The 46,711-nt window shown below is 69.4% G+C and carries 37 protein-coding genes; 15 read left to right on the forward strand and 22 right to left on the reverse strand.

Annotated elements, in window-relative coordinates; translation table 11 throughout:
* Positions 1–283 precede the first annotated feature (283 nt).
* Positions 284–1,342 carry a non-homologous end-joining DNA ligase gene (gene ligD, locus AB0F43_RS00005; protein ID WP_360468485.1) on the reverse strand — a complete coding sequence of 353 codons (1,059 nt, stop codon included), beginning with the start codon at positions 1,340–1,342 and terminating at the stop codon, positions 284–286.
* Positions 1,343–1,522: 180 nt separating this feature from the next.
* On the opposite strand from ligD, the gene AB0F43_RS00010 reads away from it, so the two are divergent.
* The 6 genes from AB0F43_RS00010 (at position 1,523) to AB0F43_RS00035 (ending at position 11,367) form a co-directional block, all read left to right on the forward strand.
* Positions 1,523–3,118 carry a M4 family metallopeptidase gene (locus tag AB0F43_RS00010; protein ID WP_360468487.1) on the forward strand — a complete coding sequence of 532 codons (1,596 nt, stop codon included), beginning with the start codon at positions 1,523–1,525 and terminating at the stop codon, positions 3,116–3,118.
* A 103-nt stretch (positions 3,119–3,221) separates the two neighbouring features.
* A complete protein-coding gene (locus AB0F43_RS00015; protein ID WP_360468489.1) occupies positions 3,222–4,946 on the forward strand; it encodes an FAD-dependent oxidoreductase in 1,725 nt (574 codons plus the stop codon).
* Positions 4,939–6,318 carry an adenylate/guanylate cyclase domain-containing protein gene (locus AB0F43_RS00020; RefSeq protein ID WP_360468491.1) on the forward strand — a complete coding sequence of 460 codons (1,380 nt, stop codon included), beginning with the start codon at positions 4,939–4,941 and terminating at the stop codon, positions 6,316–6,318. The genes AB0F43_RS00015 and AB0F43_RS00020 overlap by 8 nt, the downstream gene beginning before the upstream one ends.
* A gap of 81 nt (positions 6,319–6,399) precedes the next feature.
* Entirely contained in the window at positions 6,400–8,805 is a 2,406-nt protein-coding gene (locus AB0F43_RS00025) for a lamin tail domain-containing protein (protein ID WP_360468493.1), read from the forward strand.
* Between the two features lie 75 nt (positions 8,806–8,880).
* A complete protein-coding gene (gene msrB / locus AB0F43_RS00030; RefSeq protein ID WP_360468495.1) occupies positions 8,881–9,297 on the forward strand; it encodes a peptide-methionine (R)-S-oxide reductase MsrB in 417 nt (138 codons plus the stop codon).
* Between the two features lie 75 nt (positions 9,298–9,372).
* Complete coding sequence (locus AB0F43_RS00035; protein WP_360468497.1) at positions 9,373–11,367, forward strand: AAA family ATPase; 1,995 nt, start codon at positions 9,373–9,375, stop codon at positions 11,365–11,367.
* A 37-nt stretch (positions 11,368–11,404) separates the two neighbouring features.
* Here the strand turns inward: AB0F43_RS00035 and AB0F43_RS00040 are convergent, their stop codons facing one another.
* The 5 genes from AB0F43_RS00040 to hemE are packed head-to-tail and all read right to left on the reverse strand — an operon-like array spanning position 11,405 to position 15,448.
* Positions 11,405–11,782, reverse strand: a complete 378-nt coding sequence (locus AB0F43_RS00040) for a VOC family protein (RefSeq protein ID WP_360468499.1) — start codon at positions 11,780–11,782, stop codon at positions 11,405–11,407.
* A gap of 4 nt (positions 11,783–11,786) precedes the next feature.
* On the reverse strand, positions 11,787–12,482 hold the full coding sequence (gene hemQ / locus AB0F43_RS00045) for a hydrogen peroxide-dependent heme synthase (protein ID WP_360468501.1): 696 nt from the start codon (positions 12,480–12,482) through the stop codon (positions 11,787–11,789).
* Complete coding sequence (hemG, locus tag AB0F43_RS00050) at positions 12,479–13,888, reverse strand: protoporphyrinogen oxidase (protein WP_360468503.1); 1,410 nt, start codon at positions 13,886–13,888, stop codon at positions 12,479–12,481. The genes hemQ and hemG overlap by 4 nt, the downstream gene beginning before the upstream one ends.
* The gene (locus tag AB0F43_RS00055; protein ID WP_360468505.1) at positions 13,885–14,379 is read right to left on the reverse strand and encodes a GNAT family N-acetyltransferase; all 495 of its coding nucleotides are present in this window, start codon (positions 14,377–14,379) and stop codon (positions 13,885–13,887) included. Before AB0F43_RS00055 ends, hemG begins: the two co-directional genes overlap by 4 nt.
* Entirely contained in the window at positions 14,366–15,448 is a 1,083-nt protein-coding gene (gene hemE, locus AB0F43_RS00060) for a uroporphyrinogen decarboxylase (protein ID WP_360468507.1), read from the reverse strand. Before hemE ends, AB0F43_RS00055 begins: the two co-directional genes overlap by 14 nt.
* A gap of 328 nt (positions 15,449–15,776) precedes the next feature.
* Here hemE and AB0F43_RS00065 point away from each other — a divergent pair, with 328 nt between their 5' ends.
* Both AB0F43_RS00065 and AB0F43_RS00070 read left to right on the forward strand, forming a co-directional pair.
* Positions 15,777–16,379, forward strand: coding sequence for a DUF3000 domain-containing protein (locus AB0F43_RS00065; RefSeq protein ID WP_360468509.1), 603 nt, complete (start codon positions 15,777–15,779; stop codon positions 16,377–16,379).
* Positions 16,376–17,641, forward strand: coding sequence for a ribonuclease D (locus AB0F43_RS00070; protein ID WP_360468511.1), 1,266 nt, complete (start codon positions 16,376–16,378; stop codon positions 17,639–17,641). The genes AB0F43_RS00065 and AB0F43_RS00070 overlap by 4 nt, the downstream gene beginning before the upstream one ends.
* Before the next feature lie 772 nt (positions 17,642–18,413).
* On the opposite strand, the gene AB0F43_RS00075 is transcribed toward AB0F43_RS00070, so the two are convergent.
* From AB0F43_RS00075 to AB0F43_RS00085, 3 genes are read right to left on the reverse strand one after another with little or no spacing between them, the layout of a single operon-like run.
* Positions 18,414–18,902 (reverse strand): glutathione peroxidase, encoded by a 489-nt coding sequence (locus tag AB0F43_RS00075; RefSeq protein WP_360468513.1) that lies wholly within the window; start codon positions 18,900–18,902, stop codon positions 18,414–18,416.
* The gene (locus AB0F43_RS00080; RefSeq protein WP_360468515.1) at positions 18,899–19,576 is read right to left on the reverse strand and encodes a dienelactone hydrolase family protein; all 678 of its coding nucleotides are present in this window, start codon (positions 19,574–19,576) and stop codon (positions 18,899–18,901) included. The genes AB0F43_RS00075 and AB0F43_RS00080 overlap by 4 nt, the downstream gene beginning before the upstream one ends.
* Before the next feature lie 21 nt (positions 19,577–19,597).
* The gene (locus AB0F43_RS00085) at positions 19,598–20,275 is read right to left on the reverse strand and encodes a hypothetical protein (RefSeq protein ID WP_360468516.1); all 678 of its coding nucleotides are present in this window, start codon (positions 20,273–20,275) and stop codon (positions 19,598–19,600) included.
* Positions 20,276–20,462: 187 nt separating this feature from the next.
* On the opposite strand from AB0F43_RS00085, the gene AB0F43_RS00090 reads away from it, so the two are divergent.
* Together AB0F43_RS00090 and AB0F43_RS00095 are read left to right on the forward strand one after the other, a co-directional pair.
* A complete protein-coding gene (locus tag AB0F43_RS00090) occupies positions 20,463–21,659 on the forward strand; it encodes an acetyl-CoA C-acyltransferase (RefSeq protein ID WP_360468518.1) in 1,197 nt (398 codons plus the stop codon).
* On the forward strand, positions 21,656–23,788 hold the full coding sequence (locus AB0F43_RS00095) for a 3-hydroxyacyl-CoA dehydrogenase NAD-binding domain-containing protein (protein ID WP_360468520.1): 2,133 nt from the start codon (positions 21,656–21,658) through the stop codon (positions 23,786–23,788). The genes AB0F43_RS00090 and AB0F43_RS00095 overlap by 4 nt, the downstream gene beginning before the upstream one ends.
* A gap of 66 nt (positions 23,789–23,854) precedes the next feature.
* On the opposite strand, the gene AB0F43_RS00100 is transcribed toward AB0F43_RS00095, so the two are convergent.
* The 5 genes from AB0F43_RS00100 to dxs form a co-directional block, all read right to left on the reverse strand.
* Complete coding sequence (locus AB0F43_RS00100; RefSeq protein ID WP_360468522.1) at positions 23,855–25,165, reverse strand: hypothetical protein; 1,311 nt, start codon at positions 25,163–25,165, stop codon at positions 23,855–23,857.
* Positions 25,166–25,260: 95 nt separating this feature from the next.
* On the reverse strand, positions 25,261–26,742 hold the full coding sequence (locus tag AB0F43_RS00105; RefSeq protein WP_360468524.1) for an amino acid permease: 1,482 nt from the start codon (positions 26,740–26,742) through the stop codon (positions 25,261–25,263).
* 90 nt (positions 26,743–26,832) lie between these two features.
* The gene (locus tag AB0F43_RS00110) at positions 26,833–28,203 is read right to left on the reverse strand and encodes a hypothetical protein (RefSeq protein ID WP_360468525.1); all 1,371 of its coding nucleotides are present in this window, start codon (positions 28,201–28,203) and stop codon (positions 26,833–26,835) included.
* A gap of 81 nt (positions 28,204–28,284) precedes the next feature.
* Entirely contained in the window at positions 28,285–29,622 is a 1,338-nt protein-coding gene (locus tag AB0F43_RS00115) for a hypothetical protein (protein ID WP_360468527.1), read from the reverse strand.
* A gap of 10 nt (positions 29,623–29,632) precedes the next feature.
* Positions 29,633–31,525, reverse strand: coding sequence for a 1-deoxy-D-xylulose-5-phosphate synthase (dxs, locus tag AB0F43_RS00120; RefSeq protein ID WP_360468529.1), 1,893 nt, complete (start codon positions 31,523–31,525; stop codon positions 29,633–29,635).
* 146 nt (positions 31,526–31,671) lie between these two features.
* On the opposite strand from dxs, the gene AB0F43_RS00125 reads away from it, so the two are divergent.
* Positions 31,672–32,184: a DUF402 domain-containing protein gene (locus AB0F43_RS00125; RefSeq protein ID WP_360468531.1), complete on the forward strand. Its 513-nt coding sequence runs from the start codon at positions 31,672–31,674 to the stop codon at positions 32,182–32,184.
* Positions 32,185–32,205: 21 nt separating this feature from the next.
* On the opposite strand, the gene AB0F43_RS00130 is transcribed toward AB0F43_RS00125, so the two are convergent.
* The gene (locus AB0F43_RS00130) at positions 32,206–32,403 is read right to left on the reverse strand and encodes a hypothetical protein (protein WP_360468533.1); all 198 of its coding nucleotides are present in this window, start codon (positions 32,401–32,403) and stop codon (positions 32,206–32,208) included.
* Between the two features lie 46 nt (positions 32,404–32,449).
* Between AB0F43_RS00130 and AB0F43_RS00135 the strand changes: the two genes are divergently transcribed.
* Entirely contained in the window at positions 32,450–32,944 is a 495-nt protein-coding gene (locus AB0F43_RS00135; protein ID WP_360468535.1) for a DUF402 domain-containing protein, read from the forward strand.
* Here AB0F43_RS00135 and AB0F43_RS00140 read toward each other — a convergent pair.
* Complete coding sequence (locus AB0F43_RS00140) at positions 32,923–34,434, reverse strand: CocE/NonD family hydrolase (protein ID WP_360468537.1); 1,512 nt, start codon at positions 34,432–34,434, stop codon at positions 32,923–32,925. The genes AB0F43_RS00135 and AB0F43_RS00140 overlap by 22 nt on opposite strands.
* Before the next feature lie 121 nt (positions 34,435–34,555).
* Between AB0F43_RS00140 and AB0F43_RS00145 the strand changes: the two genes are divergently transcribed.
* Together AB0F43_RS00145 and AB0F43_RS00150 are read left to right on the forward strand one after the other, a co-directional pair.
* A complete protein-coding gene (locus tag AB0F43_RS00145) occupies positions 34,556–36,463 on the forward strand; it encodes a Na+/H+ antiporter (RefSeq protein WP_360468539.1) in 1,908 nt (635 codons plus the stop codon).
* Positions 36,463–36,879, forward strand: a complete 417-nt coding sequence (locus AB0F43_RS00150) for an HIT family protein (RefSeq protein WP_360468541.1) — start codon at positions 36,463–36,465, stop codon at positions 36,877–36,879. Before AB0F43_RS00145 ends, AB0F43_RS00150 begins: the two co-directional genes overlap by 1 nt.
* 162 nt (positions 36,880–37,041) lie before the next feature.
* Here AB0F43_RS00150 and AB0F43_RS00155 read toward each other — a convergent pair whose 3' ends face one another.
* The 6 genes from AB0F43_RS00155 to AB0F43_RS00180 all read right to left on the reverse strand — a co-directional run bounded on the left by AB0F43_RS00155 (position 37,042) and on the right by AB0F43_RS00180 (position 45,626).
* On the reverse strand, positions 37,042–38,688 hold the full coding sequence (locus AB0F43_RS00155) for an alkaline phosphatase D family protein (RefSeq protein ID WP_360468543.1): 1,647 nt from the start codon (positions 38,686–38,688) through the stop codon (positions 37,042–37,044).
* 60 nt (positions 38,689–38,748) lie between these two features.
* Positions 38,749–39,303, reverse strand: coding sequence for a HEAT repeat domain-containing protein (locus AB0F43_RS00160; protein WP_360468545.1), 555 nt, complete (start codon positions 39,301–39,303; stop codon positions 38,749–38,751).
* A gap of 76 nt (positions 39,304–39,379) precedes the next feature.
* Positions 39,380–42,154: an aconitate hydratase AcnA gene (acnA, locus tag AB0F43_RS00165; RefSeq protein ID WP_360468547.1), complete on the reverse strand. Its 2,775-nt coding sequence runs from the start codon at positions 42,152–42,154 to the stop codon at positions 39,380–39,382.
* Positions 42,155–42,335: 181 nt separating this feature from the next.
* The gene (locus tag AB0F43_RS00170; protein ID WP_360468549.1) at positions 42,336–43,571 is read right to left on the reverse strand and encodes a Fic family protein; all 1,236 of its coding nucleotides are present in this window, start codon (positions 43,569–43,571) and stop codon (positions 42,336–42,338) included.
* Positions 43,572–43,663: 92 nt separating this feature from the next.
* Positions 43,664–44,596, reverse strand: coding sequence for an LLM class F420-dependent oxidoreductase (locus AB0F43_RS00175; RefSeq protein WP_360468551.1), 933 nt, complete (start codon positions 44,594–44,596; stop codon positions 43,664–43,666).
* Positions 44,597–44,606: 10 nt separating this feature from the next.
* Positions 44,607–45,626: a hypothetical protein gene (locus AB0F43_RS00180; RefSeq protein WP_360468553.1), complete on the reverse strand. Its 1,020-nt coding sequence runs from the start codon at positions 45,624–45,626 to the stop codon at positions 44,607–44,609.
* A 531-nt stretch (positions 45,627–46,157) separates the two neighbouring features.
* Here AB0F43_RS00180 and AB0F43_RS00185 point away from each other — a divergent pair.
* Positions 46,158–46,711: hypothetical protein (locus AB0F43_RS00185; protein WP_360468555.1), on the forward strand; the 554-nt coding region annotated here is incomplete at its 3' end.

Below are 46,711 nucleotides of genomic sequence, written 5' to 3' on the forward strand. Positions count from 1 at the left end.
TCGATCCGCGCAGCGGACGCCGAAGGCGCCCTTGACCCACGCCACCACGACCAGCACCATCAAGCAGCCCGGAGCCGCGCCCCACAGCTGTCCCCTTACTGGAGTAGGCGACACCACAACCGCTCTACCCGGAGCACGCGTGACCCCAGTCGCCCTACCCGGGGCGCGCGCAACCCCGGCCACCCTACGCGAGCACGCGTCACCCCACAGTCGCCTACCCGGGACGCGTGACCCCAGTCGCGAGCACGCGTCATCCCACAGTCGGCCTACTCAAGCAGGGCAGCTAGTCCTTCGGGCGGTCGCGGTCCTTGGAGGGTTGGACGCGCTTCGGTTCGCCGGGCATCTTCGGGTATTCGGGCGGGTAGGGGAGGTCGGCTTCGCCGTGGTCGCGTTCGTGTTTGGCGGACAGGTCGAGGAGGGAGTCGAGGGAGAAGGCCTTTTCGCCGACGGCAGCGTGGAGGTCGCCGACTTCGGCGAAGCGGGCCGGCATGGTGAGGACGTCGAAGTCGTCGGGTACGACGTCTTCGAGCTCTTCCCAGCGCAGTGGCGCCGAGACGCGGGCTCGTGCGTTCGGGCGGACCGAGTAGGCCGAGGCGATGGTGCGGTCGCGGGCCATCTGGTTGTAGTCGATGAAGACGCGCTCGCCACGCTCCTCCTTCCACCAGTTCACCGTGACCTGCTCCGGCAGCCGGCGGGACAGCTCCCGGCCGACCGCGATCACCGCGCGGCGGGCCTGGATGAAGTCCCAGCGCGGCTCGATCGGGACGTACACGTGCAGGCCGCGGCCGCCTGAGGTCTTCGGGTACCCCTCCAGGCCGTGTTCGGCGAGCAGTTCGCGCAGCACCGGTGCGACCGCGACCGCGCTCTTGAAGTCCGTGCCCGGTTGCGGGTCGAGGTCGATCCGGAGCTGATCCGGGTTGTCGAGGTTCGGACGGCGTACCGGCCAGGGGTGGAAGGTCAGCGTGCCCAGGTTGACCGCCCACGCGACGACGGCCAGCTCGGTCGGGCACACCTCGTCGGCGGGCCGGCCGCTCGGGAACGTGATGGTCGCGGTCTCCACCCAGTCGGGCGCTCCCTTGGCGACGCGCTTCTGGTAGAACGCATCGCCGCGGTTGTCCATCCGGGTGGACAGCTTGGCGCCCTCGAACCAGCCGCCGGGCCACCGCTCGAGGGTGGTCGGCCGGTCCCGCAACGCGCCGAGGATGCCGTCCCCGACCGCGACGAAGTAGTTCACGATGTCCAGCTTGGTCAGCCCGCGGTCCGCGAAGTACGGCTTGTCCGGGTTGCTCACCCGTACCGTCCGCCCCGCGATCTCCAGCTCGATTGCCTTGGTCGCCGCCATGCCGCGACGCTACCGCCCGGCACGGACCAAAAGCCGACAGCGGCACCGGAAATGCCCGGCAGCCTGCGGGAAAGGCAAGTTTTCCCGACCTCTGGCCACGGTCGGTGACCGAGCGGTAACGTGCCTGCACCTCGTTCCTGGGGCGTGAGGCCTCCGGGACACCTCTGAAGGAGCGCGAGGATGAACAGATCCGCCCTGTTCGCCGCTGCCACCGCAGTGGCGACCACCACCGCCCTCGGTCTGACCAGCGCCACCACCGCCACCGGTGCGCCGACGGCAGACCCCGTCCCCAGTCCCAGTGCGGCCGTTGCCCGGGCCAAAGCCGCCGTCGGCGAGAATCTCGCCGCCCTCAAGGCCACCGGTGCCGACGCGTTCGTCGTACGGGACGTCATCGTCGACTCTGACGGCTCGAGCCACGTCCGGATGGACCGGACCATCGGCGGCCTCAAGGTGCTTGGCGGCGACGTTGTCGTCCACCAGGCCAAGGACGGCAACTGGAGGGGTGCCAGCCTGACACTGAGCCGCAGCGCGAACGTCGGCCGCACCCCGAAGGTCAGCGGCGCGACCGCCACCGCGAAGGCGCTGGCCCGCGGACAGAAGGCCGAGGGCAAGCCCACCCTGGTGATCGAGGCCCGCAAGGGCGCGCCGCGACTGGCCTACCTGGTCACCACAGCCGGGACCCAGGCTGACGGTACGCCGAGCCACGTCACCACGACGGTGGACGCCCTGACCGGGGCGAAGCTGGTCACCGAGCAGCACGTCCAGACGGCGACCGGCGACGGCCAGAGCCTCTACAGCGGGACCGTGCCGATCGACAGCACCCCGGCCACCGGCGGGTTCACGCTGACCGACCCGGTCCGCGGCAACGCCTACACCGCCGACGCGAACAACAAGACCGATTCGGTCTGGTGCCAGATCTTCGGCTTCGGCTGCCCGGTGCCGACCCGGTTCACCGACGCCGACAACCACTGGGGCAACGGGCTGAACACGAACCGGCAGACCGCCGCGGTCGACGCGCACTACGGCGCCGCGAGGACCTGGGACTACTTCAAGACCAACCACGGCCGGAACGGCATCTTCAACGACGGCAAGGGCGTCCCGAGCCGGGTGCACTACGGCACCAACTACGTGAACGCGTTCTGGGACGGCAAGCAGATGACGTACGGCGACGGTGACGGCGTGGTGGCCGGTCCGCTGGTGTCGATCGACGTGGCCGGCCACGAGATGTCCCACGGCGTCACCACCGCGACCGCGAACCTCACCTACTCCGGCGAGTCCGGTGGCCTGAACGAGGCGACCAGCGACATCTTCGGCACCCTGGTCGAGTTCTCCGCGAACAACGCCTCCGACCCCGGTGACTACTACATCGGCGAAAAGATCATGAAGGACCGCCCGGCGCTGCGGTACATGGACAAGCCGAGCAAGGACGGCAACTCGGTCGACTGCTACTACTCCGGCGTCGGCAACCTGGACGTGCACTACTCCTCCGGCGTGGCGAACCACTTCGCCTATCTCGCCTCCGAGGGCAGCGGCGCCAAGGAGTTCGGCGGGCTGCCGCACAACTCGCCGACCTGCAACGGCTCCACCGTCACCGGCATCGGCCGGGACAAGGTCGGCAAGATCTGGTACCGCGCACTGACCACGTACATGACGACGGGTACGACGTACGCCCAGGCCCGGACCGCGACGCTGAACGCGGCCACCGACCTGTACGGCGCGAGCAGCAACGAGCGCGCCGTGGTCGCCGCCGCGTGGTCCGCGGTGAGCGTGAACTGACCGTTTGAGTCTCGCCGGTCCTGTCCGACTGGGGCGGACAGGACCGGCGATTCAAGCGTTTTGTCCATTGCCCATCGTTTGCGCCGGACCTACCGTCACAAGCATGGGAGGGGAACCCGGGGGAAGGTCCAGCCTGCGGGGGGCACGGCCGCTGCTGCTGGTGGTCGATGCCGATCCGGTCCGGCTGGAGCGAAGTGAGACAGAGCTCGAGCGCGGCTTCGGAGTCGATTTCAGGGTCCGCGGCGAGCTGACCGTTGCCGCCGCCTCGGAGTGTCTGCGCCGCGCGCACGAGTGGGAGCAGCGGGTGGCCGTCGTCCTGGTCGATCACGCGCTCGCCGACGACGATCGGGCCGCGATCTTCGACCTGTCGCGGACATTGCATCCCGATGCGCGCCGGGCGTTGCTGATCGAATGGGGTTCGTGGGCGGACCGCTCGACCGCGTCGGCCATCCTGTCCGCGATGGCCGTCGGCGACATCAACTACTACGTGCTGAAGCCGTGGATCGAGCGCGACGAGTTGTTCCACCGGACAGTCGCGGAGTTCGTCCAGGAGTGGTCCCGGTACGAGGTCGCCAATCTCCGTGAGGTGGTGGTGATCGCCGCCGAGCATTCGGTCCGTGGCCAGGCGATCCGCAGTCTGCTGGCGCGCAACGGGATCCCGAGCGCGTTCCGGGCCAGCGGTTCGCGGCTGGCGGAGGCCGCGCTGAACTGGATCGGCGAGCCGGATCCGGGTGAGGGCGTGCTCGTGTGGATGCCGGCGATCGGAGGCACCTTGCTGCATGATCCGACCGATGCGGAGATCGCCGAGGCGTGGGGGGTGCCGACGACGCTGGCCGACGGCGAGGACTCGTTCGACGTCCTCGTGATCGGGGCAGGTCCGGGCGGTCTGGCGGCGGCTGTGTACGCGTCGTCGGAGGGGTTGCGCACGCTCGTGGTGGAGCGCGAGTCGATCGGCGGGCAGGCGGGCACGAGTTCGCTGATCCGGAACTATCTGGGGTTCTCGCGCGGGATTCGCGGCTCCGAGCTGGCCCAGCGCGGGTATCAGCAGGCATGGGTCTTCGGCGCGCACTTCGTGCTGATGCGGTCGATCGTCTCGCTGGACAAGCAGGACGGCCACTTCCGGGCTGTCATCGGTGACGTGGGTGAGGTGACGGCTCGGGCGGTCGTGCTGGCGACCGGCGTGTCGTATCGGCGTCTCGGCGTACCGTCGCTGGAGAAGCTGATGGGCACCGGGGTGTACTACGGCGCGAGCGTGTCGGAAGCCCACGGTTTGCAGGGACGTGACGCGTGTGTTGTCGGTGGTGGGAACTCGGCCGGGCAGGCGGTGCTGCATCTGGCCCGGTACTGCCGGCAGGTGACTTTGGTGATCCGGGGCAACGATCTGACCGCGAGCATGTCGCAGTACCTGATCGGTGAGATCGATGCCGCACCCAACGTGACCGTGCGGGCGAACAGCGAGGTCGTCGGTGGTGGCGGCGACGGGCGACTCGAGCAGGTGACGTTACTCGATCGGCTGACAGGTGCCGAGGAGTCGCTCGCCGTCGACGGGCTGTTCGTGATGATCGGTGCGGTGCCCGGCACCGACTGGCTGCCGGACAAGGTCGGCCGGGACGCGCGTGGTTTCGTGCTGACCGGGTCGGACGCCGCGGCTGATCCGCAGTGGAACGAGTCGCGGCCGCCACAGCCCTACGAGACGACGCTGCCTGGGCTCTTCGCCATCGGGGACGTCCGGTCCGGCTCGGTCAAGCGAGTCGCCTCCGCGGTCGGCGAGGGATCCGTGGTCGTGTCCCAGATCCATACGCATTTGAAGGTTTCGGCGGATGCCTGAACGGCGGTTCGTCTACACGCCGGCGATGGTCGGCTTGACCGCACTGGTCTTGCTCCTACCGCTGGTGGGGTTGCTGCTGGTGCTGCGGCAACCAGAGCTGGACGTGCATTGGGAACACCACCCGGCGCATTTCTGGCTGGTGCTGATGACGGCGGTGCTGAGCGCCGTACTGGCGTATCTGACAGGTGCGGCCGCGCTGCGGCGTGGGGATCCGCGGGTCTTGCTGGTGTCGCTGGCGTTTCTGTCGGCGGCCGGGTTTCTGGGGTTGCATGCGCTGGCGACGCCGCAGGTCCTGCTCGACACCCCGAATGCGGGCTTCACCCTCGCGACGCCGGTCGGGGTTGCACTGGGCTCGACGTTCGCGGTCCTGTCGAGCTTGAACTTCTCCGGTGGGCAGGTCGCCGCAGCGGTGCGGTGGGGGCGGTGGCTTCGAGCTGGGTTGCTCACGCTGATGGCGTTGTGGGCGCTGACCTCGGTCCTGCGCCTACCTCCGCTGCACGACACCGCCGTACCGGAAGTTGCCGGCGGCATCTTGCGTGCACTCGCCGTCCCGGCTGTTTTGCTCTACGCGACCGCGGCCGGGCGCTATCTCCGCAACTGGCTGGAACGCCCGTCGCTGATGCTGCTGTCGATGGTCGCCGCGTTCGTGCTGCTCGCCGAGGCGATGGTGGCGCTGGTGTTCGCGCGGAACTGGGCGCTGTCGTGGTGGGAGTGGCACGTGCTGATGCTCGCCGCGTTCGTCCTGGTCGTGGCCGGCGTACGGATCCAGTGGTACGAGGAGCGGTTCGCGGACCTCTACCTCGAGGACACGGTGTCCGGGCGGCGCGAGCTGAGCGTGCTGTTCGCCGACCTGCAGGGATTCACCACGTTCTCCGAGAACCACGATCCGGCTGAGGTCACCGTGATGCTCAACACGTACTTCCAGGTCGTCGTACCGCCGGTCGTACGACGTCACGGCGGTGACGTGGACCGGATCATCGGCGACGCGTTGATGGTTACCTTCAACAAGCGAGGCGACCAGCCGGACCACGCGCAGCGGGCGGCAGCGGCCGGCCTCGCGCTGCAGGAGGCGGCGACGGCCGTCCAGCTGGCGCACCCGGAGTGGCCCCCGTTCCGGGTCGGCATCAACAGCGGCCTCGCCTCGGTCAGCCTGCTCGGCACCGAGGGCGGCCGCACCCACACGGTCATCGGTGACACGGTCAACGTCGCCTCGCGGATCGAGGGCAAGGCGCCGAGCGGCGGCGTGGCGATCGGACCCGGCACCAAGGCCCTCCTCCCGGACGCTGTCACCGAGTCGCTGGGCCTGCTGGAGCTCAAGGGCAAGGCCGAACCACTCGAGGTCTACCGCCTGGTCAGGCTCGCCCGCGAATGATCACCCGTGCCTTTCGGGGCCGCACCTGGTGTTCACGTGTTGGACCTTGGCCGGGACCAGTCCGGGTGTGAGAATCCGGCCATGTCTGCCCAGTTCCGACCACGGCGCCGCCTGGGCGCCCTCGTGGTCACCTCAAGTCTCGTCTTCGCCGGTACGGCGGTCGCTCTGGTGGCCGCACCGGCGGACGCCGCCTCGTCCACCGTGGTCATCACCGAGGTGTACGGCGGCGGTGGTAACAGCGGAGCGCCGTACACGAACGACTTCATCGAGCTGACCAACAACAGCTCCGCGCCGGTCGACCTGACCGGCTGGTCGATCCAGTACGCCTCGTCGAGCGGCACCTCCTGGGCGAACAAGATCAACCTGACCGGCTCGATCGCGCCGGGCGGGGTCTACCTCGTGCAGGGCGCGTCCGGCGGCGCCAACGGCCAGCCACTGCCCACCCCCGACGCGACCGGCAGCGTGAACATGTCCGCGTCGTCCGGCAAGGTCGCCCTGGTCACCTCCACCACCAGCCTGACCTGTACGACGGGCTGCGCGACGGCGGCCGGTGTGGTCGACTTCGTGGGCTACGGCGCGGCCAACGACTTCGAGACCGCGGCGGCGCCGGGTACCTCGAACACCACCTCGGCCACCCGCAAGGACCCGACCAAGGACGCGGACAACAACAGCACCGAGTTCGCCGCGGTCAACCCGTCGCCGAAGACCCTGACGTCCACCCCGCCGGACCCGGACCCGATCGACGCGAAGATCCACGACATCCAGGGCGCGGCGCACCTGTCGCCGCTGGCCGGCAAGCTCGTCCGCAACGTCACCGGTGTGGTCACTGCCACGAGCCGCAACGGCTTCTGGTTCCAGGACCCGCAGCCCGACGCCGACCCGGCGACCAGCGAAGGCCTGTTGGTCTTCACCAGCTCGGCGCCGACCGTGAACGTCGGTGACGCCGTGACCGTCCAGGGCACCGTCGCCGAGTTCCGCCCCGGCGGCTCGGGCGGCACCGACAACCTGACCACCACGGAGATCACCAATCCGTCGGTCACAGTGACCGGCACCGCCGCGGTGCCTGCGCCGACGATCGTCGGCCCGGGCGGCCGGGTCCCGCCGTCGACCGTGATCGACGACGACTCCACCGGCGACGTCGAGACCACCGGCACCTTCCAGCCGGCCACCGACGGCATCGACTTCTGGGAGTCGCTGGAGGGCATGTGGCTGGGTATCGACCAGCCGCAGGTCACCGGCCCGACCAGCTCGTTCCGCGAGTTGTCCGTCGTACCCGCGGGCTCCAGTGTGCAGACGGTCCGCGGCGGCATCGTGCTGCAGAAGACCGACAGCAACCCGGAGCGGGTGCTGCTGGACGACGTACTGACACCGATCCCCGACGCCAAGACCGGGGACAAGCTCGCAGGTCCTGGAACCAGCACAGTGACCGGCGTCCTCGACTATTCGTTCGGCAACTTCAAGTTCCTGCCGACGCAGACCCCGACCGTGGTCGACGGCGGTGTCACGCGCGAGACGACCACGGCCTCCTCGCCCGTTCAGGTCTCGGTGGCGACGTTCAACGTGGAGAACCTGGACCCGTCCGACGGTGACGCCAAGTTCGATGGACTGGCCCAGGCGGTGGTGAAGAACCTCGCCTCGCCGGACATCATCGGGCTGGAGGAGGTTCAGGACAACGACGGCGCCACGAACTCGGGAACGACGGCCGCCGACGTCACGCTGAACATGCTCGCCGCGGCGATCCAGAAGGCGGGCGGGCCGAAGTACGCCTGGCGCCAGATCGACCCGGTGAACAACGCCGAGGGTGGCGAGCCGGGTGGCAACATCCGGGTCGCGTTCATGTACCGCACCGACAAGCCGGTGAAGTTCGTCGACCGCCCCGGCGGTGGCTCGACGGTCGCGACCACGATCGTCACCGACCGGTTCGGACGCCCGCACCTGAGCTCGTCTCCGGGCCGGGTCGACCCGGCCAACCCGGCCTGGGCCGCCGCTCGGGTGCCGCTGGCCGGCGAGTTCACCTGGCACGGGCAGAGCCTGTTCGTGGTGGTCAACCACTTCAGCTCCAAGGGCGGCGACGACCCGCTCTGGGGGCGGACCCAGCCGCCGGTGCAGGTGACCGCGCCGAAGCGGCACCAGCAGGCCGAGTCGGTGCGTGGGTTCGTCGACCAGATCCTGGCCAAGGACAAGGGCGCGAACGTCATCGTGCTGGGCGACATCAACGACTTCGACTTCTCCCAGACGACCGACATCCTGGTCGGGTCCGGTACGACGGCGCTGATCGACATGCCGCGGACGCTGCCGGTGAAGGAGCGCTACAGCTACGTGTTCGAGGGCAACAGCCAGATCCTCGACCAGATCCTGATCTCGCAGAACCTGAGGCTGGCTACGTCGTACGACATCGTGCACATGAACGCCGAGTTCCCGGACCAGATCAGCGATCACGATCCGCAGGTGGTGCGCGTCGTACCGCTGCCGTCGTGGGTGCGCTGACCCATCCGCTGACGGGACGCTTACGTGCGGTCGCCCGGGCGGGGTTTTCCTTGCCCGGGCGCCGATACTGGTCTCGTGACAGATGACACGAAGCAGTACGCCGTACAGAAGTCCGAGGCGGAGTGGAAGGCGCAGCTTTCTCCCGCGGAGTTCCAGGTACTGCGCAAGGCAGGCACCGAGCGGCCGTTCACCGGTGAGTACACCGATACCAAGACGGTCGGCGTCTACAAGTGCCGGGCCTGCGACGCGGAACTGTTCCGCAGCGAGACCAAGTTCGACTCCCACTGCGGCTGGCCGTCCTTCTTCGCCCCGCTGGCCGAGGACCGGGTCGAGTACATCGAGGACAGCACTCTCGGCATGAAGCGCGTCGAGGTCCGCTGCGCCAACTGCGGCTCCCACCTCGGCCACGTCTTCGAAGGCGAGGGCTACGGAACCCCCACCGACCTCCGCTACTGCATCAACAGCATCAGCCTCTCCCTCGAACCCGCCTGACCACCGCGGTCGGTCGTCGCCCGTTGACGCATTAAAGTGGGCCAGCGCGACGGCCGATCGGTGGAAAGGACTTCTGTGGCTGACGAGACCCCGGGGCGGCACGTTCTCGACGCTCTCAGTGCCGACCAGCCCTGGGAGGTGCCGGGCGACTGGCTGAGCGGGATCCGGGGGCGGCTGCGCGCCTGGGGCGACGACGCGGGGTCGCTGCGGCCGTTGCGGGCGGATGCGTTTTCGGGGTTCGTGAAGGGGACGCCGGCGGGGGTGTGGTTCACGCATCAGGTGGCGCCGCTGCTGACCGGGTGGATCCCGGTGTTGCATGGTGAGTACGCCGATATCTCCACGGAGCTGACCCGGGACTTCTACCGGCCGTCGGTCCGGTACGGCGGCGGCGGCCATCTGGTCCGGGTCGCGGCCACCGACTGGCCGCTGCAGGTGGTGGCCGGGGCGCAGGGCTTCCGCGAAGCGGGCCGCCGGCAGGCGCTGCAGGTGTCCCGGGACGTGGTCAGCCTGTTCGTCGACGCGCCGCCGATGGCAGCCCGCGCCCGGGCCCTGACCGCCGCGTTCGACCGGGTGCTGGCCGACCGCGAGACCACTCGCATGCACGCCACCGCCGACTACGAGACGATCGTGCAGTTCTGGCGGACCGCAGCGCTCAGCGACGAAGAGCGCACAGTGCTCCCGGAGCTAGCCGGCTCCGGCGCGGCCCTGCGCTACTCGCTCAACGCGCTGCGGGACGAGCACGCCAAGCTGCTGATGGCCACGTCGGACGACGACCCCGGCGACTTCGCCCAACTGCTGGCCGGGCTGATCCTGGCCACCGGGCTCGGTGGCGTTCCCCCGGCCGTCGGCCAGATCCTCGGCGGCGCCGGGTGGGACGTCGAGAACGCGCTCGCCGACCTCAGGGACGGCTTCGACCCGCACTCCTGGCTCGCGGACAACACCGAGTGGCTGGCCCGCACCGTACGCCGTGACCAGCAGGCGCTCGCGCGGTCGTGGGCTGCCGCTGCCACCCGGGTGTCGGTCCACTTGTCGGGCGTACTCGCGGACGCGCCGTGGCCGGAACCGCAGATCCCGGATCTGGCCGCGTTCTTCCGCCTCCTCGACCAGGAGCGGCGGCCCCAACCTGTGGCCGAGGTCGTCCCCTTGAGGTTGGCCGAGCCGACGCCTGTCGCCGTCGTTGAGCCCGCCGACCGCCCGGCTCCGGTGCCGGCGGACTACAGCGACGACCCGCTCGCGGAGCTGGACTCGCTGATCGGGCTGGAGTCGGTCAAGGACTCGGTTCGCAAGATGGTGGCCGAGATCAAGACCAACCTGCGCCGCAAGGAGCTCGGCCTGCCGAGTCACGAGCGGGCCCGGCACATGGTGTTCGTCGGCAAGCCCGGTACCGCCAAGACCACGATCGCCCGGTTGCTGGCCCGGATCTACAAGCAGCTCGGCGTGCTCGAGAAGGGTCACGTGGTCGAGGTCGACCGGTCCGACCTGGTCGGTTCCAGCGTCGGCACCACCGCGCCACTGACCGCGGCCAAGTTCCGCGAGGCGCTCGGCGGGGTGCTGTTCGTCGACGAGGCCTACACCCTGGTGCCGGAGAACAGCCCGGGCGACTTCGGTCTCGAAGCCGTCGCCACCATCCTGAAGATGATGGAGGATCACCGCGACGAGTGCGTGGTGATCGTCACCGGGTACCACCGCGAGATGCAGCGGTTCATGGAGTCCAACACCGGCCTGCAGTCCCGCTTCCCGAAGCTGCTGTCGTTCAGCGAGTACGACACCGCCCAGCTCGTCGCCATCTTCGAGCTGCAGGCCCGGCAGAAGGGCATGATCTACGGCGAGGACGTGCTGGACGCGGTCCGCGGGGTCATCCCACCCGCTCCCCGCGGCCACAACTTCGGCAACGGCCGGTTCATCCGGAACGTGCTGGAGGAAGCCATCTCCAACCAGGCGACCCGGCTGTCCGAGCGCGACGCGGACAGCCTGAGCGAGCGCGATCTGCGCGAGCTGCTGCCCGAGGACATCAAGCCGCCCACCTCGATGCGCGCCGAGGACTACCTCTTCCAGAAGCCGGGGACCTGAGCCTCAGATCGGGTTCCAGATTCCAGGGGTCCCAGCCTCAGATCGGGGTGGCGAGGGCGACCGGATTGCCTTCGGGGTCGGCGACGTACGCCTGGCGTTCGCCCCAGGGCATGGTGGCCGGCTCCTGGAGGATCGGGTGGCCGGCCGCGCGAAAGGTCTCCACCTCCGCGTCGACGTCGTCGACGTACACGAAGAGCTCGAAGCGCGGGGCCGCGCCGACGGTGATGCCGAGCTGGGCCTCGGGCCAGTTGGCGTCGGACAGGCCCAGCGACGACTCGCCGCGCTCGAGGCCGACGTAGTGGGGGTCACCCTCGAGCGGGAACTGGTACGTCGGTTCGTAGCCGAGCAGGCCGTAGAACTCGACGGACCGGCGCACGTTGGCGACGTACAACACCGGGAACGCTTTGCGGTGCACCAGCTCAGGCCAGGTTGGCGACCAGCTCGCCGAGCTCGGACCGCTTGCCGGTGTAGAACGGAATCTCCTCACGCACGTGCCGGCGCGCGGTGGACGCTCGCAGGTCGCGCATCAGGTCGACCATCCGGTGCAGCTCGTCCGCCTCGAACGCGAGCATCCACTCGTAGTCGCCGAGCGCGAACGACGCCACCGTGTTCGCCCGGACGTCGGGGTACCCGCGGGCCATCTTGCCGTGCTCGGCCAGCATCGACCGGCGCTCCTCGTCCGGCAGCAGGTACCACTCGTACGACCGCACGAACGGGTACACGCACACGTACGCCCGTGGCTCCTCTTCGGCCAGGAACGCCGGGATGTGGCTCTTGTTGAACTCGGCCGGCCGGTGCAGCGCCAGCTGCGACCAGATCGGCGCCAGGTGCCGCCCGAGCCGGGACCGGCGCAGCGCGTGGTACGCCTTCTGCAGCGCGTCCGACGACGGCGCGTGCCACCAGATCATGAAGTCCGCGTCGGCCCGGAATCCTTCGACGTCGTAAATCCCGCGGATCACCACGTCGTCCGTCGACAGCTTGGCGAACAACTCCGCCAGCTCGGCGGTCAGGGCGTCCCGGTCCGCGTCGCCCAGCGGCGTCTCCACTTTGAAGACCGACCACATGGTGTAGCGGATCACATTGTTCAGCTCACGCGCCTTCGGCTTCTCCGTCACGGAGCCATTGTCTCCAATGTCTCTAAATACCCCTGCACCCGGGTGGCCGCCCTGCTGCCCGAGGCGACGCATGCAGCGATCCCCACACCCCGGTACGCCGCTCCACACACAGCCAGACCGGGCTCAGCCGCGACAGCAGCCTCCACGCGGTCCACACGGTCCAGATGCCCCACGGCGTACTGCGGAAGCCCGCCACCCCACCTTGTCACCAGTGAACCCACCACAGGTGCCTGCAGCCCCACAGCACGCCCCAGATCGGCAGTAGCCAGCGCCACCAGCTCCTCGTCCGACCGTTGCAGCACGTGCTCCTCCCCCAGCCGGCCGACCGAGGCCCGGAACACAGCGAGCTCTCCCCCGGCGTCACTCGACCACTGCCACTTCGCGTGCGAGTACGTCGACGCCTTGATCGTCCGGCCCTCCACGGACGGCACCAGGAACCCTGAGCCAGTCGCACCCTCGGGCCAGTGCTGCTTACGCACGGCGAGCGTGACGATCGCCATGCTGGCGTACTCGATCGCCGCCAGCTCGGCCGCCGCGGCAGGCACCACCTCCGCCAGCATCCGGGCCGCCGGCGACGCCGGTACGGCGACGATCACCGCATCCGCATCCAGCAGAGTCGGGGCCGGGACGGGACCGGCCTCCAACTCGTAGCCCTCGGCCGTCCGGGTGATCCGTCGTACCGCCAGCTGACGCCTGATCTGGACGCCCCGAGCGGTCAGGTCCCTCTCCAGCGCGGAGATCAGCCGGTTGACCCCGCCCACGATCCCCGCGAACACCGGCTGCCCCGCGCGCCGCTGGCCCGCCTCTCGCAGCTCAGCGGTCGCCGCCAGCAGGCTCGGTGCGCTCCGCAGCTTGGCATACAGCTCGGGTACGGCGGCCGCCAGCGAGATCTCCTCGGCCCGGCCGGCGTACACACCCCCGAGCAACGGGTCGATCAGCCTGTCGGTGACCGCCGTACCCATGCGCTCGGCAACGAACCGCCCGATCGCCACGTCCTCGGTCAGCGCCGGCGCGGGCAGGTCGGCCTCATGCGCGACCTCCGAGGCCGCCGCCTCACCGAGTACGTCGGCCGTCGCGGCAGGGTCGACCGGGACGCCCATCACGGTCGGCGGGATCGGCCGGATCCGGTCACCGATCCACAACCCGGCCGAGGTCGTTGCCGGGTGCACCAGGTCGTCACCGAGCCCGACCGCCTTGATCAGGTCGACCGCCTCCGGCCGCCGGGCCAGCACCGACTCGGCACCGAGGTCGACCGGGACACCTTCGAGCTCGGCGCCGGCCAGCTTGCCGCCGAGCCGCGGCGAGCCTTCCAGCACGGTGATCCGGGGCGGATTCGGCCCGGTCGCCAGCGCGTGCGCCGCCGCCAGCCCGCTGATCCCGCCGCCGACCACAACCACCGAACTCACGCGACCTCCAACTTCAACTCGTACGCCGGGTCCACCCCCTCGGCGCTCACCCGCCGGAAACCGGCCCGCTCCAGTACCAGCTGCGAGGCCCGGTTGGCGGGTGAAGTTCCCGCACGCAGCGTCGTCAGTCCGTACTCCGAGGCGGCGAGCCCGACGATCGCCCGCACCGCGGCGGTGGCGAGCCCCTTGCCGGCCGCCTTCTCCGCGATCCGGTAGCCGAGCTCGGCGGCGCCGTTCTCGATGTCCACGAGGTTCACCCGCCCGACCACGGCGCCCGAGTCGTCCACCAGGACGTGGAACTGGCAGAGCCCGGCCTCCTGCTCGGCGAGCAGCGCGGCGATCCGCACCGCGAACTCCTCGAAGAAGGCGTCCCCGCGGTCCAGGATCGAGGCCGCGAAGTACGCGCGGTTCTCCCGCTCGAAGGCGAGCACAGCCTCCGCGTGCGCGGTGGTCAGACGCTCCAGCGTCACCTCGTGGTCAGGCAGGTACACGGGCGGACTTCCTCTGAACGTGGCGGACGATGCGATGCAGCACCTCGGGATCGGCGTCCGGCGGCACCCCGTGCCCGAGGTTGAAGATGTGACCGGGAGCAGCCTTACCCTCCTCGAGGATGCGGTCGATCTCGGGCTCCAGCGCGTCCCAGCCGGCGAACAGCAGGGCCGGGTCCAGGTTCCCCTGCACCGGCTTCGGACGCCCTCCGGCCGCGGTGATCCGCCGTACCGCCTCGTCCAACGGGACCCGCCAGTCGACGCCGACCACATCCGCACCGGCCTCGCTCATGTGCCCGAGCAGCTCGCCCGTGTTCACGCCGAAGTGCACTCGAGGTACGCCGTACGGCGCCAGGGCCTCGAACACCTTCGCGGAGTGCGGGAGCACGAACCGCTCGTAGTCACGCGGCGACAGCCCGCCGGCCCACGAGTCGAACAGCTGGATCGCGGACGCTCCCGCCTCGACCTGCACCGCGAGGTACGCGATCGCCACGTCGGCCAGCCGGTCCGCGAGCGCGTGCCAGAGCGCCGGGTCGCTGTGCATCAGGGCCTTCGTCTTCGCGTGGTCCTTGCTCGGCCCACCTTCGACCAGGTACGACGCCACCGTGAACGGCGCGCCCGCGAAGCCGATCAGCGGCGTACCGTCGAGCTCGGTGACCAACTGCCGCACCGAGTCCGACGTGTAGGGCACGTCCGCGGGCGTGACCGGGCGGACCGCGGCCAGGCCGGCCGCGTCCCGGACCGGCGCGGCGACCACCGGGCCCACCCCCGGCTTGATCTCGATGTCGAAGCCGACCGCCTTCAGCGGGAGCACGATGTCGGAGTAGAAGATGGCCGCGTCGACGCCATAACGGCGTACCGGCTGCAGCGTGATCTCGACGACAAGCTCAGGGCGCCTACAGGACTCGAGCATCGTGGTGCCCTCCCGAACCGCCCGATACTCGGGCAGCGAGCGCCCGGCCTGGCGCATGAACCACACCGGCGTGTGCGGCCCCGGCTCCCCCCGGGCCGCGAGCAGAAAGGGAGATCGATCGGTCGCGCTGGGTGAGGCTACTGGCGGTGTGAAAGGCACGCATCGATGATCCCACGCTGTCATCCACGTCCTCGCAGGGCGGTCATGGCCCCCGGCCTGGACTGAGGAGCGCAGGGAGCCCGGTCATGGGGCCTCCCGGCCTGGACTGAGGAGCGGAGGGAGCGCAGCGACTGGAGCGACGAGGGAAGGCCGGGAGTTCCAGCCCCATGACCCGCCGCGCCGGAGGCGTGGCATTCAACACAGCGACTAGAGCGACGAGGGAAGCCCGGGAACAAGGCCCCATGACCACGCCGGTGCCGAAGGCCCGGCCAAAAGTGCGGCGCGTCGTCGCCAGCGTCTGTGAGTAATCAGTCGTAGGCTGCAAAGCATGGGTGCCCGCAAGCAGGTCGACGCGCCACCCGCGGAGTTCGCCGAGGCAGTGACGCAGTTGCGCGGTGCCCGGTACCGGCCCGAGGTCTTCGTCGAGGAGATGCCCGCGCCGCAGCGGATCGCACCGCACGCGGCGGCGGTCAGCGCTGACGTGACGGTCGATGGCGACGACGTCGCCACCGGCCGCCTGGTCATCCTCTACGACCCGGACGGGAACGACGCCTGGCAGTCGACCTTCCGCTGTGTCGCGTACGTGCGTGCGGCCGTCGAGCCGGAGATGGTGACCGACGCGCTGCTCGGCGGCGTGGGCTGGACCTGGCTGATGGAGGCGCTGACCGACCGGGGTGCCGACTTCCTGGCCCCGAGCGGTACCGTCACCAGAGTGGTATCGGAAAGCTTCGGCGGGATGGCCGACGACGACGCGACGGCGGAGATCGAGATCCGCGCGTCCTGGAGTCCTGTGCCGGGGCCTGGTGGTCTGGTGGACGTGACCCGGCACGCGGAGGCATGGGGCGAGGTGCTCTGCACAGCGGCCGGCTTGCCGCCGGTGCCGCCGGGGGTGGTGGCGATGCCGCCCCGGCGTGGACAGCGGGGCCGATGAGCCCGGCCGAGACCCAGCAGCAGCCGCCAGTCCCGGACGACCCGACCGCGCACCTGCCACTGCTCGAACTCCGCGACGGCCTCTCCGAGGTGGTCGACACCGACACCGCGCTGACCGAGGTGGTCGAAGCGTTCCGGTCCGGTTCCGGCCCGGTCGCCGTCGACGCCGAACGCGCCTCCGGCTACCGGTACTCGCACCGCGCGTACCTCGTCCAGCTCCGCCGTCAAGGCGCCGGCTCCGCCCTGGTCGACCCGATTCCGTTCGGCGACCTGTCCACTCTCGGTGACGCGATCGTCGACGCGGAGTGGATCATCCACGCCGCCAACCAGGATCTCGCCTGTCTGGCCGAGGTCGGGATGGTGCCGCGGAAGGTGTTCGACACCGAGTTGGCCGGCCGCCTGCTCGGGTACCCGAAGGTCGGTCTCGCCTCGCTGGTCAGCGAGGTGCTCGGCTACCGGATGCGCAAGGAGCACTCGGCCGCCGACTGGTCGACCCGTCCGCTCCCCGGCCCGTGGCTGATCTACGCCGCGCTCGACGTCGAGATGCTGATCGAGTTGCGCAACGCGATCGAGGCCGAGCTGCGCCGCGAGGGCAAGTGGGAGTGGGCCGAGCAGGAGTTCGCCGCGATCCTGTCCGCTCCCCCGCGGGAGCCGAAGCCCGACCCGTGGCGCCGTACGTCGGGGATGCACCGGGTCCGCAATCGGCGCAGCCTGGCCGTCGTCCGGGCGCTGTGGGAGGCCCGCGATCAGATCGCGGCGGCCGCGGACATCTCCCCCGGCCGGATCCTGCCGGACGCAGCAATCGTCGAGGCCGCGTCGGCGATGCCGGCCGACCGGGAGACACTGCAGCGGCTGACCGCGTTCAAGGGCCGCGGCGCGCACCGGCACATGCGCACCTGGTGGGAGGCCATCGACCACGCGCGCCGGCTGCCCGAGTCCCAGCTCCCCAAACAGGGCCCGCGGTACGACGGCCCGCCGCCGGCGCGAGCGTGGGCCGACCGGGACCCCGATGCCGCGGCCCGGCTGTCGGCCGCGCGGAGTGCTGTCGGTGAGATCGCCGAGGCACATCGCCTCCCGACCGAGAACCTGATGGCGCCGGACACGATCCGCCGCCTGGCCTGGTCCCCACCGGCCGACCCGACGGTCGAGGTGGTCAGCGCGTTCCTGCGCGACCACGGCGCCCGCGAGTGGCAGATCGGCCTCACGGTCGACGTCCTCACCGACGCCATGGCGGCAGAAGCCCCGGTCAAGCCACTCGACTAGGCCGTTTCTGATAATTCCCCGGCTACTGCGCGGCACTCGTCCCGGCACCTCGCCGCCGCATTGAGCACCTGCTCGCGACCACGCCAGGGGCGCAGCTATCCCGGAGCACCTCACGCGAGTGGGCGCAGTCGGGGGTGGATGCGGTGTGGGGTCCTGATGGGTGGGGTTGGGGTGGTCGCGTCTTAGAAGTGAATGCGGACCAGGCCCAGGGTGGCGCCTGGGTGGATCTGGGTGACGGGTGGGGTCACGGGGGCTGATGGATGTGGTTGGAGGTGGCTGGTGGGTTGTGTCACCGCTGGCGGGTTGTAGCACGCCAGCGGTGATACAACCCGCCATTCGCCATGGACCCGACGGATGGTTTCGGCATGTGGCCGTTCTCGTCCGTATGGCGGGATTTCCGGGGTCCAGGCCCTGGATCGATCGTCGAGTCGTCAATCGTGGTCGAGAAATCGCGGTCTCCTGGACCAAAATTCACGACTGGATGCATCACGGCCCGCCCTCGACCGACCAGACCTGGCCGCCCCCACGGTCACTCGGCAACCACGTTCGCAAGAAGTCATCCACCCCACTCGGGCTACACCTCCCGCGGGATCCGCGTAGCTGCGTCCTTCCGTGGTCGGTGTGGTGTGGGTCAAGGGTCGAAGATCCCGCAGGGACGCCAAAGGCGCACTTGACGCACACCACACCGACCAGCACCATCACGCAGCGGAGCCCGCGGAACCACACCCACTCTTCACGGCACTGAACCGTCAGGCACGGGCCTAGGCCGGCCTCAGTGCGGCAGCTGGGTCTCGATCGCCTCGACGACCTCCGGCGACTCCGGCTCGGTGCGGGGGCGGAACCGGGCGGCGACCGTGCCCTCCGGGGTGATCAGGAACTTCTCGAAGTTCCACTGGACGTCACCGGCCTCGCCGTTCGCGTCCGGCGTCTGGGTGAGCTCGGCGTACAGCGGGTGCCGGCCCTCGCCGTTGACGTCGAGCTTGTCCAGCATCGGGAACGTCACGCCGTACGTCGTGGAGCAGAACGTGGAGATCTCCTCCGATGTGCCCGGCTCCTGGCCGCCGAACTGGTTGCAGGGGGCACCGAGGACGGTGAAACCGCGGGAGGCGTACTTCTTCTGCAGGTTCTCCAGGCCCTCGTACTGCGGCGTGAGACCACACTTCGAGGCGACGTTCACGACGAGAACGGCCTTGCCCTTGTACTCGCCGAGCGAGGTGGCGGCGCCGGAGAGGGTGTTCAGCGGGATGTCGTACAGGCTCATGCGGATCCTTGGGGGGTAGGAAGGTGGCGGGACAGGAACGCGACAGTACGCCGCCACGCCAGCTCGGAGGCCTCCGCGTGGTGGAAGGCGGGCAACGGGTTGTCGAACGCGTGACCGGCACCGGGATACCGGTGGATCTCGGCATCGCCGAGCGCGGGGATGATGTCATCGGCGTTCAGGTAGGCGTCCGCCTCGCCGAAGTGGTGCAGGCTCGTGGCGGTCACCTCGGGTGCCAGGCTCAGCAACTGTGGCAATGCGGAGCCGTAGTAACTCACCAGCACATCAGGTGACGACACCGCGGCCACGTTGAAGCCGAGCCCGCCGCCGAAGCAGAATCCGACCACACCGGTGCCCAGGTCGCGACTGCGCAGGTACTCCAGCGCCGCGACCGAGTCCGACACGGCCAGATCCCAGTCGAGCCGGCCCGCGATCGCTATCGCCTTCTCGAGCAGATCCGGCGCGGACTCGTCCAGGTCGGTGTCGTCCAGCCGCCAGTAGATCTCCGGAGCGATCACGTAGTACCCGAGGGCGGCGAGATCCGCGGCGCGCTGCCTGATGTAGTCGGAGACCCCGAAGATCTCCTGCAGGAGCAGCAACCCGGGACCGTCACCGCCGTCGGGCTCCCACTCGTGGACTGGCATCAACCCTGAACCGGTATCGATCTCCAAAGTCACACGGTGAAGCGTACTGGTGGCCTAGCGAACTTCCACGGCCCCTTCCTGGACCCGCGGGATCGGCTCGACCGGCGCCGGCTTCGGCATCCAGGCCTTGCACTCGTCGATCGCCGCGGTCAGCAGGCTGAACAGCCGGTCGTCCGGGTCCGGCACGCAGGCCTGCGAGATCCCTTCCACGGCGCACGAAATGGCCCGTGGCGCGGTCCGCTTGGCGAAGTCCGGCGTACCCCGATGGGCCCGGGAGGTGAAGGAGCGCGCCCACTTGGCCGCGGCCGGAACCGACTCGAGCGCCTCCCGCGAGGCCGGCTCGAGATCGTCCAGCGGACGCCCGTCCAGCGCGGCCAGCTGCTTCTCCCCCACGATCAGCGCGACCGCCAGGATGTACTGACGCTCCTGCGACACGATCGGCAGCGCGTGCTGGATGCAGCGCGCCGTCACCCGCGGTACGACGTGTGGGTCGTCCGGAGTCAGCCCGATCACCGAGGGGATCAGCGGAGCCAGCCGGGCCCGGCCGGCGTCCGTCGTACAGTCGTTCACGTCGCGGGCGACGCCCGCGAGCAGCGGATGCGTGCAGGCTGGGTGGTCCGACCATGGCTCGCCGGCCAGGTAGGAAGCGAACTCCATGAAGCAGGCGCCCTTGCGTGGATTGCGGTGTTTGCCCCGGCTCAGAACCGGTACGGCGAGATCAAAGGTGTTCATAGAACGGCTCCAGTGACGTACCAGATGTCCAGCATGCGCCGTTTCGTCGCCGTTCGCCACGGGTTACAGCCTGTGTGACCACATGGTTGTGGTTTGTGAGCAGCCGCACACGGCGGGGTGGTTGGGCAGTTCTGTTACCCACGGGTAGCATCGGGGTAGCTTTCCCGACCCCCAGAGGAGGGCCCTCGTGCCCCGTGAGATCCGCGATGTCGTGTTCGTCGACGGCGTTCGCACCCCGTTCGGCAAGGCCAAGGGCCAGTACGCCGAGACGCGCGCCGACGACCTGGTGATCAAGTGCATCCGGGAGCTGCTCCGGCGGAACCCGGCGCTCCCGCCGGCCCGGGTGGACGAGGTCGCGATCGCGGCCACCACCCAGATCGGTGACCAGGGCCTGACCATCGGCCGGACCGCGGCCCTGCTGGCCGGCCTGCCGAACACCACGCCCGGCTACGCCATCGACCGGATGTGCGCCGGCGCGATGACCGCCGTCACCACCACCGCCGCGGGGATCGCGTTCGGTGCGTACGACGTGGTCGTCGCCGGCGGGGTCGAGCACATGGGCCGGCACCCGATGGGCGAAGGCGTCGACCCGAACCCGCGGATCATCTCCGAGAAGCTGGTCGACACCTCTGCCCTGGTGATGGGGTCGACCGCGGAGAACCTGCACGACCGGTTCCCGACGATCACCAAACAGCGCGCGGACGCGTTCGCCGCGGCCTCCCAGGAGCGCGCGGCCAAGGCCTACGCGAACGACCTGATCCAACCCGACCTGGTCCCGATCGCGACCCGGTCGGCCGAGCAGGGCTGGGGTTACGCGACCACCGACGAGCCGATGCGCCCGGGCACGACGGTCGAGGACCTGGCCGGCCTGAAGACGCCCTTCCGCCCGCACGGCCGGGTGACGGCCGGCAACTCGGCCGGTATCAACGACGGCGCGACCGCGTGTGTGCTCGCCTCCGCCGAGGCCGCCGAAGAGCTCGGGCTGACCCCCAAAATGAAGCTGGTCTCGTACGGGTTCGCCGGTGTCGAGCCCGAGGTGATGGGCGTCGGCCCGGTCCCGGCCACCGAGAAGGCGCTGAAGCTGGCCGGCCTGACCATCGACGACATCGAGGCGTTCGAGGTGAACGAGGCGTTCGCCGTCCAGGTGCTGGCGTTCCTGGAGCACTACGGCATCGCCGACGACGACCCGCGGGTCAATCCGTACGGCGGTGCGATCGCCTACGGCCACCCGCTGGCGTCGTCCGGCGTCCGGCTGATGAACCAGTTGGCCAAGCAGTTCGAGCAGCGCCCGGAGGTCCGCTACGGCCTGACCACCATGTGCGTCGGCCTCGGCATGGGCGGCACCGTGATCTGGGAGAACCCGAACTTCGAGGGGGCAAAGTGAGTCTGCAGGACTTGATCGACGAAGCCGTCGCCATCGAGACGGACGAGGTCGTCACCCTGGCGCACTCCCGGGACGTCGTACTCCCGAACAAGGCCGGCACGATGGCACTCATCACGCTGGACAACGGGCACGACCACACCAAGCCGAACACCTTCGGCCCGAAAGGTCTGGCCTCGCTCAACAGCGCCATCGACGCGGCTCTCGCCCGCGACGACGTCGCCGCGATCGGGGTCACCGGCAAGCCGTTCATCCTGGCCGCCGGTGCCGACCTGACCGGCGTACCGAAGCTGACCGACCGGGAGCAGGCGCTCAACCTCGGCCGGATCGGGCACGGGGTGATGCGCAAGCTGGTCGACGGCGGCAAGCCGTCGTTCGCGTTCGTCAACGGGGTCGCGCTCGGCGGCGGCCTCGAGGTCGCGCTGCACGCGCAGTACCGGACGGTCTCGGTCGCGGCCGGCATGCTGGCGACGCCTGAGGTGTTCCTCGGCCTGATCCCCGGCTGGGGCGGCAACTTCCTGCTGCCGAACCTGATCGGCGCGGACAACGCCGTCAAGGTCGTCGTCGAGAACGCCCTGAACCAGAACAAGATGCTCAGCGGGCCGGAGGCGGTGAAGCTCGGCATCGGCGACGTACTGCTCGACTCGGCCGACTTCCTCGAGCAGTCGCTGCTGTGGGCGAGCAAGGTGCTCACGGGTGAGATCTCGGTCCAGCGGGCGGAGATCGACCGTGGTGACGCGTGGGATGCGGCTGTTGCCCGTGGCAAGGCTTTTGCCGACGTCAAGGTCAGCGGTGCGGCGCCGGCGCCGTACCGGGCCCTCGAGCTGATCGCCACAGCGAAGGACAACGATCGCGACCGTGGGTTCGCGGCGGAGGACGAGGCGCTCGCCGATCTCATCATGAGCGAGGAGCTGCGCAGCGGCCTCTACGCCTTCGACCTGGTGAACAAGCGGGCCAAGCGCCCGGCCGGCGCGCCGGACAAGTCGCTCGCCCGGCCGGTCACCAAGGTCGGCGTCGTCGGCGCCGGCCTGATGGCGGGTCAGCTCGCGCTGCTGTTCGTACGGCGGCTGGAGGTTCCCGTCGTACTCACGGACCTGGACCAGGAGCGGGTGGACCGTGGGGTCGGGTACGTGCACGGTGAGATCGACAAGCTGCTCGGCAAGGGCCGGATCCGGCCGGACAAGGCGAACCAACTGAAGGCGCTCGTCACCGGCTCGGTGGACCGGCAGGTCTTCGCCGACGCGGACTTCGTCATCGAGGCCGTGTTCGAGGAGTTGCAGCTGAAGAAGACGATCTTCGCCGACCTGGAGAAGATCATCCGGCCGGACGCGGTGCTGGCGACCAACACGTCGTCGCTGTCCGTCACCGAGATGGCCGCGGACCTGGAGCACCCGGAGCGGGTGGTCGGGTTCCACTTCTTCAACCCGGTCGCGGTGCTGCCGCTGCTGGAGATCATCCGGGCGGACCAGACCGACGACGCGACGCTGGCCACCGCGTTCGCGGTCGGCAAGACGCTGAAGAAGTCCTGCGTGCTGGTGAAGGACGCGCCGGCGTTCGTGGTGAACCGGCTGCTGACCCGGTTCCTGGGCGAGGTCAGCGCGGCCGTCGACGAGGGGACGCCGATCCCCGAGGCGGACAAGGCGTTGTCGGCGCTGGGGCTGCCGATGCCGCCGTTCGTGCTGCTCCAGCTGGTCGGGCTGCCGGTCGCGCTGCACGTGGCCGAGACGATGAACCGGGCCTACCCGGACCGGTTCGCGGTGTCGGAGAACCTCGCCAAGGTGGTTGCCGCAGGCAAGGGATCTTTCTACCTGTGGCCCGAGGGCAAGCCGGTGGTGGACCCGGAGGTCGAGGCGCTGGTGACCGTCGGCGACAAGCCGTCGACCGCCGAGGAACTGCGCACCCGCGTGCTGACCGCGCTGGCCGAGGAGATCCGGATCATGCTCGAGGAGGGCGTGGTCGCCGAGGCCCAGGACATCGACCTGTGCCTCCTGCTCGGCGCCGGCTGGCCGTTCCACCTCGGCGGCATCACGCCGTACCTGGACCGCACCGGCATCTCCGAGAAGGTCAACGGCTCCCCCTTCCTCCCGGAGGGACTGGCTAGCCTCCCGAAAGGCACCGCCAGCCTGACCTGACCGCTGGGGGCCGGTGCGGAGCCGGAAGCCCGCTCCGGCCCCCAGCGAAGCGAGGGGGCGGGTTCTTCAGCCCTTGAACTTCTTGACTGCGGCTACCAGCTGGGCCGGAGTCTTGCCGGTGTGTTGTTTGAGGATGCGGGTGTACGCCGCCTGGCTGGTGTTCTGCCGGGCCAGATCGGTGTAAAGAGCGGTCACGCCCTTCTCCCCCAGCTCGTCGACCAGATACTCCGTGATCCACCAGCTCTGCCCGTACGACCGATCACCGGCCACATCGAACTCCGCCGACCTGGGCAGCACCTTCATCGACGGCAGGTACTTGCTGCGGACCGTCTTCCGGTACGGGTCGACCGTCCACTGCGGATCGTCCTCGATGGTGGCGCACCGGACGTACTCCGCGATCCCTTCGACCAGCCAGATCGGCGTCCGGACCCCGAGCTGCAGCGTCGCGGCGTGCGTCATCTCGTGCACCAGCAGGTCCTGCTCGAGCTTCGTCCGGACGGCCGGGTTGACGACGATCCGGCTGCTCACCGGTGGCACGGACTTCTGCGTCCACGGCTCACCGTCGTACAGCGAGACCGCCTTCGCCGCGATCGTCCAGCCCTGCCCGGTACCGGCGGTCCAGAGCGTCGCCATCACCCGTGGCTCCGACATCGCGACCACCATCACCGCACCGTTCCACGGTCGCTTCCAGTGCCGTCGTACACCGTCGACCGCGCCCTTGGACACCTTGGCGATCTTCTGGCCGAGCGCCTGCTCGCCGTTGTCGACCACCACCACGACCTTGCCCCGCCGGATCACCGCGATCTCCTGGAAGTCCCACGGCTGCCGGTGCCCGTCCGGGCTCAGGCTCTCCTCGATCGCGCTGTCCTCGACCAGGACCCAGCTGCCACCGCGCTGGACGAAGGCATAGCCCAGGTCGGTCTGCACGGGGTCGACATCAAGTCCGGTGAGCTGGTAGCGCATCATCACCCGGGTGGAGAAGACGGTCGCGCCGTACTTGCTGGTCAGCACCGGTGAGGGCCGCTCGTCGGCGACGAAGTACTTCAGGCTGGTGAACTCGAACTTGCGGAGGTTGGTGAACAGCATCCGCTGCCGCGAGAGTAACTGAGGCTGCTTCGGATCGACGGAGGCGAGGAAGCCTTTCAGGTCCCCGTTCAGCACCGCGGCGGAGCGCTTCGCCAGCGCCGCGTCGACCGCGGTCTTCCGGGCCGCCTTCTGCCCGTCGGTCAACTGGCCCGGTGTCGCCGTGGCCTTGACCGCCACCGCACTGCTGCCGGCCGTCGAGCCGCCTTGTCCCAGGCGTACGGCGACCAGTCCGGACGTCCCCGCCAGGATCAGCGCGGCGACACCTGCGAACAGGCGTCGCGGGTGCTTCATCTTGTCCCCTCCAGAGGTCGGCTGATGGATCCTATCGTCAGCCGGCCCCGGAGTGGACTAGGCCGTCAGACACGGCCTGGACGGCCTGGGCCCGACTAGGCCCGGGTGGCCTGGCCGGTGCGTTCCTCTTCGCCGACCCGGCTTCTGCGGTAGCCGTAGACGAAGTACAGGACGAAGCCGAGGACCATCCAGATGGCGAACCGCAGCCAGGTCTCCAGCGACAGGTTCAGCATCAGGTAGATGCAGATCAGCGCGGCCAGGATCGGGATGACCGGGTTGCCCGGCACCCGGAACGAGCGCTGGATGTCCGGCCGGCGCTTGCGCAGGATCGGTACGGCGATCGACACCAGGGTGAACGCGGCCAGCGTGCCGATGTTCACCATCTCCTCGAGTTTGCCGATCGGAGTCACCCCGGCCACGATCGCGACCAGGATGCCGATCCCGATGGTCAGCCGGTACGGCGTCCCCCACTTGGGATGGGTCTTGCCGAGCTCACGCGGCATCAGGTGGTCACGGCTCATCGCGAACACGACCCGGGCGGCGCCGATCATCAGCGTCAGCACCACCGTGGTCAGGCCGGCGACCGCACCCGCGGAGATCAGCGTCGCGAAACTCGGCCGTCCGACCGAGCGGAACGCCTCGGCCAGCGCGGCCTCGCTGTTGATGTCGGTGTACTTGATCATGCCGGTGATCACGATGCAGACCAGCACGTACAGCACGGTGCAGATCGCCAGCGAGCCGATGATGCCGCGGGGCAGGTCGCGCTGCGGGTTCTTCGCCTCCTCGGCGGTGGTCGCGACCACGTCGAACCCGATGAACGCGAAGAACACCAGCGACGCCCCCGAGATGACGCCCATCACCCCGAACGTCGACGGAGCGAACCCGAACAGCGCCTGGAAGAGTGGCGTCGTGATGGTGACGTCGGGATCGGGGTTCGGCACGCTCGGCGGGATGAACGGCGTCAGGTTCGAGCCCTTGATGTAGAACAGGCCGGCCACGATCACGAACAGCACCACGAACAGCTTGATCGCGACCAGCACCAGGTTGACCCGCAGCGACTCCTTGATGCCGATCGTCGCCAGCGAGGCCAGCACGAGCACCAGCAGCATCGCCAGCACGTTCACACTGCTGTCCGGCCCGATCGACTCGGGCCAGCCCAATCCGATCTGTTCGAGGAACAAGGCGGCGTACGTCGACCAGCCCTGAGCCACCACGCTCGCCCCGAGCATCAGCTCCAGCAGCAGGTCCCAGCCGATGATCCAGGCGAAGATCTCACCCAGGGAGAAGTACGAGAACGTGTACGCCGACCCGGACACCGGCACGGTGGACGAGAACTCGGCGTAGCACAACGCGGCCAGCGCGCAGCAGATCGCGGCGAGGACGAACGAGAGCGCGATCCCCGGACCGGCGAACGACTTGGCCGCCCGGCCGGTGAGGGTGAAGATGCCGGCACCGATGATGACGCCGATGCCGAAGACCGTCAGGTCGACGGCGGTGAGGCGTTTCTTGAGCTGGTACTCCGGCTCGTCGGTGTCGGCGATCGACTGCTCGATCGTCTTCTTCCGCAACAGACTCATCTGCGCCTCCTCGCACTGGACGGAACCATTCGAGATTGCCCCGCCGGCAACGCGAGGTCAAACCGCCACTCAGGTCCGTCTGAGAACCTCTCAGCGTTGCGGCTGGTAGGTCTTGAGCGACGTCCACAACGTCACTTCGGTCAGGCCGCTGCGGCTGAACAGGATCCGGTCCCGGGACGCCTGGTCGACGCCGTGCCGCGCCATGTCCTCGTACAGTTCCTCGACCTTCGCCAGCCCGAGCCGGTTGACCAGGAACCGCACCGCGAGCCAACTGACGCCGTACACGTCGGCGGTGTTGGAGTAGAAGCCCGCATCGCTCGGCAGCGCGACCAGCGCCGGCAGGGCGTCGTCGATGACCTCCTGCTCCCACTTGCCGACCTCGCCCGGACCGCTGAACTCCTCGATCCCCCGCCACGACACATACTCGGCCGCACCTTCGGCCAGCCAGAGCGGTTCGTAACCGCCCAGGTCCGCGGTGGCCACGTGGGTGATCTCGTGCGACAGCAGGATCTCGTCGACCCGGTCGCGCTCGTTAGGGTTGATCACGATGTAGGCGCCGGCCACCGTGCCGTCGGCGGTGTCCTGACCGGGCAGCGAGGAGAACGTCGACCCCGCGCTGGCGGCCGACTCGACGTCCTCGTCGGCGAACCGGGCATCGCGTACGTCGGTCTCGTCCAACGCGATCACGAACACCGAGCCGCGCCACCTCCGCGGCCAGTACTGGGTCACCTCGCCCAGGGCCTCGGTCGCCTCGGTGACGATGGCCCGGCCGCGTTTGGTGTCGCCCTTCTCCACCACGGCCAGCACGCGCGGTCCGCGATGCACCTCGATCCGGCCGAGGTCCCACGCCTCCCGGTGCGCCCCCGGACCGAGATCGTCGTCGAGATCGTCGTCATCGGTGAGCACCCACCGGCCGCGCACGTTGATGAAGGTGTAGCCGAGCTCGGTGGTGACGGGCGTCAGGTCGACTTTCGGGATCTGGTACCGCATCAGGATCCGGACCAGGAACGTCGTACGCCCGTGCGACTTGGCCACGGCCGGGTTGAAGCGCTCCTCGGCCTGGCTGTAGCCGAGCTCGGTGAAGCCGACCTCGACCAGGTTCGCGAACAGCACCTTCTGCTCGGCCCGCAGCGCCCGGTCGGCCGGGTCGATGTCCTGCAGGAACAGCGCCTCGTTGACGGTCAGCACCGCCTGGGCCCGGCGGATCAGGATCGTGTCGATGGCGACCCGGCGGGCCGCGATCGCGGCGGCGGTCTTCGACGGTTTGGAGGACTGGTTGGGGCCCGGTGCGGTCAGCGTCGTGGTGGGCCTGGCCCGGGCATCCCGTTCCCGGTCTTCAACGGTGTAGACCACGCCGCCGGAGACGAGCGCAACCGCCACCAGCAACCCCAGCCAGCGGCGGGGGCCATGGGGTGGAACCTGAGCGCCCGGCGATCCGGCGCTAGGGGTGGTCACACTCACGTCGGGTCGATCCTCCGAGTACCCGTCTGTCGCAGCCCGGCTACCCTACTCGGTTCCCCGGATTCCACCACCGACACGCCGTCACGCCGCGGCGGCCTTGATGGCCTGGAAGAGGCCGGTCTCGGTCATGCCGAGGTGCTCGAGCATGATCCGGTCGCGCTCGGCCTGGGTGGACCCGAGCGCGGCCATCTCCTGGTACAGCGTGCCGACCTCGGTCCCGCCGAAGCGTGCGAAGAGGTGGTCGACGGCCAGCCAGGCCAGCGGGTACGAACTGTCGGACTGCTGGAAGAACACCGCGTCGGCCGGCAGGCTCTTCGCCTTCACCAGGTACTTCGTCCGGACCTCCTGCCGGTACTTGTCCAGCGCGAGCCTCTCCGCGCCGTCCATCGGCAAGAACTCGACGTACGTCGCCGCACCCTCGACCAGCCAGCGCGGGGCATAGGCCCCGGACGGCGCGGTCGCGACGTGGGTGAACTCGTGCGCCAGTGTGCGGGCATCGACCCTCGAGCGGTTGCGCGGGTTGACGACGACGTACGAGTCGGCCCGCTGCCCCTCGCCGGTGACCTCACCGGGCAGGGTGCGATAGACCCAGGTCGCCATCGCGATCGCGTCCTCGGCGTTCTTCGGCTCGGTGTAGTCGGCGCCGCGGACGATCTTGTCGTCGAGCGCGATCACCACACCGGCGCCGGTCCAGCTACCCGGCCAGCTCTTGGTCACAGCCTTCACCGCGCTGCCGGCCATGCCGAGCAGGTTGTTCGCGAGCCGGTCCTGCCCCTTCTCGACGACCACCAGGACCCGCGGCGCGCGTTTGACCAGCACCTCTCCGGTGTCCCAGGCCTCCTGGTGCGAGCCGCGCGGCAGTCTCTTGTCCAGGTCGGTGTCCGACACCAGCATCCACCGGCCGTCCGGCCGCTCGGTGAACGTGTAGCCGAGCATCGCGCGGACGGGTCCGGCGTCGATCCCGCGGATCTGGTACGTCATCGCGATCGCGACCAGGTACGTCGACGGGCCGTACTTCCGGGTGACTGCCTCGTCGTACTGCTGGCTCAGCTGCTGGTAGACCAGCCGGGCGAAGCCGAACTGGCGCAGGTTCGCGAACAGCGTGCGCTGGCGGGCGACGAGGCTCTTGTTCCCCGGATCGACATCGGCGAGGAACGCGGCCTGATCGTCGCGGAGAACTGCCTGGGCACGTTTGCCGAGTACCTGGTCGACGGCTGCGGCCCGGGCTGCCAGGTCGATGGCCGGCGTACTGGGCGCGGAGGTCGCGGCGCCGGTGGCTCGGTCGCTCGACCGGTGCAGGGCGAGACCGCCCGCGACCGCGACGGTCACGAGGGCCAGCGACAGCAGGAGCGGCCAGACTCCCGCGCCCTTGGCAGCCGCGTGCCGGCTCTTCGGGGGCGCGGCGTGACGCCCACTCATGTCGGCCGGCTCAGGCGCTGCCCGGCCGGTCACCCGCCGGATCCGGCTCGTTGATCCCGTCGCCGGAGCGCTGAGCGATCAACTCGGTGATGTCCCGGGCCAGCTCCTGCCCGGTGAGCCCGATCTCCTGCAGTACGGCGGGACGCTTGGCGTGGTCGAGGAACCGCTGCGGGATGCCGAAGTCGCGGACGGGCGTCGACACCCCGGCGTCGCGAAGCGCCTGCGCGACCATCGAACCACAACCGCCGGCCCGGCCGTTGTCCTCGATGGTGACGACGTACTTGAACTTCGCCGCCAGCTCGACCAGCTTCGGGTCGACCGGCTTGACCCAGCGCGGGTCGACCACGGTCACGCCGAAGCCGTGGGCCTCGAGCCGCTGCGCCACGTCCATCGCCGTGGCCGCCATCGACCCGATCCCGACCAGCAGCACGTCGGTGCCGGAGCGCTTGAGGACGTCGAGGTCACCGATCCGCTCGATCGCGTCGATGTCCGGGAACACCTCGCCCTTGGCGTACCGCAGTACGGTCGGGGCGTCCGGGACGTCGACCGCCTCGTTGAGCAGCTCCTCGAGCCGCTTGCCGTCGCGCGGCGCCGCGAGCCGGAGCCCGGGGACGAGTTGCAGGATCGACATGTCCCACATCCCGTTGTGGCTCGCGCCGTCGTCACCGGTGACACCGGCGCGGTCGAGCACGAAGGTGACGCCGCACTTGTGCAGCGCGACGTCGAGTAGCAGTTGGTCGAACGCCCGGTTCAGGAACGTCGCGTAGAGACCGACGACCGGGTGCATCCCGCCCATCGCCAGGCCGGCCGCGCTCGTCACCGCGTGCTGCTCGGCGATGCCGACGTCGAAGATCCGGTCCGGGAACTCCTGCGCGAACGCGGCCAGGCCGGTCGGGTGCAGCATGGCCGCGGTGATCGCGACCACATCCGGGCGGCGGTGGCCGATCCGGACCAGCTCGTCGGACAGCACATCGGTCCAGCCGCGCGGCTTGTTGGCCGGCCGGATCTGGTGGAAGTTGTCCTCCTCGTCCTGCTCGGCGGCGGCGTACCCGAAGCCCTTCTGGGTCACCGCGTGCACGATCACCGGACCGCCGAACGACTTGGCGTTGCGGAGCGCGTCCTCCATCGCCTGGCGGTCGTGACCGTCGATCGGGCCGACGTACTTGAGGCCGAGGTCCTCGAACATGCCCTGCGGGGCGAGCACGTCCTTCAGGCCCTTCTTCACGCCGTGCAGCACCTCGTACATCGGCGGGCCGACGTATGGCGTACGGCCGAGGTTCTTCTTGATCAGGTCGAGGATCTTCTCGTACCGCGGGTTGGTGCGCAGGCTGGTCAGGTGGGTGGCCAGGCCGCCGACGGTCGGGCTGTAGGAGCGGCCGTTGTCGTTGACGATGATGACCAGCTTGAGGTCCTTGGCGGCGGCGATGTTGTTCAGCGCCTCCCAGGCCATCCCGCCGGTCAGGCCGCCGTCGCCGATCAGCGCGACGACGTGCCGGTCCTCTTTGCGCAACCGGTAGGCCTTGGCCAGGCCGTCGGCGTACGAGAGAGCGGTCGAGGCGTGGCTGTTCTCGACGATGTCGTGCTCGGACTCGGCCTGGCTCGGGTAGCCGCTCAGGCCGCCCTGCTGACGGAGCGTGCCGAACTCGGGCGCCCGCCCGGTCAGCAGTTTGTGGACGTAGGTCTGGTGACCGGTGTCGTAGACGAGGCGGTCACGGGGCGAGTCGAACACCCGGTGCATCGCCAGGGTGATCTCGACCATGCCCAGGTTCGGACCCAGGTGACCGCCGGTCCGCGACACCGTCTCGACCAGCACGTCCCGGATCTCGGCCGCGAGATCGGTGAGCTGCTGACCGGTCAGCTTCTTGAGGTCCGCCGGCCCTCCGACCGTCTCCAGCACGCGCATCGAGCTCCTCCCGCGGGTCATCCTCGAATGCTTGAGTCTATGCACCCGCCGCCCGGTTTCCGAACTGACAACAGGCATCGGGCGAATCTCACACTCCAAGACGGCCCGTCGGGCCGCCTGGTTCGATCTTCACCTACAGTAATCGGATGGAGATGGTGAGGACGCTGTTCCGCAAGTACGACGGACAGCCGCATCGCCTCGTGGAAGCGTTCCGGCTCGGCGAGGACGAGCACGGCCTGTGGGTCGGTTCCGTGCCGGGCACCCAGGGTCAACGCGCCGACGGCACCTGGGTCACCATCGACCACCACCGGGTCCGCCTCTTCCCGCACGGACAGTGGTGGAGCGCCCTCTTCAACGACGACCCCCACCAGACCGCCATCTACTGCGACGTCACCATGCCCGCCGAGTTCGGCGTCGACACCGTCACCACCGTCGACCTCGACCTCGACATCCGCCTGATGCGCGACGGCACCGTCCGCGTCATGGATCAAGACGAGTTCCACGCCCACCAGGTGAAGTACAACTACCCACCCCAGGTAGTAGCCACCGCCCAAGCCACCTGCACCTGGCTGGCCACCCACATCACCACCACCGAACCCTTCACCACCGCCTACAAGCCCTACCTAGACCAAACCCGCTCCCTGAGCACCCAGACCTGACCCAAGGCGGTCAGACACCGCCTAGGAGCCGCAGTTCGGGAGGCCGGGCCATTCGGTGCAGGCTTTTGACTGGGAGAGGACGCCGGCACAGATGCGGACGTCGTCCAGGCGGCCGATCAGTGGGGAGCCGGTCGAGCCGGGTGCGCCGAGGATGGTGCTGCCGGTGCGGGTTGGGGCGTTGTAGGTCCGCAGCCCACGCGTCCTGACGTTGACCGACACGGAGATCCTGCCGACCGGCTCCTGGCTGGGGCTAGGGTTGAGAGCTATGCGTGATGTCCGGGTGGTGTACCGCAAGTACGACGAGAAGCTGCATTGGCATCAGTGGATGCGGTACTTGGGTGAGGACCAGTACGGCGTCTGGCTGGGGGCGCCGGCTCGGTCGGTGTCGCAGCGGGGGGATGAGCCGGAGGTGGTGCAGGAGCAGGCTCATGTGCAGTTGTTTCCGCGGGACAAGTGGTTCACGGCGATCTTCAATGACGAGCCGCGGTCGACGGAGATCTACTGTGACATCACCACGCCGGTGGAGTTCGGCGAGGATGTGTTCACGATGGTCGACCTCGACCTGGACGTGATCAAGAAGCGCGACGGCACGGTCATCATCGACGACGAGGACGAGTTCGCCGAGCATCAGGTGAAGTACGGGTACCCGGCCGACGTGATCGAGACCGCGCGGGCGACCTGCGACTGGCTGGCCGGCATAGTCGCGACCGAGGAGCCGTTCCTGACCGTCTACAAGACTTACCTGGACAGGGTTCGGTGAACGCTCAGGGTCGCGTCCTTGAGCAGTAGCGCGCCGGGCAGCGGCCCGCGTTGGCCGGCGAACATGTCGGCGACCGGCGAGACGGTGAGGTAGAGGTTCTTGCCGGCGGGTACGTCGACCGCGACGGCCGGCAACTCGATCGACCGCCGCTCCCCCTGCACCACCCGCTCCTCCCGCAACGGCATCGTGTTGTTCTGTACGACCTTCGCGGTCAGGGGATTCGTCCCGACGCTCAGTGCGAAGAAAGCGCCCGCGTCCGGCAGCAAGGTGTGCACACGGGCGTCGACGCGCGGCACGCCCGCCACTGTCAGCGGCCCGGCGGCCACTTTCACGCTGAGCGGTAGACCGGCACCGGTCGGGGTGAGGATCTTGCCGAGCTGGTAGCGAGCGTTCGGAACCAAGGTCTGTTGCGTCAGGCAACGACCGTCCGCGGTCGACAGGTGGTAGGCGCCGTACCCGGACAAGCTCGTGGCCGTCCCCAACAGCTTGGTGGACATGAAGCGCAATGCGAGCCCGGAGAAACTGGACGACCCCAACTGGACGGAGCACGGATCACCCGCAACGGCCCATCCCGGCGGCACCACGCTCGGGAGCGCGTGACCGGCGTTGTAGCCGACGAATATCGACCGCTTCCGGGCCTGCGGGGTCAATGCCCGCTCGAAGTTCGCCAGGCCCTGGTTCAGGTTGAACAGGTTGTCCGAGATCCCTTGGCCGAACAGCACCGGGATATCCAGCTTCCGGCCCTGCGCGACATGCCACGCCGGCCCGTTCTTGGCGAAGAACGCGTCCAGGTCCCGCCCGGCCGTCCCCGGCGGCCAGGCTCCGGTGGCGATCAGTACGACGAACGCCGCCGATACCGACGGCGGAAGGTGCGCACCGCCGCCGGCGTACAACGAGGCCAGCCACAGCGTTCGCGCGGCCTCGTCCGGGGCGAGGCTCTCCTTCAGGTCCCACCAGGTCACCTCGGGCGCGAGCGCGTCGAACCGGGTCCGGCCGCTGTCCCGCAGCTCGGTGAACGCGCCGGCGAACTGGAAGCCACCGCCGTACGAGCCACCGATCGCCCCGAGCAGCGGATCACCAGGCTGTTGCTTCGTGACCCAGTCGAGCCCGGCGACCAGATCGACGAGCTTGATCACGTCGCGGCCCTCGTAGTCGGGGTTCATCACGTGCGCGACGCCGGTGCTCTCGCCGAAGCTGCGCTGGTCGAAGCTCAGTACGCCGAAGCCGGCGTCGAGCCAGGGCTTGAACGCGGCCGGGTCCTTGGTCCGGCTGCCGCCCCAGCCGTGACTGTGCATGATCAACGGCACGGTGTGCGACGCGGAGGCGCCGGCGGGCTTGAAGAGCGAGTAGCAGATCCGCACGGGTGTCGTCGTCCCAGGCTCCGGAACCGACACCACACAGCCGGTCGTGGCGGCGGCAGCAGGCGCCGCCACCAACGACGAGCCGAGCAAACCAAGCACACAAGCCAATGAGGCCACACGACGATGCATTAGTCACTCCCCGTGGTCGGCGGATCCCGCTGCGCACACGCTAAACGACCGCGACCACACTGACCAGATCCCGGCTGCGCTGACAGCGAAGCGGGGCACCGAAGCTGCGAGACTATGCCTCGTGCATATCGCGATCGAGCTCGTGGCTCTCATCGCCGTGGTGGCGGCCGGGGCCGCCTTGGCCCGGCGGGTCGGAATCTCGGCTCCCCTGCTTCTCGTCGTCGTCGGGATCGCCGCGTCGTACCTGCCGTTCGTCCCCCGGGTCGAACTGGAGCCAGAGGTCGTCCTGGTCGGCTTCCTGCCACCACTGCTGTACGCCGCTGCGATCAGGACCAGCCTGGTCGACTTCTCCAAGCACAGGCGCTCCATCGGCCTGCTTTCGGTCGGCCTGATCGTGTTCACCGCGCTCGGCGTCGGCCTGGTCGCCTATTGGCTGCTCGGCGCTGTCGCCGAGGCGCAGGGCCAGGAGCCGCTACCGTTCTGGGCCGCGTTCGCGATCGGCGCGGTGGTCGCACCCCCCGACGCCGTCGCCGCGACCGCGATCGCCAGGCGGGTCGGTCTCCCCCGCCGCGTGGTCACCATCCTCGAGGGCGAGAGCCTGGTCAACGACGCGACCGCCCTGGTCTGCCTGCGGACGGCGATCGCCGCCGCGGCCGTCACCCCCACGGTCTTCGACGTCGGGCTCGACTTCCTCCGGGCGGCCGGCGGCGGTGTCCTGGTCGGGCTGGTCGTCGCGATCGTGCTGGCCAAGGTCCGCAAGCAGTTCACCGACCCGGTGCTCGACACCACACTCAGCCTGACCGCGCCGTTCATCGCCTACATCGCGGCGGAAAACCATTACGTCCACGCGTCCGGCGTACTGGCCGTGGTGGTCACCGGCCTGCTGCTCGGCCACAAGGCGCCGATCATCCAGTCGGCCAAGTCGCGGATGTCGGAGCGGACCAACTGGCGGACGTTCAAGTTCCTGCTGGAGAACACCGTCTTCCTGCTGATCGGGCTGCAGACCCGGTGGATCCTCGACGACCTCGCGGACAGCCCGCTCCCGGGGTGGCTGATCGCTGCCACGACGCTGGCGGTGTTCGCGGCCGTCGTACTGCTCCGGCCGATCTGGGTCATCCCGACCACGTTCCTGTCCCGGCGGATCCTCGGACCGTCGCGGCCCGGGCCGGTATCCTGGCAGAGCCTGGTCGTCGTCTCGTGGGCCGGCATGCGCGGGGTGGTGACGCTGGCGGCAGTGTTCACGCTGCCCGAGGACACCCCGCATCGCGAGGTCCTGGTCTTCATCTCCCTGACCGTCACCGCAGGCACCCTGCTGGTGCAGGGCTCGACCCTTCCTTGGCTGGTACGACGCCTGCGCCTGCCCGGTCCGGATCCGGCGGAGGACGCGCTGCAGGAGGCTGCCGTACTGCAAGGAGCGCATCGGGCGGCGATGCAGAAGCTGGCCGAGGTCGCGACCCCGGACGACCCGCCGGACGTGATCAACGTGCTCCGGCAGCGCGGCGAGTCGAGGTCGCAGGCCGCCTGGGAGCGACTCGGCCGGCCCGAGACCGAGTACGAGACGCCGAGCGAGGCCTATCGCCGGCTGCGGATGGCGATGCTGGAGGCGGAGCGGGCGCACATCCTCGAGGTCAGGGACGCCGGACTGGTCGCCGACGAGGTGCTGCAACGCGCGCAGATCGCGCTCGACGTCGAGGAGTCCATGCTGGATCGCGAGGAGGACGACGACGTGGGCGGGCGGTCGGAGGACCTCCGGGTCCCGTCACCGCCCGGCGGCGAGTGCGAGCACTTGGAGCAGGCCCCGCTGGTGCGGACGCCGAACACGCCGGAAGGTTGTGAGGAGTGCCTGGCCGAGGGCATGACGTGGGTCCACCTGCGGCTCTGCCTCGGCTGCGGGCATGTCGGCTGCTGCGACTCGTCGGTGATGAAGCACGCCAGCAAGCACCACGAGTCGACCAAGCACCCGGTGATGCGGAGCTTCGAGCCGGGTGAGACTTGGCGCTGGTGCTTCGTGGACGAGAAGCTGGGCTGATGGCCGACTGTCTGTTCTGCTCCATCATCGCCGGGACGACGCCTGCGCAGATCGTTCTCGACACACCTGACGTGGTCGGATTCCTCGACGTACGGCCGGTGTTCAAGGGGCACACCCTGCTGGTGCCGCGCGAGCACGTGCCGACGCTGGTCGAGCTGCCGGACGAGCTGACGGTCCCGCTGTTCGGCGCGGCCCGCTCGGTGGCCGCGGCGGTGCGTACGGCGTTCGACGCGCAGGGCTCGTTTGTTGCCGTCAACAACGTGGTGTCGCAGTCCGTCCCCCACCTCCACGTGCACGTGGTGCCACGGACGAAGGGGGACGGACTACGCGGCTTCTTCTGGCCCCGCACCAAGTACGCCGACGACGCCGAAGCAGCCGAGTACGCCGGCAAACTGCGTGCGGCCCTGGCCGACTAGGCGGTGTCTGACGGTTCAGCGCCGTAGCGAGCAGGTGCTCGGTGCGGTAGCTCGGCGTGCTGGAGCGAAGGTCTCGATGTGGTTCCATCGTGGCCTTTGCTCCAGTGCGGCGAGATGCCGTGCCGAGTGCCGCGCAGTAGGCGGGGAACCGTCAGACACCGCCTAGGGGCGGTCAGTCTCCCAGGCGACCGTGTCGTCCGCAGCTGCGGACAGCGTGCGGGCGGCAGCTGCGGCCGGTGGATTGTCGGCGGTCAGGTTGAGGCCGGGCTTGCGGTCCTCGATGGTGAACTGCGCTCGGGTGAAGACCTCGGCGTCCTTGGTCCGCACCGCGCGGACGGTGCGGAAGTCGGCGACCAGGGACTCGCGGGTGATCGTGGTGTTCACGTAGCCGCGAAGGTTGTTCTGGAACCGCAGGTGCGGGTTCCACTGGAACCACGGGTGCGAGCCGGTCGCCGAGTCGGCGCCGTCGCCGCCGCTGGTGATCGACGAGCAGACCAGCTCCGACCCCACCGTCCGCGAGGTCGGGTCGTCGTAATCGAGCTTCAGGTCCGCGGCCCAGTGCGCGTGCACGTCACCGGTCAGTACGACGGGGTTCCGCACCCGGGCGTCGACCCAGCCGCGGGTGATCCGGTCGCGGGAGGCGACGTACCCGTCCCAGGCGTCCATCGAGGTCACCTTCAGCGGACCCGAGTTGTTGTCGCGCTGGGCGAAGAACACCTGCTGGCCGATGATGTCCCAGCGCGCCTCGGAACGGCGGAAGCCGTCGATCAGCCACTTCTCCTGCCGCTCCCCCGTGAGCGACCGTTTCGGATCGACCGCGGCCGGGCAGTCCTTGTAGCCGTCGCCGCAGCCCTGATCGTCGCGGTACTGCCGGGTGTCGAGCATGTGGAACGTCGCCAGCTCACCCCACTTCACCCGGCGGAAGAGCTGCATGTCGATCCCGCGCGGCTTCGACGACGCGCGCAGCGGCATGTTCTCGTAGTACGCCTGGAATGCGGCCGCTCGGCGGGCGAGGAAGCCGTCCTCGGGCCTCTCCGGGGTCTCGTTCGCCCAGTTGTTGTCGACCTCGTGGTCGTCCCAGACGACCAGCCACGGCGCGACCGCGTGGGCCGCCTGCAGGTCCAGGTCGGTCTTGTACTGTGCGTGCCGCTGCCGGTACGACGCCAGGTCGGTGGTCTCGGGTCCGTCGTGATCACGGACGTTCCCGCCCGGAGCGACGTACGCGCCCTTCGTGTACTCGTACTGGTAGTCGCCGAGGTGGAGCACCAAGTCGGGGTGATCCTGGGCCAGCCGCCGGTACGCCGTGAACCAGCCGTGCTCGAACTGGGAGCACGAGACGAACGACATCGACAACTCGCGTGGCGTCGTACCCCGGGCCGGTGAGGTCAGGGTCCGGCCGGTGCCCGAGACGTGGCCCTCGGCGCGGAAGCGGTAGTAGTACTCGCGGCCGGGCTCGAGTCCCTGGACGGTGACGTGGACAGCGTGGGCGTGCTCCGGCCTGGCCACGGCGACACCGGCCCGGACAACGCGGTGGAAGCGCGAGTCGGCCGCGACCTGCCACTGGACGGCGTACGCGCGACTCGGCATGCCGCCGAGGCCGTCCGGCGCGATCGGGTCGACCGCGAGGCGGGTCCACAGCACGAACCCGTCCGGCCACGGGTCGCCGCTGGCGATGCCCAGGGTGAACGGGTTCTGCCGGACCGGCGTCGCGGCGGCGGTGCTCGGGGTGTTGAAGGCGGTGGTCAGGCCGGCGACGGCCGCAGTGGAAGCCAGACCGGCTTTCAGGACGGATCTACGGGAGGTCTCCATGTGCCCGACCGTTCCCGTCACTGATGTGCGGCCGCTGACATCCAGATGGCCAGTGGGTTACTAGTGCAAGCTGCGGTCCAACCTGGTTTCCAACCGGTCGAGGGCCTTCTCGGCGGCCGCGCGGACAGTGTGCTCGGGGTCGTCGAGCAGGTCCTGCAGGGCCCCGGCATGCTCGGCCTCACCGGCGGCTCCGACCGCACGGGCAGTGGTGGCACGGACGCGGGGCAACTCGTGCCTCAGGTCTGGGAGCAGTACGTCGACGAGCTGGCCGAGCTCGCGTTGAGCTGTGACACGAGCGACGTGCTCGCGAACCCGCCAGGCCGGGTCGTCGGCCGCGACCAGGAGGGCGTCGACGGCGTCGTCGCGCCAGACGTACAGGAAGAGCCGCGCCGCCCAGACCCGAGCCCAGTAGAAGTTCACCGGGTCGAGCTTCGCCCAGCCGCCAGCCGTTTCGCCGACCAGCCACTTCAACTTGTCGAGCTGCGTGGTGAACGCCTCCTCCGCGGCCACCTCGCCGGTGAGCACCGCGATCGCGAAGTCGATCACCACGTCCTCGCCGTACTTGGCGCACGAGCCGAGCGCGATCTCGCGCGGGTGCTCCCGGTCTGCAGCCATGGATCAAGTCTTGCCCACCCCACCGACAGAAAAGGGCCGGCCCGTGAGGGCCGGCCCTTCCGTGGGTCCGAGTGCGTCAGCTGGCGATCAGGGAGCGGAGGACGTACTGCAGGATGCCGCCGTTGCGGTAGTAGTCGGCCTCGCCCGGGGTGTCGATCCGGACCACCGCGTCGAACTCCTTCTCCGACCCGTCGGGCGCGGTCACCTTCACGTGGACCGTGCGCGGGATGGATCCGTTGTTCAGCTCGGTCACGCCGGTGATGTCGAACGTCTCCTCGCCGGTCAGCCCGAGCGACTCCGCGTTCTCACCCTCCGGGTACTGCAGCGGCAGCACGCCCATACCGATCAGGTTCGACCGGTGGATGCGCTCGAACGACTCGGTGATGACCGCCTTGGCGCCGAGCAGCGCCGTACCCTTGGCGGCCCAGTCCCGCGACGAACCCGAGCCGTACTCCTTGCCGGCCAGGATCACCAGCGGCGTACCGGCCTCGGCGTACGACTGGGCGGCGTCGTAGATCGTGGTGACCGGCGCGTCGTCCTTGGTGAAGTCGCGGGTGAACCCGCCCTCGGTACCGGGCGCGATCTGGTTGCGCAGGCGGATGTTCGCGAACGTGCCGCGGATCATCACCTCGTGGTTGCCGCGGCGCGACCCGTACGAGTTGAAGTCCTTGCGCGCGACGCCGTGCTCGGCCAGGTACTTGCCGGCCGGGCTGTCCGCCTTGATCGAACCGGCCGGGGAGATGTGGTCGGTGGTGACCGAGTCGCCCAGCTTGGCCAGCACCCGGGCACCGGCGATGTCGGTGACCGGCGCCGGGTCCTTCGCCATCCCGTCGAAGTACGGAGGCTTGCGCACGTACGTCGACTCCGGGTCCCAGGCGAAGGTCTTGCCCTCCGGGGTCGGCAGCGACTGCCAGCGCTCGTCACCGGCGAACACGTCGGCGTAGTCCTTGCTGAACATCTCCTTGCTGATCGAGGAGGCGATCACCCGCTCCACCTCCTCCGCGGTCGGCCAGATGTCGCGCAGGAACACGTCGTTGCCGTCCGTGTCCTTGCCCAGGGCATCGGTCTCGAAGTCGAAGTCCATCGTCCCGGCCAGCGCGTAGGCGATCACCAGCGGCGGCGAGGCGAGGTAGTTCATCTTCACGTCCGGGTTGATCCGGCCCTCGAAGTTGCGGTTGCCGGACAGCACGGACACGACCGCCAGGTCGGCCTCCTGGACACCGGCCGAGACCGCCTCCGGCAGCGGACCCGAGTTGCCGATGCAGGTGGTGCACCCGTACCCGACCAGGTGGAAGCCGAGCTTCTCCAGGTACGGCGTGACACCGGCCTTCTCGTAGTAGTCGGTGACGACCTTCGAGCCGGGCGCCAGCGACGTCTTCACCCACGGCTTCGACGCGAGTCCCCTGTCGACCGCGTTCTTGGCCAGCAGGGCGGCGGCCAGCATCACCGACGGGTTCGAGGTGTTGGTGCAGGAGGTGATGCTCGCGATCACGACGTGCCCGTGGTCGAGCTCGATCTCCTGACCGTCGAGGCTGACCTTGGTCTTCTTCGACGGCCGGCCGTCGGCGCCGTGCGGGACGTGCGGCTCGTCGTTCACGTTCCCGTGGCCGTTCGGGGCGTCGCTGGCCGGGAAGCTACCGGTCTCCGACGGGTCGACCTCCAGCTCTTCGGTCGCGTAGTCGGTGAGAGCGCCGCGGAAGGCTTCCTTCGCCTCGCTCAGCTCGACCCGGTCCTGCGGACGCTTCGGCCCGGCGATCGACGGGACGACGGTCGACAGGTCGAGCTCGAGGTACTCCGAGAAGCGCGGCTCCACGGCCGGGTTGTGCCACAGGCCCTGCTCCTTGGCGTACGCCTCGACCAGCGCGACGTCGTCGTCGGAGCGGCCGGTCAGCCGCAGGTACTCCAGCGTCACGTCGTCGATCGGGAAGATCGCACAGGTGGAGCCGAACTCGGGGCTCATGTTGCCGATGGTGGCCCGGTTCGCCAGCGGCACCGCGGCGACACCGTCGCCGTAGAACTCGACGAACTTCCCGACCACGCCGTGCTTGCGCAGCATCTGGGTGATGGTGAGTACGACGTCGGTCGCGGTCGCGCCGGCCGGGACCGAGCCGCTCAGCTTGAAGCCGACCACCTTCGGGATCAGCATCGACACCGGCTGGCCGAGCATGGCCGCCTCGGCCTCGATACCGCCGACGCCCCAGCCGAGGACGCCGAGGCCGTTCACCATCGTGGTGTGCGAGTCGGTGCCGACACAGGTGTCCGGGTAGGCCTGGCCGTTGCGGACCATCACGGTCCGGGCCAGGTGCTCGATGTTCACCTGGTGCACGATGCCGGTGCCGGGCGGGACGACCTTGAACTCGTCGAACGCGGTCTGGCCCCAGCGGAGGAACTGGTAGCGCTCACGGTTGCGCTCGTACTCCAGCTCGACGTTGCGCTCGAACGCGTCCTGCCGGCCGAAGACGTCGATGATGACCGAGTGGTCGATGACCAGCTCGGCCGGCGCCAGCGGGTTGATCCGGGTCGGGTCGCCACCCAGCTCGGCGACCGCCTCGCGCATGGTGGCCAGGTCGACGACACACGGCACGCCGGTGAAGTCCTGCATGATCACCCGGGCCGGGGTGAACTGGATCTCGGTGTCGGGCGCCGCGCTCGGGTCCCAGTTGCCGAGCTTGGTGATGTGCTCGGCGGTGATGTTCGCGCCGTCCTCGGTGCGCAGCAGGTTCTCCAGCAGCACCTTGAGCGAGTAGGGCAGGGTGTCCGCGCCCTCGACACCCGCCAACCTGAAGATCTCGTACGACTGTCCGTTGACCTCGAGTGCCCCCTTGGCACCGAAGCTGTCGACGCTCGCCATCAACCTGCTCCTCTATCCAGTCCTGATCCGCCGAGGCCCATCCTGCCGAGCCCACCACCTATCCGCGAGATCAGGCTCCCCTAACCTCGCGCCAAACTCTCTCGACATCAAGATACACGACATCGAGCCACCCCGGCCAACAATCCAAGAACCTGTGGACAACATCGCACCACCCGCGCCCTCACCGCACAGCAGCCGCGATCCGCGCCGCAAGGTCGTCCAACTCGTCAAGCATGTCCACCGCGCCCCAAACCTGATTCCGCATCCGGTTCGTCAGCGGCCGGATCACCCCAGCCTCGTGCAGTCGCTCGATCGCGGCGTACACGCTGCTGGTGGCGCCACCGACGGCTTCCTCGGCCTCGCTCGCCGAGAAGATCGGTGCCGCGATCAGGCCGTCGAGCAGGCGGGACGCGGCACTACCACGCCGGGACCCCACCTTCTGCAGCCACACCGACTGCACCTCGGCGATCCTTGACGCGGTCACCCGGGACTCGCGCGCGGCGACGGCGGATGCCGCGGTGAACGATCGGATGATCGGCTCGATCCGACCCTCGCGATACGCGCCCAGCACGTCGAAGTAATCGTCGCGCCGTGCCACGAGCGCGGACGCCAGTGGGACGACCACACGCCGGGTCGTGCCGCGGCGACGCAGCACCGTGTTGATGAGGGCACGACCGATCCGCCCGTTGCCATCGGTGAACGGGTGAATGGACTCGAACTGAGCATGGAGGATCGCCGCCTGGGCGAGCACGGGCAGATCGGTCCGGTTGGCAAAGGCCACCAAATCCGCCATGTACTCGTCCACAGTCTCCGGAGGCGGCGGCACGTAGACCGCGTTCCGCGGCGAGTGATCGCTGCCACCGATCCAGTTCTGCATGTCCCGGAAGCGGCCGGCGTACGCATGTTCGTGCGGGTCGTCGACCATCAAGGCGAGGTGGGCCATCAGGATCATCGCGATGTCGATGTCCCCGCCCTCGTCGACAGAACGGATCAGCGCCGCGAGCGCCGCCGTGGACGCGACCATCGACGTCGCCGACGGGTTCGACTTGATGCCGTGCAGCGCCCGGGCGAAGTCGTCGACCGACGCGTCGATGTGCTCGATCTTCGACGAAGCCACCGACTCGGTGCGCAGGAGCAGCGTCTCGAGTGCCGCGAGCTCGGCCCCGTGCGAGTGGTCGAGCGCGGCGATCTCGAGCACCCCTGCTTCCATGGCCGACACGAGTTCAGGGCTCAGTCGTACGTCGCGATGCCCGATCAACGGTGGTCGCATCGTCACGACCTCGGTGAGCATGCGGTCCGCCGCCGTACCTGCTCGGCTCCGCTGGCGCCATGACCGCACTTCCAGCACGTGCGCCGGCCAGCCCGGATCCGGGTCGCTCTGTCCCGGGTCCGGACCACCGGCCCGCTCGAACGTCACCGCTCTGCCTCCAAGTCGGAACAACGTCGGCGTTATTCCGACTTAGGCAGTCTAACTCGGAATAACGCTGTCGCTATTCCGAGTTAGGGAACTCAGGAGACCTGTGGGAGGACCTCGGCGGCGATGAGGTCGAGGTGGTCGAGGTCTTGGAGGTCCATGATCTGGACGTACTGGCGCTGGGAGCCGACGGCGGCGAACTGGCCGAGGCGGTCGACGACCTCGGCCGGTGTGCCGGCGATCGCGTTGGCCTTGAGGTCTTCGACGTCGCGGCCGATGGCGGCGGCGCGCTGCTTGACCTGGGCGTCGTCCTTGCCGACGACGACGGTGTGGGCGGTGGACAGCGCCAAGCTCTTCGAGTCGCGGCCGATCGCCGCGCAGGCGGCCTGAACGCGCTTGAAGATCGTCTCGGTCTCCTCCACCGAGCGGAACCCGGCGTTGAACTCGGCCGCGTACTTCGCCGCCAGAGCCGGCGTCCGCTTCTTGCCCGCGCCGCCGACGATGATCGGCGGGTGCGGCTGCTGCACCGGCTTGGGCAGGGCCGGGGAGTCGCTGATCTGGTAGTGCTCGCCCTGGAAGTCGTACGTCTCCCCCACCGGCGTGTCCCACAGACCGGTGATCAGCTCGAGCTGCTCGGTCAGCAGGTCGAACCGGCCGGGCGTGTCCGGGAAGTCGAGGCCGTACGCCTTGTGCTCGGCCTCGTACCAGCCCGCGCCGAGACCGAGCTCGGCCCGGCCGCCACTCATCTGGTCGACCTGCGCCACCGAGATCGCGAGCACACCGGGGTTGCGGAAGGTGGCCGAGCTGACCAGGGTGCCGAGCTTGATCCGGCTCGTCTCCCGGGCGAGCCCGGCGAGCGTGATCCACGCATCGGTCGGCCCCGGCAGGCCGTCGTGGTCGCCCATCACCAGGTAGTGGTCCGAACGGAAGAACGCGTCGAACCCGTTCTCTTCGGTCTTGCGTGCCACCGCGAGCAGATCGTCGTACGAGGCACCTTGCTGGGGTTCGGTGAAAATCCTGAGAAGCATGCGGCCAACGCTATCTCGCGGTGGTGTAAAGCCTTTCCAGGTACGACGGTTGCCACTCGGGTCCGCGCCCGTTCAGCCGCCGTACCAGACCGTGTACGTCGAGCCGCGACTCGACCGGGTTGTCCCACCAGTCCGGGACCTGGTCGTACCACCGGTCGATCCGCAATGTGCGGCCGGCCGCGTCGATCCGCGCGAACAGCCAGCCGCCCTGGTCGCCCTCCGCCTCGGTGATCCACAGATCGCCGAGCAGGCCGCTGAGCTTGTCGGCGGCGAACTCCGGATCGTCCACCTCCGGCGGCTCCAGATCGAACCGGTACGACGGCGCACCCGGGTCGAGCACCTGGACCTGGATGGTGAACCCGGACGGCACGATCGCGGTCCGGGCCCGGCACCACGCGTGCAGCGCCTTGAACGCCTCGGACTCCCGCGGCCGCGGCCTCGGCCGCTCGACCTCGGCCCGCATCGCCTCCTCGATCGACCCCGGCGCCGGCTCGATCCGCGGCCCATCAGCCCCGGCCAACCCCAACCCCGGAATAGACATCCGCACCACCGCGGCCACATCCACGGCGGCCGGGCCACTCACCCCCTCCGGCTCCCCCTCCACCACCGGCAGAAATCCGGTCGGCTCGTCATCCCCAATTCCGTCCCAAAGCTCCCCAAACTCCCCTCGAGCCTCATCCCGCCCACGCGCCGCGGTTTCATAGGGCGCCCCCGACCCCCGCCCATCAGCCTCGTACGACGCCTCGTGTCCGTACGCCGCGGACTCACGCGCTGACTCCTGCCCATACGGGGCCCGATGGCGGTACGCCTCCTCCTCGTCCGCCGCGGACTCGTACCCCGCCTCCTGCCCGTACGACGCCGGATCGCGCGGCGACTCCTGCCCACGCGCCGCAGGTCCGTACGGCGACTCCTGTCCGTACGACGCCGGCCCGTGCGCTGACTCTTGGTGGGTCGCCTGGTCGACCTGCCGGGGCTGGCCGAGCGAGCCTGCTTCTGCCGTGCGGAGGTCCGGTTGCTCGCTCGGAGCCACACCCTCGCCGTACGCAGTGGACTGGCTCAGGGCGTCGGCACCTGCTTGCTCCGCGCCTGGATGCGGTGAGGCGGCTTGCCGGGCGGCGTGTGTGGTGGGTTCGGGGCGGGGTGTGGAGTCTGGCTGGGGCGACGGCTCGGGCTCCGGCCAGGGCATTGGCTCGGGGTCCGGAACGGGCTCCGGCTCCGGCTGAGGCTCGGGTTCCGGCCACGGCTCGGGTTCCGGCTCCGGTTGCGGGGAGGGCTCCGGCGTGGGTGTCGGCTCGGGCCCGGGCCACGGCTCGGGTTCTGGACCGGGGATCGGGCTTGGCGTCGGCTCCGGGTGCGGTCCCGGAGTGGGCTCGGGCTGGGGACCTGGGCCGGGGTATGGGCCTGGCATCGGCTCAGGTTGCGGGCCTGGGGCGGGGCCGGGTTGCGGGCCCGGCGTGGGCTCGCGGTGGGGGTCTGGCTGGGGCCAGGGGGCTGGATGCGGCTGGGGTTGGGGCCAGGGTTCGGGGTGAGGTTGCGGCTGGGGCCAGGGCTGAGGTTGAGGGTGAGGCTCAACCTGAGCTTTAGCCATCGGAGCCGCACCGAAGATCTCGTCTTCCTCAGCATCCGGATTCGTCGCCACGTCGAACCGCACTGCGGGTTCGGCCGGCGCGGGTTGCTCTGGTGCAACGGGCTCGTCAACCGCGTCGGGCGACTCGGTCGGCACCACGGGGATCTCGGCGGTGAGATCGTCCTCAGCCCCGTCGAACGCCGCGGAGTACTTGGCTGCGGGATGGTCGGCCGGACCGGCAGGCGCGTCACCCCAAGCGGAAGGGTCAAAGTTGCCCCCGGCGGCCCGGTGAGCGACGGGCCACTCGCTATCAGCAGCTGGCTCGTCGCCATGCTGGCCGAGCCGAGCGCCGGACTGGCCGAGCCGAGCGCCGGACTCGTCGACGCGAGCGCCGGACTGGTCCAGGCGAGCGCCGGACTCGTCGAGCCGAGCGGCAGGCTCGTCCAGGCGAGCGACAGGCTCGTCGAGCCGACCGGCAGGCTCGTCCAGGCGAGCGACAGGCTCGTCCAGGCGAGCGACAGGCTCGTCCAGGCGAGCGACAGGCTGAT

Origin of the sequence: Kribbella sp. NPDC023972 (assembly GCF_040639075.1) — a bacterium.
GTDB lineage: Bacteria > Actinomycetota > Actinomycetes > Propionibacteriales > Kribbellaceae > Kribbella.

Coding starts and splice junctions, on each gene's coding strand:
- AB0F43_RS00155 (WP_360468543.1), bottom strand. CDS start 38,688: ATGGAGACCTCCCGTAGATCCGTCCTGAAAGCCGGTCTGGCTTCCACT.
- AB0F43_RS00020 (WP_360468491.1), top strand. CDS start 4,939: ATGCCTGAACGGCGGTTCGTCTACACGCCGGCGATGGTCGGCTTGACC.
- AB0F43_RS00010 (WP_360468487.1), top strand. CDS start 1,523: ATGAACAGATCCGCCCTGTTCGCCGCTGCCACCGCAGTGGCGACCACC.
- AB0F43_RS00175 (WP_360468551.1), bottom strand. CDS start 44,596: ATGCTTCTCAGGATTTTCACCGAACCCCAGCAAGGTGCCTCGTACGAC.
- AB0F43_RS00015 (WP_360468489.1), top strand. CDS start 3,222: ATGGGAGGGGAACCCGGGGGAAGGTCCAGCCTGCGGGGGGCACGGCCG.
- AB0F43_RS00075 (WP_360468513.1), bottom strand. CDS start 18,902: ATGAGCCTGTACGACATCCCGCTGAACACCCTCTCCGGCGCCGCCACC.
- AB0F43_RS00100 (WP_360468522.1), bottom strand. CDS start 25,165: ATGAAGCACCCGCGACGCCTGTTCGCAGGTGTCGCCGCGCTGATCCTG.
- acnA (WP_360468547.1), bottom strand. CDS start 42,154: ATGGCGAGCGTCGACAGCTTCGGTGCCAAGGGGGCACTCGAGGTCAAC.
- AB0F43_RS00065 (WP_360468509.1), top strand. CDS start 15,777: ATGGGTGCCCGCAAGCAGGTCGACGCGCCACCCGCGGAGTTCGCCGAG.
- AB0F43_RS00115 (WP_360468527.1), bottom strand. CDS start 29,622: ATGAGTGGGCGTCACGCCGCGCCCCCGAAGAGCCGGCACGCGGCTGCC.
- AB0F43_RS00070 (WP_360468511.1), top strand. CDS start 16,376: ATGAGCCCGGCCGAGACCCAGCAGCAGCCGCCAGTCCCGGACGACCCG.
- ligD (WP_360468485.1), bottom strand. CDS start 1,342: ATGGCGGCGACCAAGGCAATCGAGCTGGAGATCGCGGGGCGGACGGTA.
- AB0F43_RS00140 (WP_360468537.1), bottom strand. CDS start 34,434: ATGCATCGTCGTGTGGCCTCATTGGCTTGTGTGCTTGGTTTGCTCGGC.
- AB0F43_RS00105 (WP_360468524.1), bottom strand. CDS start 26,742: ATGAGTCTGTTGCGGAAGAAGACGATCGAGCAGTCGATCGCCGACACC.
- AB0F43_RS00135 (WP_360468535.1), top strand. CDS start 32,450: ATGCGTGATGTCCGGGTGGTGTACCGCAAGTACGACGAGAAGCTGCAT.
- AB0F43_RS00125 (WP_360468531.1), top strand. CDS start 31,672: ATGGAGATGGTGAGGACGCTGTTCCGCAAGTACGACGGACAGCCGCAT.
- AB0F43_RS00150 (WP_360468541.1), top strand. CDS start 36,463: ATGGCCGACTGTCTGTTCTGCTCCATCATCGCCGGGACGACGCCTGCG.
- dxs (WP_360468529.1), bottom strand. CDS start 31,525: ATGCGCGTGCTGGAGACGGTCGGAGGGCCGGCGGACCTCAAGAAGCTG.
- AB0F43_RS00085 (WP_360468516.1), bottom strand. CDS start 20,275: ATGAACACCTTTGATCTCGCCGTACCGGTTCTGAGCCGGGGCAAACAC.
- AB0F43_RS00025 (WP_360468493.1), top strand. CDS start 6,400: ATGTCTGCCCAGTTCCGACCACGGCGCCGCCTGGGCGCCCTCGTGGTC.
- AB0F43_RS00160 (WP_360468545.1), bottom strand. CDS start 39,303: ATGGCTGCAGACCGGGAGCACCCGCGCGAGATCGCGCTCGGCTCGTGC.